The sequence below is a fragment of the Nocardioides sp. PD653-B2 genome, from assembly GCF_002117935.1.
In the GTDB taxonomy this organism is placed as follows: Bacteria; Actinomycetota; Actinomycetes; order Propionibacteriales; family Nocardioidaceae; genus Nocardioides.
The window spans coordinates 1-53660 of record NZ_BDJE01000014.1 but is presented as its reverse complement, the minus strand read 5'-3'; the positions used below and the strand labels follow the sequence as shown (position 1 = coordinate 53660).

Annotated in this window: 58 protein-coding genes and 1 pseudogene (1 of these 59 running past the window's edge); 27 read left to right on the top strand and 32 right to left on the bottom strand. The window is 71.9% G+C overall.

Annotated features, from left to right (window positions below; translation table 11 throughout):
- Positions 1-491, bottom strand: the 5' portion of a protein-coding gene (locus PD653B2_RS06770; RefSeq protein ID WP_085871579.1) for a nuclease-related domain-containing protein. Its footprint begins 280 nt before the window's first position; only the first 491 of its 771 coding nucleotides appear in the window; it begins with the start codon at positions 489-491; its stop codon lies off the left edge, out of view.
- Between the two features lie 180 nt (positions 492-671).
- Between PD653B2_RS06770 and PD653B2_RS06765 the strand changes: the two genes are divergently transcribed.
- A complete protein-coding gene (locus PD653B2_RS06765) occupies positions 672-3755 on the top strand; it encodes a DUF3427 domain-containing protein (RefSeq protein ID WP_085871578.1) in 3084 nt (1027 codons plus the stop codon).
- A gap of 150 nt (positions 3756-3905) precedes the next feature.
- Here the strand turns inward: PD653B2_RS06765 and PD653B2_RS06760 are convergent, their stop codons facing one another.
- From PD653B2_RS06760 to PD653B2_RS06745, 4 genes are all read right to left on the bottom strand, one after another.
- Entirely contained in the window at positions 3906-6818 is a 2913-nt protein-coding gene (locus PD653B2_RS06760) for a vitamin B12-dependent ribonucleotide reductase (RefSeq protein ID WP_085871577.1), read from the bottom strand.
- 144 nt (positions 6819-6962) lie between these two features.
- The gene (gene nrdR, locus PD653B2_RS06755) at positions 6963-7454 is read right to left on the bottom strand and encodes a transcriptional regulator NrdR (protein WP_085871576.1); all 492 of its coding nucleotides are present in this window, start codon (positions 7452-7454) and stop codon (positions 6963-6965) included.
- 339 nt (positions 7455-7793) lie between these two features.
- Positions 7794-8291, bottom strand: coding sequence for a mismatch-specific DNA-glycosylase (locus PD653B2_RS06750; RefSeq protein ID WP_085871575.1), 498 nt, complete (start codon positions 8289-8291; stop codon positions 7794-7796).
- Between the two features lie 18 nt (positions 8292-8309).
- Complete coding sequence (locus PD653B2_RS06745) at positions 8310-9023, bottom strand: hypothetical protein (protein WP_085871574.1); 714 nt, start codon at positions 9021-9023, stop codon at positions 8310-8312.
- Positions 9024-9160: 137 nt separating this feature from the next.
- Between PD653B2_RS06745 and PD653B2_RS06740 the strand changes: the two genes are divergently transcribed.
- Positions 9161-9937 carry a sigma-70 family RNA polymerase sigma factor gene (locus PD653B2_RS06740; RefSeq protein WP_085871573.1) on the top strand — a complete coding sequence of 259 codons (777 nt, stop codon included), beginning with the start codon at positions 9161-9163 and terminating at the stop codon, positions 9935-9937.
- Positions 9938-10019: 82 nt separating this feature from the next.
- Complete coding sequence (locus tag PD653B2_RS06735; RefSeq protein WP_085871572.1) at positions 10020-10379, top strand: hypothetical protein; 360 nt, start codon at positions 10020-10022, stop codon at positions 10377-10379.
- Between the two features lie 3 nt (positions 10380-10382).
- Here the strand turns inward: PD653B2_RS06735 and PD653B2_RS06730 are convergent, their stop codons facing one another.
- Positions 10383-10781 carry a hypothetical protein gene (locus tag PD653B2_RS06730; protein ID WP_085871571.1) on the bottom strand — a complete coding sequence of 133 codons (399 nt, stop codon included), beginning with the start codon at positions 10779-10781 and terminating at the stop codon, positions 10383-10385.
- Positions 10782-10909: 128 nt separating this feature from the next.
- Positions 10910-11263 carry a LysM peptidoglycan-binding domain-containing protein gene (locus PD653B2_RS06725; RefSeq protein ID WP_207559250.1) on the bottom strand — a complete coding sequence of 118 codons (354 nt, stop codon included), beginning with the start codon at positions 11261-11263 and terminating at the stop codon, positions 10910-10912.
- A gap of 292 nt (positions 11264-11555) precedes the next feature.
- Here PD653B2_RS06725 and lexA point away from each other — a divergent pair, with 292 nt between their 5' ends.
- The 3 genes from lexA (at position 11556) to PD653B2_RS06710 (ending at position 14840) form a co-directional block, all read left to right on the top strand.
- On the top strand, positions 11556-12296 hold the full coding sequence (gene lexA, locus PD653B2_RS06720; protein WP_085871570.1) for a transcriptional repressor LexA: 741 nt from the start codon (positions 11556-11558) through the stop codon (positions 12294-12296).
- Between the two features lie 101 nt (positions 12297-12397).
- On the top strand, positions 12398-13171 hold the full coding sequence (locus PD653B2_RS06715; RefSeq protein WP_165763362.1) for a phosphatase PAP2 family protein: 774 nt from the start codon (positions 12398-12400) through the stop codon (positions 13169-13171).
- 73 nt (positions 13172-13244) lie between these two features.
- Complete coding sequence (locus tag PD653B2_RS06710) at positions 13245-14840, top strand: MXAN_6640 family putative metalloprotease (RefSeq protein ID WP_085871568.1); 1596 nt, start codon at positions 13245-13247, stop codon at positions 14838-14840.
- Here the strand turns inward: PD653B2_RS06710 and PD653B2_RS06705 are convergent.
- A complete protein-coding gene (locus tag PD653B2_RS06705) occupies positions 14833-16836 on the bottom strand; it encodes an ATP-dependent DNA helicase (protein WP_085871567.1) in 2004 nt (667 codons plus the stop codon). The genes PD653B2_RS06710 and PD653B2_RS06705 overlap by 8 nt on opposite strands.
- Before the next feature lie 52 nt (positions 16837-16888).
- Positions 16889-17329, bottom strand: coding sequence for a hypothetical protein (locus PD653B2_RS06700; protein WP_085871566.1), 441 nt, complete (start codon positions 17327-17329; stop codon positions 16889-16891).
- Positions 17330-17391: 62 nt separating this feature from the next.
- On the opposite strand from PD653B2_RS06700, the gene PD653B2_RS06695 reads away from it, so the two are divergent.
- From PD653B2_RS06695 to PD653B2_RS06685, 3 genes and pseudogenes are all read left to right on the top strand, one after another.
- Positions 17392-18081, top strand: coding sequence for a response regulator transcription factor (locus tag PD653B2_RS06695; RefSeq protein WP_085871565.1), 690 nt, complete (start codon positions 17392-17394; stop codon positions 18079-18081).
- A pseudogene (locus tag PD653B2_RS26010) lies at positions 18081-18668 on the top strand (hypothetical protein); the annotation flags it as partial. The gene PD653B2_RS06695 and the pseudogene PD653B2_RS26010, both read left to right, overlap by 1 nt.
- Positions 18669-19011: 343 nt before the next feature.
- Positions 19012-19350 carry a sensor histidine kinase gene (locus PD653B2_RS06685; RefSeq protein WP_085871564.1) on the top strand — a complete coding sequence of 113 codons (339 nt, stop codon included), beginning with the start codon at positions 19012-19014 and terminating at the stop codon, positions 19348-19350.
- 10 nt (positions 19351-19360) lie between these two features.
- On the opposite strand, the gene PD653B2_RS06680 is transcribed toward PD653B2_RS06685, so the two are convergent.
- Positions 19361-19780 (bottom strand): hypothetical protein, encoded by a 420-nt coding sequence (locus PD653B2_RS06680; RefSeq protein WP_085871563.1) that lies wholly within the window; start codon positions 19778-19780, stop codon positions 19361-19363.
- 130 nt (positions 19781-19910) lie between these two features.
- Here PD653B2_RS06680 and PD653B2_RS06675 point away from each other — a divergent pair, with 130 nt between their 5' ends.
- The 5 genes from PD653B2_RS06675 to PD653B2_RS06655 are packed head-to-tail and all read left to right on the top strand — an operon-like array spanning position 19911 to position 23190.
- Positions 19911-20294, top strand: coding sequence for a hypothetical protein (locus tag PD653B2_RS06675; protein WP_085871562.1), 384 nt, complete (start codon positions 19911-19913; stop codon positions 20292-20294).
- A gap of 4 nt (positions 20295-20298) precedes the next feature.
- Entirely contained in the window at positions 20299-21228 is a 930-nt protein-coding gene (locus PD653B2_RS06670; RefSeq protein ID WP_085871561.1) for an FAD:protein FMN transferase, read from the top strand.
- Positions 21225-21809 (top strand): ferric reductase-like transmembrane domain-containing protein, encoded by a 585-nt coding sequence (locus PD653B2_RS06665; protein ID WP_085871560.1) that lies wholly within the window; start codon positions 21225-21227, stop codon positions 21807-21809. Before PD653B2_RS06670 ends, PD653B2_RS06665 begins: the two co-directional genes overlap by 4 nt.
- On the top strand, positions 21806-22999 hold the full coding sequence (locus tag PD653B2_RS06660; protein ID WP_085871559.1) for an NADH-ubiquinone oxidoreductase-F iron-sulfur binding region domain-containing protein: 1194 nt from the start codon (positions 21806-21808) through the stop codon (positions 22997-22999). Before PD653B2_RS06665 ends, PD653B2_RS06660 begins: the two co-directional genes overlap by 4 nt.
- On the top strand, positions 22996-23190 hold the full coding sequence (locus PD653B2_RS06655; protein WP_085871589.1) for a ferredoxin: 195 nt from the start codon (positions 22996-22998) through the stop codon (positions 23188-23190). The genes PD653B2_RS06660 and PD653B2_RS06655 overlap by 4 nt, the downstream gene beginning before the upstream one ends.
- A 10-nt stretch (positions 23191-23200) precedes the next feature.
- On the opposite strand, the gene PD653B2_RS06650 is transcribed toward PD653B2_RS06655, so the two are convergent.
- The gene (locus PD653B2_RS06650) at positions 23201-23911 is read right to left on the bottom strand and encodes an SGNH/GDSL hydrolase family protein (protein ID WP_165763361.1); all 711 of its coding nucleotides are present in this window, start codon (positions 23909-23911) and stop codon (positions 23201-23203) included.
- Between the two features lie 89 nt (positions 23912-24000).
- Between PD653B2_RS06650 and PD653B2_RS06645 the strand changes: the two genes are divergently transcribed.
- A complete protein-coding gene (locus tag PD653B2_RS06645) occupies positions 24001-24891 on the top strand; it encodes an alpha/beta hydrolase (RefSeq protein ID WP_085871557.1) in 891 nt (296 codons plus the stop codon).
- On the opposite strand, the gene hflX is transcribed toward PD653B2_RS06645, so the two are convergent.
- Positions 24884-26371 carry a GTPase HflX gene (hflX, locus tag PD653B2_RS06640; RefSeq protein WP_085871556.1) on the bottom strand — a complete coding sequence of 496 codons (1488 nt, stop codon included), beginning with the start codon at positions 26369-26371 and terminating at the stop codon, positions 24884-24886. The genes PD653B2_RS06645 and hflX overlap by 8 nt on opposite strands.
- A 57-nt stretch (positions 26372-26428) precedes the next feature.
- Between hflX and PD653B2_RS06635 the strand changes: the two genes are divergently transcribed.
- Positions 26429-27028 (top strand): nucleoside/nucleotide kinase family protein, encoded by a 600-nt coding sequence (locus tag PD653B2_RS06635; protein ID WP_242665164.1) that lies wholly within the window; start codon positions 26429-26431, stop codon positions 27026-27028.
- A 98-nt stretch (positions 27029-27126) separates the two neighbouring features.
- Here the strand turns inward: PD653B2_RS06635 and PD653B2_RS06630 are convergent, their stop codons facing one another.
- The 6 genes from PD653B2_RS06630 to miaA all read right to left on the bottom strand — a co-directional run bounded on the left by PD653B2_RS06630 (position 27127) and on the right by miaA (position 32731).
- Positions 27127-27903 carry an SDR family NAD(P)-dependent oxidoreductase gene (locus PD653B2_RS06630; protein ID WP_085871555.1) on the bottom strand — a complete coding sequence of 259 codons (777 nt, stop codon included), beginning with the start codon at positions 27901-27903 and terminating at the stop codon, positions 27127-27129.
- Positions 27904-27923: 20 nt separating this feature from the next.
- Entirely contained in the window at positions 27924-28730 is an 807-nt protein-coding gene (dapF, locus tag PD653B2_RS06625; RefSeq protein ID WP_085871554.1) for a diaminopimelate epimerase, read from the bottom strand.
- Entirely contained in the window at positions 28723-29376 is a 654-nt protein-coding gene (locus PD653B2_RS06620; protein WP_085871553.1) for an MSMEG_1061 family FMN-dependent PPOX-type flavoprotein, read from the bottom strand. The genes dapF and PD653B2_RS06620 overlap by 8 nt, the downstream gene beginning before the upstream one ends.
- Before the next feature lie 26 nt (positions 29377-29402).
- Complete coding sequence (gene ggt, locus PD653B2_RS06615) at positions 29403-31196, bottom strand: gamma-glutamyltransferase (RefSeq protein WP_242665163.1); 1794 nt, start codon at positions 31194-31196, stop codon at positions 29403-29405.
- A 63-nt stretch (positions 31197-31259) separates the two neighbouring features.
- Positions 31260-31802 (bottom strand): dihydrofolate reductase family protein, encoded by a 543-nt coding sequence (locus PD653B2_RS06610; protein WP_085871551.1) that lies wholly within the window; start codon positions 31800-31802, stop codon positions 31260-31262.
- Positions 31799-32731, bottom strand: a complete 933-nt coding sequence (gene miaA / locus PD653B2_RS06605; protein WP_085871550.1) for a tRNA (adenosine(37)-N6)-dimethylallyltransferase MiaA — start codon at positions 32729-32731, stop codon at positions 31799-31801. The genes PD653B2_RS06610 and miaA overlap by 4 nt, the downstream gene beginning before the upstream one ends.
- Positions 32732-32749: 18 nt before the next feature.
- Between miaA and PD653B2_RS06600 the strand changes: the two genes are divergently transcribed.
- Genes PD653B2_RS06600 through PD653B2_RS06585 form a run of 5 tightly spaced genes read left to right on the top strand, consistent with a single transcriptional unit; the run spans position 32750 to position 34095 of the window.
- Positions 32750-32989, top strand: a complete 240-nt coding sequence (locus PD653B2_RS06600) for a hypothetical protein (RefSeq protein WP_085871549.1) — start codon at positions 32750-32752, stop codon at positions 32987-32989.
- 1 nt (position 32990) lies between these two features.
- Entirely contained in the window at positions 32991-33134 is a 144-nt protein-coding gene (locus tag PD653B2_RS24810) for a hypothetical protein (RefSeq protein WP_165763360.1), read from the top strand.
- Positions 33131-33604: an NUDIX hydrolase gene (locus PD653B2_RS06595; protein WP_085871548.1), complete on the top strand. Its 474-nt coding sequence runs from the start codon at positions 33131-33133 to the stop codon at positions 33602-33604. Before PD653B2_RS24810 ends, PD653B2_RS06595 begins: the two co-directional genes overlap by 4 nt.
- A 12-nt stretch (positions 33605-33616) precedes the next feature.
- Positions 33617-33874 carry a hypothetical protein gene (locus PD653B2_RS06590; protein WP_085871547.1) on the top strand — a complete coding sequence of 86 codons (258 nt, stop codon included), beginning with the start codon at positions 33617-33619 and terminating at the stop codon, positions 33872-33874.
- Positions 33871-34095 carry a hypothetical protein gene (locus PD653B2_RS06585; RefSeq protein WP_085871546.1) on the top strand — a complete coding sequence of 75 codons (225 nt, stop codon included), beginning with the start codon at positions 33871-33873 and terminating at the stop codon, positions 34093-34095. The genes PD653B2_RS06590 and PD653B2_RS06585 overlap by 4 nt, the downstream gene beginning before the upstream one ends.
- A 29-nt stretch (positions 34096-34124) precedes the next feature.
- Here PD653B2_RS06585 and PD653B2_RS06580 read toward each other — a convergent pair whose 3' ends face one another.
- From PD653B2_RS06580 to miaB, 4 genes are all read right to left on the bottom strand, one after another.
- Positions 34125-34583 (bottom strand): MarR family winged helix-turn-helix transcriptional regulator, encoded by a 459-nt coding sequence (locus PD653B2_RS06580; RefSeq protein WP_165763359.1) that lies wholly within the window; start codon positions 34581-34583, stop codon positions 34125-34127.
- A 78-nt stretch (positions 34584-34661) separates the two neighbouring features.
- Positions 34662-35414 (bottom strand): ZIP family metal transporter, encoded by a 753-nt coding sequence (locus PD653B2_RS06575; protein WP_085871544.1) that lies wholly within the window; start codon positions 35412-35414, stop codon positions 34662-34664.
- A 78-nt stretch (positions 35415-35492) separates the two neighbouring features.
- Positions 35493-36167 (bottom strand): hypothetical protein, encoded by a 675-nt coding sequence (locus PD653B2_RS06570; RefSeq protein ID WP_085871543.1) that lies wholly within the window; start codon positions 36165-36167, stop codon positions 35493-35495.
- A gap of 112 nt (positions 36168-36279) precedes the next feature.
- Entirely contained in the window at positions 36280-37767 is a 1488-nt protein-coding gene (miaB, locus tag PD653B2_RS06565; protein WP_085871542.1) for a tRNA (N6-isopentenyl adenosine(37)-C2)-methylthiotransferase MiaB, read from the bottom strand.
- A 213-nt stretch (positions 37768-37980) separates the two neighbouring features.
- On the opposite strand from miaB, the gene PD653B2_RS24585 reads away from it, so the two are divergent.
- Both PD653B2_RS24585 and PD653B2_RS06555 read left to right on the top strand, forming a co-directional pair.
- Positions 37981-38577 carry a hypothetical protein gene (locus PD653B2_RS24585; RefSeq protein ID WP_133058883.1) on the top strand — a complete coding sequence of 199 codons (597 nt, stop codon included), beginning with the start codon at positions 37981-37983 and terminating at the stop codon, positions 38575-38577.
- Positions 38578-38595: 18 nt separating this feature from the next.
- Positions 38596-40077, top strand: a complete 1482-nt coding sequence (locus tag PD653B2_RS06555) for a CehA/McbA family metallohydrolase (protein WP_089503901.1) — start codon at positions 38596-38598, stop codon at positions 40075-40077.
- Here the strand turns inward: PD653B2_RS06555 and PD653B2_RS06550 are convergent.
- Complete coding sequence (locus PD653B2_RS06550) at positions 40055-40537, bottom strand: hotdog fold domain-containing protein (RefSeq protein ID WP_085871539.1); 483 nt, start codon at positions 40535-40537, stop codon at positions 40055-40057. The genes PD653B2_RS06555 and PD653B2_RS06550 overlap by 23 nt on opposite strands.
- 81 nt (positions 40538-40618) lie before the next feature.
- Between PD653B2_RS06550 and PD653B2_RS06545 the strand changes: the two genes are divergently transcribed.
- Positions 40619-41464: a patatin-like phospholipase family protein gene (locus PD653B2_RS06545; protein ID WP_207559249.1), complete on the top strand. Its 846-nt coding sequence runs from the start codon at positions 40619-40621 to the stop codon at positions 41462-41464.
- A 1-nt stretch (position 41465) separates the two neighbouring features.
- Positions 41466-41645 carry a hypothetical protein gene (locus PD653B2_RS06540; protein ID WP_085871538.1) on the top strand — a complete coding sequence of 60 codons (180 nt, stop codon included), beginning with the start codon at positions 41466-41468 and terminating at the stop codon, positions 41643-41645.
- Here the strand turns inward: PD653B2_RS06540 and PD653B2_RS06535 are convergent.
- Positions 41642-42448, bottom strand: a complete 807-nt coding sequence (locus tag PD653B2_RS06535) for a trans-aconitate 2-methyltransferase (protein ID WP_085871537.1) — start codon at positions 42446-42448, stop codon at positions 41642-41644. The genes PD653B2_RS06540 and PD653B2_RS06535 overlap by 4 nt on opposite strands.
- Positions 42449-42537: 89 nt before the next feature.
- Here PD653B2_RS06535 and PD653B2_RS06530 point away from each other — a divergent pair, with 89 nt between their 5' ends.
- Positions 42538-43023 (top strand): MarR family winged helix-turn-helix transcriptional regulator, encoded by a 486-nt coding sequence (locus PD653B2_RS06530; protein WP_085871536.1) that lies wholly within the window; start codon positions 42538-42540, stop codon positions 43021-43023.
- Positions 43024-43027: 4 nt separating this feature from the next.
- Here PD653B2_RS06530 and PD653B2_RS06525 read toward each other — a convergent pair whose 3' ends face one another.
- The 8 genes from PD653B2_RS06525 to rsmI form a co-directional block, all read right to left on the bottom strand.
- Positions 43028-44812, bottom strand: coding sequence for an ABC-F family ATP-binding cassette domain-containing protein (locus tag PD653B2_RS06525; RefSeq protein ID WP_085871535.1), 1785 nt, complete (start codon positions 44810-44812; stop codon positions 43028-43030).
- 12 nt (positions 44813-44824) lie between these two features.
- Positions 44825-45733, bottom strand: a complete 909-nt coding sequence (locus PD653B2_RS06520; RefSeq protein ID WP_085871534.1) for a 4-(cytidine 5'-diphospho)-2-C-methyl-D-erythritol kinase — start codon at positions 45731-45733, stop codon at positions 44825-44827.
- The gene (gene rsmA / locus PD653B2_RS06515; RefSeq protein WP_085871533.1) at positions 45730-46602 is read right to left on the bottom strand and encodes a 16S rRNA (adenine(1518)-N(6)/adenine(1519)-N(6))-dimethyltransferase RsmA; all 873 of its coding nucleotides are present in this window, start codon (positions 46600-46602) and stop codon (positions 45730-45732) included. Before rsmA ends, PD653B2_RS06520 begins: the two co-directional genes overlap by 4 nt.
- A gap of 30 nt (positions 46603-46632) precedes the next feature.
- Positions 46633-47724: a resuscitation-promoting factor gene (locus PD653B2_RS06510; RefSeq protein ID WP_089503900.1), complete on the bottom strand. Its 1092-nt coding sequence runs from the start codon at positions 47722-47724 to the stop codon at positions 46633-46635.
- A 316-nt stretch (positions 47725-48040) separates the two neighbouring features.
- Complete coding sequence (locus tag PD653B2_RS06505; protein ID WP_085871531.1) at positions 48041-49051, bottom strand: AraC family transcriptional regulator; 1011 nt, start codon at positions 49049-49051, stop codon at positions 48041-48043.
- A 280-nt stretch (positions 49052-49331) separates the two neighbouring features.
- Positions 49332-50156, bottom strand: coding sequence for a TatD family hydrolase (locus PD653B2_RS06500; RefSeq protein WP_085871530.1), 825 nt, complete (start codon positions 50154-50156; stop codon positions 49332-49334).
- Positions 50153-50992, bottom strand: a complete 840-nt coding sequence (locus tag PD653B2_RS06495) for an alpha/beta fold hydrolase (protein ID WP_085871529.1) — start codon at positions 50990-50992, stop codon at positions 50153-50155. Before PD653B2_RS06495 ends, PD653B2_RS06500 begins: the two co-directional genes overlap by 4 nt.
- Before the next feature lies 1 nt (position 50993).
- A complete protein-coding gene (rsmI, locus tag PD653B2_RS06490; protein WP_085871528.1) occupies positions 50994-51842 on the bottom strand; it encodes a 16S rRNA (cytidine(1402)-2'-O)-methyltransferase in 849 nt (282 codons plus the stop codon).
- 33 nt (positions 51843-51875) lie between these two features.
- Between rsmI and PD653B2_RS06485 the strand changes: the two genes are divergently transcribed.
- Entirely contained in the window at positions 51876-53588 is a 1713-nt protein-coding gene (locus tag PD653B2_RS06485; RefSeq protein ID WP_242665162.1) for a dolichyl-phosphate-mannose--protein mannosyltransferase, read from the top strand.
- Positions 53589-53660 lie beyond the last annotated feature (72 nt).

Below are 53660 nucleotides of genomic sequence, written 5' to 3'. Positions count from 1 at the left end.
ACGGGGATGGCATGGATGAACTGCCACCGTGGGTCCTTGCGCACCACCTTGTCGAACTGAGCGGCGACCTTCTCCTCCCCGTCCGCCCCGATGCGCCACGCCCGCTCACTTGTGTGCACCCGCAGCGCCCTGGCCAATAGCGCCCGACCAGGAGCGGCTTGTTTCGCTGCCAGCGCCTGAGCGCGTGCTGCCTCTCCAGGATTGTTCGTCGTCAGATCGAACCACGGGCCAGCAGCAACCGCCTCGGTCGAAAGCCATGTCTCGCCCGCACGACCTGACTTCGGCGCATCCTGCGACGACGGCAGGCCGGCGGTGGCCTTCCAGTCGCGTACGGCGGCGGCGAGCGCGTCGTGATCGGCGCCGGTTGCCGGGTGCGCTTGGTTGGCTCGAAGATCCCACCAGCCCAGGCTGGTGCCGTCCGAGAGAGCTACATAGAGCCGATCCCCGCCGTAGCGGCGCCACCGCCTGATCTCGACAGCTGCCCCATCCATGACGCGTCCTCCGGTAGACCGACAGCCCTTGAGTCCCAGGGTTCAGATCCTGCACTGAACGCCGTCGGCGCGCTGGCGGTCCCAGAAGATCGGCTCCAGCCACTCCCTCGGCGATGGGCAATCTTGTCGGTCAGGCTGCAAAGCCCGTCCCTACGGGCCAAGGAGTGGCAAGCTTCGCGGGTGCAGGACGGCCTCTACGAATCGCTCGTTACGGGACGGCTGCAGGCTGCCCTCCTGGAGCTCAACCCTGAGCGCATCAGTCGCGGGCTCGTCGACGAGGCTGATCAACCCCACGTCCTAGCCCGGCACGTCTACGACATCGCTCTGCGGGTCCTAGCATCGACCCGCGACCCAGCGGAGCGTCTGACAATCGTGAACGACCTCGTCGGGCATCTCGACTCGGTCGGCGACGACGTCGTGAGTCCGCCGGCACAGCTCCTCCGCATCGCCACTCCAGTCGGCGCGGGAGGCAACACATTTGCCGGAGGTCGCCCGAGCACACCGCTCTCCGAACCCGCACTACTCACCAACACTAAGGGCGAACCGAGCCTCGGCAGCGAACTCCGCGCCGAGATCGATACCGCCGACCGTGTTGATCTTCTCTGCGCCTTCGTGAAGTGGCACGGCCTCCGGCTGTTGGAGACAGAACTTGCGAGACTGAAGCTCCGTGGGGCGCCGTTTCGGCTCATCACCACGACCTACATGGGCGCCACCGAGCGCGCCGCGCTCGACCGGCTCGTGCGAGAGTTCGACGCCGAGGTCAAGATCCAATACGACGCGCAGCGCACACGTCTGCACGCCAAGGCATGGATGTTTCACCGCGAGACCGGCTACGACACCGCCTACGTAGGGTCCTCCAACCTCTCGCGAGCGGCATTGCTCGACGGCGTCGAATGGAACGTGCGGCTGTCTCGCATCGGCACGCCGTCGCTCCTGGGGAAGTTCGCCGCCACCTTCGACACCTACTGGAACGACCCGAGCTTCGAGTGCTACGACCCGGAGAATGACCGCGATCGCCTCGACGACGCCATTGCGGAAGCATCGGGGCGCACCCAGCACAGCCGGGTCACTATCTCTCTTGCCGGGCTCGAGGTCAGGCCGTTCGCCTACCAACAGGAGATGCTCGACGCCATCGAGGCCGAGCGCGCTATCCATGACCGACACCGCAACCTGGTCGTGGCCGCCACCGGCACTGGGAAGACCGTCATCGCCGCGCTGGACTACCGCCGTCTCTGCAATCCGGCGACCGGCGACCGGCCTTCGATCCTGTTCGTTGCACACCGACGCGAGATCCTTGAACAGTCACTGCGCACCTACCGAGAGGTCCTGGCTGACGCGAACTTCGGCGAGCTGTACGTCGGCGGCGCCCGCCCGGAACGGTGGCGGCACGTGTTCGCGAGCGTCCAGTCGCTGACGTCCTACGGCGTTGACAATCTGCCCGCCGACGCCTTCGACCTCGTAGTCATCGACGAGTTTCATCATGCGCAGGCGGCGACTTACCGCCGCCTCCTGGATCACCTCACCCCTCGAGAGCTACTCGGACTCACGGCCACGCCCGAGCGCTCCGACGGGGTTGACGTCCGCACGTTCTTCGATGGCCGCACCGCCGCCGAGCTTCGGCTGTGGGATGCGCTCGGCGCGGACCTGCTCTGCCCGTTCCACTACTTCGCGGTGGCCGACGGCACCGACCTCCGTCGGGTGTCGTGGTCGCGCGGTCGCTATGACGAGGCGGAACTGTCCGGTGTCTACACGGGCAACGATCGGCGGGCGGCCGTGGTCCTCACTCAACTCAAGGACAAGGTCCTCGACCCGGGTTCGATGCGAGGCCTGGGATTCTGTGTGAGCGTCGCCCACGCGGACTACATGGCGCAGGTCTTCAACGAAGCCGGCATTCCCGCGCGCGCGGTGAGTGGCTCGACCCCGCAGGTGGAGCGAGAGCGAGCGCTCCTCGATCTCAAAGACCGGCGCGTGAACATCCTGTTTGCCGCCGACCTCTTCAACGAAGGGCTCGATCTCCCCGACGTTGACACCGTCCTGTTCCTGCGGCCCACCGAGAGTGCCACGATCTTCCTCCAGCAGCTGGGGCGCGGGCTCCGTCGAACCCAGACCAAAGCGGTGCTGACCGTCCTCGACTTCGTGGGCCACCACCGCAAGGAGTTCCGCTTCGACCTGAAGCTGCGGGCCCTGACCGGCCAGACACGACGCGGTCTGGAGCGCGACATCGAGCGGGGTTTCCCGTTCCTCCCGTCTGGCTGTCAGATCGTGATGGACCAGCAAGCGCAGTCCATCGTGTTGGACAACATCAAGTCGCAGGTCGCGGCGCGTTGGAGTCAGGTCGTCGCTGAGCTGCGCTCGTACGGCGATCAGGATCTGCGCACCTTCCTCCACGAATCCGGCCTCGAGTTGTCGGACGTGCTTCGCCAGGGAAGCAAGTCGTGGACTCAGCTCCGCCGTGAAGCCGGGCTGCCGACGTCCAACGGCGGAGACGCAGAAGCGAAGCTGTTGAAGCGGGCCCGGGCGCTCGCACACGTCGACGACCAGACCCGGGCCGCGGGCTACGACTTCCTCCTCCGCGACGACGCGCCGTCGTACGCCCAGCTCAGCCCGACCGAGCAGCTTCTGGCGCAGATGCTCTTCTTCTCGCTATGGCCCGACGCGGGCTCTCATCCGACATTCGATGCCGGGCTCGATGTGTTGCGCGGCGAACGGGCGGTCCGTGACGAGCTCCGCAACGTGGTGGACCTGTCCTTCGACTCCGCACGACACCAGTCGCTCGAACTGGCCGGGTCGCTCAGCGAGGTGCCGCTGCGCGTCCATGCGCACTATCAACGCGAGGAAATCCTCGTTGCACTCGGCTATTCGACGCTCAGCCGGAAGCCCACGAGCATGATGCAGGGCGTCGCGTACTCGCAGGCGTTCAATGCCGACATCCTCTTCGTCACGCTGAAGAAGTCAGAAGCCGACTACTCCCCCACCACGATGTACCGCGACTATCCGATCAGTCCGACGCTCTTCCACTGGGAGTCACAGTCGACCACCACGCTGGCGTCCCCGACCGGACAGCGGTATCTCTCTGGCGCCAGCACGGTGCTGCTCTTCGTCAGGGAACAACCCCTCGATGAGTTTGGGACCGCGCCGTACCTATTCCTCGGGCCGGCCCGGTACCGGACGCACACGGGGGAACGCCCCATCGCGATCACCTGGGAGCTCGAACACCCCATGCCAGCGGAGTTCTTCACCACCGCGACGGTGGCCGCCGGGTAGTCCTTGGCCTCCACGTTGCCCGCACCCGCAACCTCATACCGTCGGTGCCAGGGTGGCTCGATCCGTAGGACCTCCCGGTTCCAGGATCCCGGGAGACGACCGAGGCCCTCGGCAAGTCACGCCAGGGGCCTCGGTCGAACTACTGGATCGTCAGCTGCAGCCGCTGGTGCTGCCGCAGCCCTCGCAGACGTAGCAGGAGCCGGCGGGCCGCATCTTCGTGCCGCAGGTGAAACAGAGCGGCGAGTCGACGGCGGTGCCGGTGATCCTCTCCATCAGCTCGGCGGAGGTGTGCGCCTCCTGGGTGTAGGTCGCGGGGACCTCGCGCTCGTTCGACCCCTTGGAGTCGTGGTGCTGCGCGACGTCCTCGACCACCGGGGACTCGTCCTCGACGATCTCGACCACCGGGGCGGCGTCCTGGATCAGCTCGGCGGCGCCACCGGTCTCCTCGGCGAGCGGCTCGTAGGAGCCGGTCTCGAGGTAGCGCTGGCGCTCGTCGGCGCTGAAGATGCCCATGCCCTCGCGCTGCTCGAAGGGCAGGTAGTCCAGAGCCAGGCGGCGGAAGATGTAGTCCATGATCGACTGGCTCATCCGCACGTCGGGGTCGTCGGTGAGGCCGGCGGGCTCGAAGCGCAGGTTGGTGAACTTCGAGACGTAGGTCTCGAGCGGGACGCCGTACTGGAGGCCGATGGAGACCGCGATCGAGAAGGCGTCCATCACGCCGGCCAGGGTCGAGCCCTGCTTGCCGAGCTTGAGGAAGATCTCGCCCAGCTCGCCGTCGTCGTGGGCACCCGAGGTCATGTAGCCCTCGGCGCCACCCACCGTGAAGGAGGTGGTGCGCGAGACGCGGGACTTCGGGAGCCGCTTGCGGGTCGGGGCGTAGACGACCTTCTCGATCACCTTGGTCTCGACCTCGGCGGCCGGGGCGTCGGCGTTGGAGGAGGTGCCCTTGTTCTCGCCCTTGCCGGTGGCGAGCGGCTGGCCGACCTTGCAGTTGTCCCTGTACACGGCCGTCGCCTTGAGGCCGAGCTTCCAGGACTGCAGGTAGATGTCCTCGATCTCCTCGACGGTCGCCGTCTCCGGCAGGTTGACCGTCTTGCTGATCGCGCCGGACAGGAACGGCTGGGCGGCCGCCATCATCCGCACGTGGCCCATCGGAGCCAGGGCGCGGGCGCCCATCGCGCAGTCGAAGACCTCGTAGTGCTCGGGCTTGAGGCCCGGGGCGTCGATCACGTGGCCGTGCTCGGCGATGTGGGCGACGATCGCCTCGACCTGCTCCTCGACGTAGCCGAGCTTGCGCAGGGCCCGCGGGATGGTCTGGTTGACGATCTGCATGGAGCCGCCGCCGACCAGCTTCTTGAACTTGACCAGCGAGAAGTCCGGCTCGATGCCGGTCGTGTCGCAGTCCATCATGAAGCCGATGGTGCCGGTGGGGGCGAGCACCGAGGCCTGCGCGTTGCGGAAGCCGTTGGTGGCGCCCAGCTCCTGCACGTCGGCCCACGCCTGGGTGGCCAGCTTGTGGACCTGGCCGTCGACGATGCCGAGGGTACGCACCGTGTCGTTGGCGGCCTGGTGCTTGCGCATGACCCGCTTGTGGGCCTCCGCGTTGCGGGCGTAGCCGTTGTAGGGGCCGACGACGCCGGCGAGCTCGGCCGAGCGCTTGTACGACGTGCCGGTCATCAGCGACGTGATCGTCGCGGCCATCGCGCGGCCACCGTCGGAGTCGTAGCCCAGGCCCATCGCCATCAGCAGCGCGCCGAGGTTGGCGTAGCCGATGCCGAGCTGGCGGTAGTCGCGGGTGGTGTCGCCGATCGCCTCGGTCGGGAAATCGGCGAAGCAGATCGAGATGTCCATCGCGGTGATGATGAACTCGACGGCCTTCGCGAAGAGCTCGCCGTCGAAGGTGTCGTCGTCCTTGAGGAACTTGAGCAGGTTCAGCGACGCCAGGTTGCACGAGGAGTTGTCGAGCGACATGTACTCCGAGCACGGGTTGGACGCGGTGATCCGGCCCGTCTCCGGGTTGGTGTGCCAGTCGTTGATCGTGTCGTCGTACTGCAGACCCGGGTCGGCGCAGGCCCAGGCGGCCTCGCTGATCTTGCGGAACAGGTCGCGGGCGTCGACGGTCTCGATGACCTCGCCGGTGGTGCGCGAGCGCAGGCCGAAGTCGGTGCCGTCCTCGACGGCGCGCATGAACGCGTCGTTGACGCGGACCGAGTTGTTGGCGTTCTGGTACTGGACCGAGGTGATGTCGGCGCCACCGAGGTCCATGTCGAACCCGGCGTCGCGCAGGGCCCGGATCTTGTCCTCCTCCTTGGCCTTCGTCATCACGAACTCCTCGATGTCGGGGTGGTCGACGTCGAGGACGACCATCTTGGCCGCACGGCGCGTGGCGCCGCCCGACTTGATGGTGCCGGCGGACGCGTCGGCGCCGCGCATGAAGGAGACCGGGCCGGAGGCGGTGCCGCCCGAGGAGAGCAGCTCCTTGGAGGAGCGGATGCGGGAGAGGTTGAGGCCGGCGCCGGAGCCGCCCTTGAAGATGAAGCCCTCTTCCTTGTACCAGTTCAGGATCGAGTCCATCGAGTCGTCGACGGAGAGGATGAAGCAGGCCGAGACCTGCTGCGGCGACGGGGTGCCGACGTTGAACCAGACGGGGCTGTTGAACGAGAAGTACTGGTGCACGAGCAGCCAGGTGAGCTCGTGCTCGAAGACCTCGGCGTCGGCCGTGGTCGCGAAGTAGCCGTGGTCGAGACCGGCCTTCGTGTACGTCTTCACGATCCGGTCGATGAGCTGCTTGAGGCTCCACTCGCGGGCGTCGGTGCCGACGGCGCCACGGAAGTACTTGGTGGTGACGATGGTCGAGGCGTTGACCGACCAGAAGTCGGGGTACTCCACCCCGCGCTGCTCGAAGACCGTGACGCCGGTCTTCCAGTTGGTCTGCACGACGTCGCGACGCTCCCAGTTGAGCTCGTCGTACGGGTGCACCCCCTCGGTGCTGAAGACGCGCTCGATCTTCAGGCCCGCGCCCGCCTTGGTCTGGGCGGTCTTGCCGCTCACCGTCTCCGTCATCCCTCTGGTGTCCCGTCTCTGAGGTTGGTGTTCTTCGATCAAAGCTGTTGCCACCGACAGTCGGCGGCGACGTCTCTTGGAGAAAAGTTGGGTGGTGCGCCCGGCGCGTGCAGCTTCCCCACTACACACGCCGGGCGGTCTGGGTCAGCCCGTGTGGACGGGCTGGGGTGGTTCGACGGCCGCGGCCGCGTCGCGCTCCGCGCGCAGGATCGCGATCTCGTCCTCGAAGTCGTCCGCGGACTCGAAGGCCCGGTAGACGCTCGCGAAGCGCAGGTAGACGACCTCGTCGAGCTCGCGCAGCGGCCCGAGGATCGCCATGCCCACCTCGTGGGCGGGGATCTCGGCCGCGCCGGCCAGCCGGAGCGCGTCCTCGACCTCCTGGCCGAGGCACGCGAGCTGGTCCTCGGTGACCGGGCGGCCCTTGCAGGCCTTCCGGACACCGGCGATGGCCTTCTCGCGGGTGAACGGCTCGGTCGCGCCGGAGCGCTTGAGCACGGTCAGCTGCATCAGCTCGACGGTCGTGAACCGCTTGGTGCAGGCGGAGCAGGTACGGCGCCGCCGGATCGAGCCGCCGTCGTCGGCCACCCGCGAGTCGAGGACCCGGGTGTCGGTGTTGCGGCAGTACGGACAGTGCACGGGTCTCTCCTCTCGGGCTGTTCGGGTCAGGGGCGTGGGCGCGCCACAGACACCCCTCGACGGGGTGTGTCGGCCTGTGGATAACCGGGGTCTCACTGTGTACAACAAGCCTTCGCCTGTGGGTCTTCCGCATCCATCTGTGAACTAGATGTGGATAACTACACCGGTGTAAGTACTAGATGTAGTGGTAACCGTACGCCCGGTCGGGGGCCGGTGCAAGTGGTCCTGAAAAGTTCCTGGGCCGGGACGTTGCCGCGCGGTAAAACCGCAGGTCAGCGGCCCGCGGTACGCCGAAATCCGAATTCGGCGAGGGCGTGTCGCGGCGGGTGCGACCGGCCCTCAGGGGCCGGCGAGGGCTGCGAGATCGCGCCACCACGACAACCGGTTCGGGCGGCCGTCGTAGTCCTTGCGCTGGTTGGCGCCGCTGGTGCCGGGGAGCACGAAGACCTGGGCCGGGCCGAGGTACCAGTCCGTCACACCGAGGCCGGGGCGGCGTACGCCGAGCGCCCGGGCGGCCTCGTGCGCGACGCCCTTGCTGGTGAAGGCCAGCCACTCCGGCTGCCAGCGCTCCAGCTTGGCGACCAGCCCGTCGATCTCGACCCAGCGCGGGTCCCAGTGGCCGACCAGGTCGGTGAGCCCGAGGCCCAGGTCGGCGACCTGCGCGTCCTCGTCGGGGCGCAGCCGGCGGGGCGAGAGGCCGCTCAGGTGCAGCGACTCCCAGAAGCTGTTGCCGGGCGACTCGTAGTAGTGGTCGCGCAGCTTGGTGCTCTCCGCGCCGGCCAGCCCGCAGAAGACGATCCTCGGCTCGGGCGCGACGATGTCGGGCAGGACCTCCACGCGACTACGGGCCGGCGTCTACCGGGCCGGCGTCGAGGATCGGTAGACGAGCCGGCGTACGTCGCCGTGGGACCGCGCGACCAGCGTCAGGGCGGTCGGGGGTGCGGCGATGTCGCTCGCGGTGAGCGGCGGGATCCGCACCATGTGCTGGCGGCAGATCACCCCGCCACCCCCACCGCCGAACCCGGCGCCGCCCGCCTCCACGGCCAGGCGGAACCGCCACGACGACCCGTTGACGCACCCCACGACGGCACCCCGGACCGAGAGGTCGCCGGACTTCCGCTGTCGGGCGACCAGTCCGGTCGCGAACGTGCTCACCGAGGTCGACCGCGGCCGGGTGGTCTGCCCGACGGCGCACGCCCGGGCGACACTGCCCCGCAGCAGCGTGGTGTTGGTGTCGCTCGTGACGTCCTCGACCTCGATCTCGGTGCGGAACTCGTGACGCTTCGCCGTCACCGTGAGCGGGACGTCGGTCTCGGTGGTGGAGTCGTCGGGCGCGAAGCTGCCCTTCCACGTCCCGTTCGGCACGTCGCGCCCCTCGATGACGACCCGGGTCGCCCCCGACTCGAGCCGGGTCTGCCGGACCACCAGGGTGCCGCCGGGGACGCAGTCGGTGCGGGTGGTCGTGGACGTGCCGGGCGCAGGGGCGGCGGTCTGCGCCGGGGCCGGGGCCATCGCGGCGAGGGTCAGCAGCGTCGCGCCGGCGGCGGCCGGGATCCCGAGGAGTCGCATGCCCGGAACTGTGCCACACGCCCGGACCGCAGACGGCGAATTTTCACCCCATGGGGTGGTTTATCGATCTACCACTTTCGGCAAGTTCCTAGAGCGGCCATGGGGGCCGCAACAATCCCATAGAAGAGGCCGTCCGGATGAACACCGCACCGATCACCGACGTACACGAGCACCGCTCCGACGCCACCACCCGCCTCTTCACCCTCCTCGCGCAGGCCGGCCCCAGCGAGCGACGGGACATCGAGGAGCAGATCATCCACCGCAACATGAAGATGGCGGTCGACGCGACCCGACGCTTCCGCGGCCGGGGCATCCCCGACGACGACCTCCAGCAGGTGGCGTACGTCGGCCTGGTCAAGGCCGTCCGCGGCTTCGACGCCGAGCGCGGCCACGACTTCCTGAGCTACGCCGTCCCGACGATCCGCGGCGAGGTGCGCCGGCACTTCCGCGACCTCGGCTGGACCGTGCGTCCGCCGCGTCCGGTCCAGGAGGCGCAGACCAAGATCATCGGCTGCCAGGGCGACCTCCTCCAGCAGCTCGGCCGTGCGCCCCGCCCCTCCGAGATCGCAGCCCACCTGGGCCTCGACCTCGAGCTGGTGGTCGAGGCGCTCGGCGCCAACGGCTGCTTCGCCCCCGCGTCCCTCGACGCCCACGACGACGGCGAGCAGCCGATCGGCGCGCGGCTGGAGTACACCGACACCGGCTTCGACCGGGCCGAGGCGCGCGCCGTCCTCGCCCCGCTGCTGGCCCGGCTCTCCCCGCGCGAGCGCACGATCGTGGAGATGCGGTTCTTCCGCGGCTGCACCCAGGCCCAGATCGGCGAGGAGATCGGCGTCACCCAGATGCAGGTCTCGCGGCTGCTGGCCCGGCTGATGGCCCGGATGCGCGACGAGATCAGCCTCGAGGCCGCCTGACGGTCGCCGCCGCGCCCACGGTGGCCACCCGGACCCCGCGGGTCGGGCATGTCGATGACCGGCCATCGGCGACAATGGCGCGGTGACGGGTGACGCTGGCGGCAAGCGGGCGGGATCGCGCCGCGGACCCCGCCGGCGCAAGGCCTTCCAGCCCGTCCTGCTGCTCCTCGCGCTCGGCGTCACCGCGAGCGTGGTGGCCTGGGGCTACCTCGTGTACGCCGCGATCGACTTCGGCTCGACGGCCCGGGGCGGCGACCCGACGGCGTGGTGGTTCCTCGCGCTCGCCTCGGTCGGCGCGGTCGCCTGCCTGTTCTTCGGGCTGATGCTGGTCGCCCTCCTGCTGCGCCGGCTCGGCATCACCCGCCCGCCCGGGACACCGGAGTCCGCTCCCCCACCCGTCCAGGGCCCGCGGCCGGTCGGTGGCCGGCGCGCGGCACGCTGACCGCTACCGGTCGGCCAGCCGGCGCACGAACTTCAGCCCCGACCAGGTGTCGTCGACCGCGGCGACCTTGACGTCGACGAAGCCGAGCCGCAGGCCGAGCTCGCGGACCCGGTTCTCGTCCAGGTCGCTGGCGATCCCGAACGCCTTCTGGGCGGCCTTCTTCGGCCAGCACACCCACACCATCCCGGCGGTGCTGGTGCGCTCGAAGAGCACCGGCAGCCGCGCGCTCAGCGCGGCGAGCGAGGTGTGGAAGGTGAGGGTCACGTCAGCGGTCCGCGGCAGCCGGCGTACGGCGCCCGGCGCGGCGAGGTCGAGCCCCTCGGGGGCGCCGTCGAGGAACACCACCTGCGACTCCCGGATCCCGAGCTTGCGCTCGAGCGGGGTGCCTGAGTAGCCGGCCATGGCGAGAGCGTAGGACTCCCCCGCGCGAGCCGCCGTCGGGAAATGCCGCAGGGAGCGGGGCCGAGGCCCCGCTCCCTGTCTTCCCCGGCTCGTCAGCCGGGGTCGAGTCGGCTGGCGAAGTTGGTGGGCTACTCGGTCGGGACGAGCAGCTTCTGGCCCGCCGAGACCATGCCCGTGTCCAGGGCGTTGAGCCGCTCGATCCGGTCGATCATGGCGCGCACGTCACCGTCGTCGGCGGCGTCGGCGGCGATGTCCCAGAGAGTGTCGCCGGTGCCGACCATCACCACGCGGGTCGGCACCGGGGTGCCGGGCTCGTCGGTGGCGACCGAGCCGGAGGCGATCACGATGCCGGCGGCGAGGACGGCGAGCAGCGCGAGGGTGAGCACCACGAGACGGCCGCGGCGGGTCAGCCGCAGCGTGCCGGTCGTCGGCCGGGAGACCGGCCGGGAAACGGTGGGGTGGTGGATCGTCATGGTGCTCATCTGTGACCTCCTGGGGAAGTGGCGGTCTGCCTCGGGTCTGCGTGTGTCCGCTCGGTGCCTGTCTGCTTCTGTGCCTATGTCTAGTGGCCGCCACCGACAGTCCCGGAGGAGCTGTCTGGACCTGCGGCTCGATCAGACGTTCGATCGAACACATGTACGACGTTAGAGCACCTGTTCGAACGAATCAAGGCCCGACACGAACATTCGTTCGAACGACTTTCGACCCGACGGCGCGACACGCCCGTTCGAACAGATGTTTGAACGACGGGCCCGCAATGGCTACCGTGCGTCCATGGCCACCAACAAGTCGCCGGGGAAAGACCCGAGCAAGACCGTCGCCGAGCTCCCCGACGGGCCGCCCGACGCGACCGGACTGACGCCGCGCCAGCAACGGGTGCTCGCGCACATCAAGGAAGCCATCGAGAAGCGCGGCTACCCGCCGAGCATGCGGGAGATCGGCGAGGCGGTCGGGCTGACCAGCTCGTCGAGCGTCGCCCACCAGCTCAAGGTGCTCGAGGAGAAGGGCTTCCTCAAGCGCGACCCCAACCGGCCGCGCGCGCTCGAGGTGTTCCTGCCCGAGGTGATGGCCGCCCGCCGCTCCATGTCGAGCGCCGAGGAGACGTCGTACGACGAGACCGGCATCGGCGACGCGATGCCCGCCGCGACGTACGTCCCCATGGTCGGCCGGATCGCGGCCGGTGGCCCGATCCTCGCCGAGGAGCGCGTCGAGGACATCTTCCCGCTGCCGAAGCAGCTCGTCGGCGACGGCCAGCTGTTCCTGTTGGAGGTCTCCGGCGACTCGATGATCGACGCGGCGATCTGCAGCGGCGACTACGTCGTGATCCGCCAGCAGCCCACCGCCGAGAACGGGGAGATCGTCGCGGCGATGATCGACGGCGAGGCCACGGTGAAGACGTTCCAGCGCAAGGACGGAAATGTGTGGCTCCTGCCCCACAACGATGCCTACGATCCCATCGACGGCACGAACGCGACGATCCTCGGTAAAGTGACGGCCGTCCTTCGTCGGGTCTGACGTCTGTCCGCGACATCGGGGAATCACCTGACCCGACCCTGGTGTTGTGAGGGGGGCGTAGCCCCGATGCGTTGGGAGGGTGCATGAAAGACGGTGGTGCTGTGGCAACAGCACCTGCACTCACCCCGGCGAAGAAGTCGTCGCGCTGGGCGCGCGCCGTCTTCGAGCTGGTCCTGATCCTCGCCCTCTGGGTCTTCTACAGCCTCGCCCGGCTGGTGGCCGACACGAGCATGGGCCCGGCCCTCGACCGCGCCAACGAGCTGCTCCACGTCGAGTCGATCCTCGGCATCCAGTGGGAGGTCCCGCTCAACCAGCTGTTCAGCGACCACCGGGTCCTCGGCCTGGCCGGCAGCTACTGGTACGCGACGCTCCACTACCTCGTCACCGGGGCCGTGCTGATCTGGCTCTGGCGCCTCGGTGCCGACCGCTACGGCCCGGCCCGCCGGGCCCTGGTCATCGGCACCCTGCTCGGGCTCGCGGCCTACATCTCGCTCCCGACCGCCCCGCCGCGGTTCATCCAGGGGTACGTCGACGTGCTCAGCCTGCACGCCGCCGACGGCTGGTGGGGTGCGGATGCCTCCGCCCCGCGCGGCCTGGGCGGGCTGACCAACGAGCTCGCCGCCTTCCCCTCCCTGCACGCCGGCTGGTCGCTGTGGGTCGCGCTCGCGCTGCAGATCTACGCCACCCGCTACTGGGTGCGCGCCCTCGGCTGGCTCTACGCGAGCGGCACCGCCATCGTGATCGTCGGCACCGGCAACCACTGGGTGATCGACGCCCTGATGGGCTGGTTCGTGATCATCGTGGGCTGGGCCGTCGCCGAGGCGATCGGCCGGATCCCGCTGCACCGGATCCTCCGGAGACGCGCGCACCACTGAGCCGCGCGGCGCCGACGCGCCGCCTGGCTAGTCCGGGTTCTTGGTTTCCGCAGTGGTGCGGTTGAGTGGTCCGGTGCGCCTGAAGCCCCTTGCCCTCGTTGCCTCGCTCGCCGTGACCGCCGCGCTCGTCGTGGCCCCTGCCCCGGGAGCGTCCGCCGACCCGGGGCCGAGGACGACCAGCAGCCCCGCGGCCGCCCGGGCGCTGGCCGACGCGCGGGCGCTGTTCGCGCCGGCGGCCTCGACGTACGCCCGGCGCGCGGCGGCCCCCGCGAAGGACGCGACGATGGTGCTGCACCGGCTCTCGGTGCTGCGCAACGAGCTGCGCGGCGACGACCGCGCCGCGGCCAACCGGATCCTGGCCCGCCCGACCGACGGTGCGAACGACCCCGACGGGTCGGGCTACCTGCACCCGGAGGACGCGGAGCGCGCGTGCAACGACCTCCTCTGCGTGCACTGGGTGGACCAGACGAGCGACAAGGTGAGCCAGAAGGACGCCGACCAGAACGGCATCCCCGACTACGTCGAGACCGTGGCCGACGTCGTCACCGACGTGCTCGACACGTATGCCGCCGCCGGCTACCGCGCCCCCGAGCCCGACGAGGACCTCGGCGGCGACGCCAGGATGGACATCTACCTCGCCGACGTCGGCAGCCAGGGCTACTACGGCTACTGCAACAGCGACCAGGACATCCCCCGCAACGGCCCCCACGACGGCTGGGCCTACTGCGTGCTCGACAACGACTACTCCTCGGACCAGTTCCCGACCAACGACGCGTTGAAGAACCTCGAGGTCACCGCGGCGCACGAGCTCTTCCACGCCGTCCAGTTCGCCTACGACTACTACGAGGACGCCTGGTTCATGGAGGCGACCGCCACCTGGGCCGAGGACGAGCTGTACGACGACGTCGACGACAACCTGCAGTACCTGTCCCAGAGCCCGCTGGCGCGGCCCGCCGCGTCGATGGACCGCTTCGACTACGGCGGCGTGCAGCAGTACGGCGACTGGATCTTCTTCCGCTACCTCACCGAGCACTTCCCGGACGCCGAAGGCGGCCTGCCCACGATCGTCCGCAGCATGTGGGAACGCGCCGACTCCGCTCCTGGCGGGGACGACGACTACTCCGTGCAGGCGATCGCACACGAGCTCGCCGCCGAGGGCACCAGCCTGCGCAGCGTCTTCGCGGACTTCGCCGACGCCAACCGGCGACCCGGCCTGTCGTACGAGGAGGGCGCCGCCAACCACTACCCGGTCGCGTCGCCGGCCGGTCGGACGACGCTCTCGAGCGGCCACCGCGACAGCGGCGTGCTGACCCGCAAGGTCGACCACCTCGCCAGCTCGACGTTCCGCTTCACCCGTGGCTCCGGGCTCGCCGCCCGGACGGTGAAGGTGCAGGTCGACCTGCCGCCGACGTCGCGCGGCTCGGCCGCGGTCGTCACGGTGCACAGCACATCCGGCCAGCCGGAGACGACCGCGCTCGCCCTGTCGTCGCAGGGCGACGCGTCGAAGGCGTTCGCCTTCGGCAGCGGCGTGACGTACGTCGAGGTCACCCTGGTCAACGCCAGCATCCGCTACACCTGCGGGGTCGCGCCGAACGCCGGCTTCTCCTGCGACGGCCGGTCGATGGACGACAACCTGCGGATGGCCGTGCGGGCGCAGGCGGTCAGGTAGCCGCCAGGCGCGCGAGCGCCTTGCGCACGACCGCCGGGTCGGTGGTGGTCCACATCGGCGGCAGGCTGGCCTTGAGGAAGGTGCCGTAGCGGGCCGTCGCGAGCCGCGGGTCGAGCACCGCCACCACGCCACGGTCGGTGTGGGTGCGGATCAGCCGTCCCGAGCCCTGGGCGAGCAGCAGCGCGGCGTGGGTCGCCGCGATCTGCATGAAGCCGTTGCCGCCGGCGCGGTCGGCGGCCTTCTGACGGGCGCTGAGCAGCGGGTCGTCGGGCCGTGGGAACGGGATCCGGTCGATGATCACCAGCTGGCAGGTGTCGCCCGGCACGTCGAGGCCCTGCCAGAGGCTGAGTGTGCCGAAGAGGCACGTGTGCGGGTCGCTCACGAACTGCAGGGCCAGCTCGGGCAGCTGGGCGTCGCCCTGCGCGAGCGTGGTGAGGTGGGGCAGCCGATCGCGGATCGCTTCGGCCGCGGTCTCCGCGGCCCGTCGTGACGAGAAGAGCCCGAGGGTGCGGCCCTCGGCGGCGTCGACCAGCTCGGCGATCTCGTCGAGCACGGCCGGACCGAGCCCGTCGCGGCCGGGCGGCGGCAGGTGGCGGGCGATGTAGAGGATCGCCTGCTTGCCGTAGTCGAACGGGCTGCCGACGTCGAGGCCGCGCCACGGCAGCGTCTCGCCGCTCGTGCCGGCCGGCTCCGCGTCGCCGACCAGCCGCTCCGACGGCTTGAGACCGACGCTGGTGGCGACCGCGCCGAAGTCGCCGCCGAGCATCAGCGTGGCCGAGGTGAAGACGACGGTCTTGTCGCTGAGCAGCTTGTCGCGCATCGGCCCCCAGACCTGCAGCGGCGCGACGCACAGCCGCGGTGGCATCCGCTCGGTGCCCTCCGACATCCAGAGCACGTCGGACTCGAGGTCGGCGGCCATCCGGTCGGCGGTCGCGAAAACCTCCTGCACGGCGCCCTTCGCCTGGGCGCGGCCGGCGTCGGCGTCGTCGGCGGCGGCGTCGCCCTTGGGGTAGGCCGAGATCACCGCCCGGGCCGCGTCGCGGACCAGGACCAGCGCGTCGGACAGCTCCTCGGGGACCCGGTCGAAGCGGCCGGGGCTGGCCTCGCTGATCGCGGCGCGCAGCGCGTCGGAGGCGTCGGCCAGGTTGTCGGCCTCGGGGCCGTCGACATGGCGCTGGCTGCGGCGGGCGGCCCGCTCGACCTCGGCCGCCCAGAGCTCGTCGGTCGCGGCCTGGGTGACCCGGGTCGTCAGCTCGTGGGCCTCGTCGATGACCACGACGTCGTAGTCGGGGATCATCGGCACGCCCTCGATGGCGTCGATCGCCAGCAGGGAGTGGTTGGTGATCACCAGGTGGGAGCGGTGCGCCTTCTCCTTGGCACGCTCGGCGAAGCACTCCTGGCCGAAGGGGCACTTGGCGGCGCCGAGGCACTCGCGGTGGTTGACGCTGACCTGGCGCCACTCCTTGTCGGTGTGGCGCGGGGCGTTGTCGCGCTCGCCGCTGCCCTTCTCCTCGACCTCCTTCTCGGCCCAGGACCGCAGCTCGAGCACCTTCTTGCCGAGCGAGCCCTCGGGCAGCTCGACCAGGGCGCCCTGGTCGTCGGGCACGCCCTCGCGGATCCGGTGGAGGCAGGCGTAGTTGGAGCGACCCTTCAGCACGGCGTACGACGTGTCGACGCCCGCCCCAGAATCAGATGCGTCCTTCACGGCCTCGACCAGCCGCGGCAGGTCGCGCTCGACCAGCTGGTGCTGGAGCGCGAGCGTCGCGGTGGCCACCACGACGCGCTGCCGGTGGAGCAGGCTGGGCACCAGGTAGGCCAGCGACTTGCCGGTGCCGGTGCCGGCCTGGACGAGCAGGTGCTCGCCGCTCTCCATCGCCGCGGTGACGGCCTCGGCCATCTCCACCTGCCCGGCCCGCTCCTGGCCGCCCAGCGCCGCGACCGCGGTCGCCAACAGGTCGGTCACCGAGACCGACTTCTGGGAGGGGGCGTCAGGCACCCGAGAACCCTAGCCGCGACGCCGGACAGCCGTCGGCCGCCGTCCCCAGGGCTCAGTCGTCGCGCGCGTCGACCTCGAAGTCGGGGACGCCGTCGACGCAGCGGGCCCGGACCTCGGTCTCGCGGCCCTCGTCGCCCTGGCCCTGGAACGACACCCGCACCTCGTCGAGGCCGCGGGACTCCCGCTCCACGACGAACCCCGGATCGGCCGAGGCGACCACCGAGATGCGCTCGCCCCGGCACTGCGCGGTGACCACCCCGCCGGCACCCTGCCAGCTGCGCCGCTCGGGTCCACCGGTCGCGTCCGAGGACGGAGTCGTCGGGCTGCCCGGGGAGCGGCTCGGACCGGTCACCGAATCGGTGACGCCGGGACCGACGGTGGGGGCGATGCCGTCGCCCGCGCGGGAGATCACCGCCCACACCAGGGTCGAGCCGAGGATGACCACGACCAGCCAGGCGGCGACCGCCGAGATGACCGTGCGACTGTGGCTCATCGCGCCATTCTCCTCGTGGTTCTCCCCGTGCCGGGTCCGGCCGACCGCGTAGGTTTGCGGACATGGCCAGCATCCTCGTCATCGAGGACGACGACGCGATCCGCGAGGCAGTGCGCCGCGGGCTGAGCAAGCGCGGCCACGCGGTGTCCGTGGCGGCGACCGGGCTGGCGGGGCTGGAGCTCGTGCTCACCGAGCGGCCCCAGACCGTGCTCCTCGACCTCGGCCTCCCCGACGTGAGCGGGCTGGCCCTGATCGGCATGATCCGGGCGGCGAGCCGGGTGCCGATCATCGTCATCACCGCGCAGGACGACGACCCGACGATGGTGAAGGCGCTCGACAGCGGCGCGGACGACTACGTCGTGAAGCCGTTCGGCACCGACCAGGTGGAGGCGCGGGTCCGGGCGGTGCTGCGCCGGGCCGGCGACCAGGCCCCCGGCACCGAGCCGATCCGGGTCGGTGAGCTCGTCATCGACGAGGGCACCCGCACCGTGACCCTCGCCGGTCGACGCCTCGAGCTGGCCCGCCTCGAGTTCGACCTGCTCCTGGCCCTGGCCCAGCGCCGCGGCCAGGTGATGAGCAAGCGGGAGATCCTGGCCGAGGTCTGGCACCAGGCGTACGGCGGGGGCGACCGCTCCGTCGACGTCCACCTGTCGTGGCTGCGGCGCAAGCTGGGCGAGAGCGCCGCCGAGCCGCGCTACCTCATCAGCGTGCGCGGGGTCGGCGTCCGCCTCGTCGACCCGGACGACCGCTGATGCGTCGCCGGATCTCGTGGCTGGTCGTGGCCACCACCTCGGTGGTCGTGGTCTCATTCGTGATCCCCCTCTGCCTCCTGGTCCGGACCCTGGCCGAGGACCGCGCGATGGCTGCGGCCGACCAGGAGGCGCGCAACATGGCAATCCTGGTGTCGAGCCTGCAGGACGACTCCCAGCTGCGCAGCCTGGTCCACGACCTCGACCAGCGGGGTGCGCCCAGCACCAGCGTGCTCACCGCCGACAAGCAGGTCATCGGCGCGGACACCGGCATGCGCAGCGATCCCGAGGTGCGCCGCGCGGCCGCCGGTGAGGGCTTCGAGGTCGTGGACGACGCGGGCGGACGGGTGCTGCTCCCGGTCGTGGCGGAGTCCGGGACCGCCGTCGTGCGCAGCAGCGTCACCCCCGACGACCTGCGCCGCGGGGTGACGGCCGCCTGGGCGGGCATCGTCGGCCTGGGCGTGCTGCTGATGGCGCTGGCGCTGCTCGTCGCCGCCCGGCTCGGCAAGCGGGTGAGCGAGGCGGTGCGCCAGGTGGCCGGCGTCGCCCACCAGCTCCGCGAGGGAGACCTCCAGGCCCGAGCCGCCGTGTCCGGACCCGAGGAGACCCAGGAGCTGGCCCGGGCCCTCAACGGGCTGGCCGACCGGACGGTGGAGCTGCTCGCCGCCGAGCGGGCGACGGTCGGCGACCTCTCCCACCGGCTGCGGACGCCGGTGACCGCGCTCCGGCTGGACGCCGAGGCCGTCGACGACCCCGTGGTGGCGGCCCGCCTGGCGGACCACATCCGGGCTCTCCAGCGCTCGATCGACGCGATCGTCAAGGAGGCACGGCGGCCGGTGCGGACCGACCTGGCCTCGACCGGCGACGCGACCGCGACCGTGCGGGAGCGCGCGGGAGTACTGGTCCGCGCTCGCCGAGGACCAGGGCCGCACGATGACGGTGTCGCTCCCGGGCCACCCGCTCGTCGTCCCGGTCGCGGCCGACGACCTCGCCGACGTGGTGGACGTGCTCGTCGACAACGTCTTCGCGCACACACCCGACGGGACGGCGTTCGCGATCGGGCTCGAGGCGGTGGACGGCGTCGCCCGGCTGGTGGTCACCGACGACGGGCCCGGCATCGCGGCGCACCCCCCGGACCGGGTGGGCAGCACCGGCCTCGGTCTCGACATCGCCCGCCGGACCGCGACCGGGTGCGGGGGTGCGCTGCACGTCGACGCGGAGGCGGGCGCCGGGACCCGGGTGGAGGTCCGACTGCCACTGGCGCCGCGCTGAGGACACCGGCTCAGTCGTCCTCGGACTCGTGCTCGCCGTGGTCGCCGTGGTCCTCGTGCTCGTGCTCTTGCTCGTGCCCGTGCTCCGATCGACCGTCGTCGTCGCCGTGGTCGTGGCTCGCCGCGACAGCGTGGGAGACCGGCGCAGCCCGGGCGGGAGCGGGGGCGGGAGCCGGGACGACGACCGTGCGGACCTCCTCGGTCACGCACACCTTGCCGTCGCGCACGGCCGGGGGCTTGCAGGGCGCCCAGCGCACCAGCGGCCGCCGGTGGTGGGCGCGGTGCGCGGCGGGCGTGGCCGGGGCGGCAGCGCTCTCGCTGCTGCTCGGGCTCGTCACGCCGGAGCCCGAGGCGGCCTGGTAGGCGAGGGTCCCGCCGAAGAGACCCACGGTGAGGACGGCGACTGACACGAGTACAGGCAGGATCTTCATGGCCCGAGACTGCGTCCGGCTCGGCTATCGGCACCTCGCGAGAACCTCAAGGGTGGGTCAAGAGTCCTGATGAGGTCGACTTAACAACGACATGAGGCACCCTTGCCACGCACTCCGGCACCGTCGGGCCATGGCTTCCTCACCCGCTGTCCGCGACCGCTTCCGACTCGCCGTCGCCGCCGTCTCCGGACTCACCGCTGTCACCGCACTCTCCGCCACGGGCTGGGTCGCCGGCACCGCGGCCCACTCGACCGAGGCCCAGCAGGCTGCCCCGGCCCGGCCGGACGCCCCCGCGGCCCACGCCGACCGGGCGCGGCACCCACGCAAGGTCGTCATCCGGCCGCGACCCCACCGCACCCACGTGACCGTGCACTACGTGCAGGGCACGCCGTCGGCTCCGGTGGGTGGCGGTGGCACCGTCTCCCAGCCGGTCGCGCACGCACCGGCACCCGCCACCCACCACGCTGCGGCGCCCCCGCCCCCGCCGGCGCCGGCACCCAGCTCGGGCTCCTGAGCCGATGCCCACCACGACGTCCACCGCGCTCGGGACCTACGTCTTCCTGGCGACGCGCCGGACCGCGGACCTAGCGGTCGCGCGCCGGCTCGCCGACGCCGTGCTCGCAGACGTGGACCGCACCTGCAGCCGCTTCCGCGCCGACTCCGACCTGGCGCTGGCCAACGCCGGCGCGGGGCGCTGGGTCGAGGTCGACCCGCTGCTGGTGGCCGCCGTCACCGCGGCGTGCCGCGCCGCGGAGCAGACCGACGGCCTGGTCCACCCGCTGCTCGGCCGCACGCTCACCCAGCTCGGCTACGACCGGGACTTCGCCGAACTGCGAGTCCTGCGCGACGAGGCCGTCGCGCCCTGGCCGCTCGCAGGCCCGGGCCGGGACACCTGGCGCGAGATCGGTCTGGACGAGGCCGGCGCGATCCGGGTGCCGGCCGGCACCGCCCTCGACCTCGGCTCGACCGGCAAGGCCTGGGCGGCCGACGTCCTCGCCACCGCCTTCGGCCAGGAGCTGACCGGGGCGGCCCTGGTCAGCCTCGGCGGCGACCTCGCGATCGCGGCTCCCGACGGTGACCCCTGGCCGGTCGCGATCTCCGCCCACCCCGGCGGCCCGGCCGAGACCACCGTCGCGCTCGACCGCGGCGGCCTCGCGACCTCCAGCACCCGGGTGCGGCGCTGGGCCCGGCGCGGCGTACGGCTGCACCACCTGGTCGACCCCCGCACCGGGCAGCCCGCACCGGAGGTGTGGCAGACGGTGACGGCGACCGGCGCGACCTGCGCGGCCGCCAACACCGCCACCACGGCCGCGGTGGTGCTCGGGGCACAGGCACCGGCCTGGCTCGCCGCGCGCGGCGTGACCGCCCGCCTGGTCGGGGCTGACGGACAGGTGCTGACGACGGAGGGCTGGCCGCACGACGGCCACGAGCAGAGGAGGGGCGCATGATGGACGGACCGTTCCTGTGGTACCTGAACCGCGGCACGGGGTTCGTGATCCTGGGGCTCTTCACGATGACGACGGCCCTCGGGGTCCTCGCCACCGGCGGCCGCGCCGGACGCGGGCTGCCACGCTTCGTCACCCAGTCGCTGCACCGCAACCTGGCTCTCCTGTCGGTCGTGATGCTGGCGGTCCACGTCACCACCGCCGTCGTCGACAGCTACGTCGACATCCGCTGGTGGCAGACGCTCGTGCCGTGGGCCGGGTCGACGTACGAGCCGGTCTGGCTCGGTCTCGGTGCCCTCGCGCTCGACCTCTTCCTGGTGGTCGCGGTGACCAGCGCTGTCCGGGCGCGGATGCGACACCGGTCGTGGCGAGCGATCCACCTGCTGGCCTACGCCGGCTGGGTCGCCGCGGTCGTGCACGGGCTCGGGATCGGCACCGACGTCCGGGCAGACGCCGTCTGGGCGGACCTGACCCTGGCGGGCTGCGTCGCGGTCGTCGGCGCCGCCGTCGCGCTGCGTCTCGCCCGCCTCGCCGTCGACCGGCCGGATCGCGACCGGGCTCTCCCCGTCGGCGGCCCGTCATGAGCGCCTCCCCCGTCGCCGCGTCCGACCACCCCCTCGTCCGCTCCGGGCCCGCCCTCCTCGAGGGGCTCGACGGCGGACGCGGCCTCACCGCCCACCGTCGCCAGTACGGCGAGCTGCCGCGCCTGGGTCTCGACGACCTGCTCGCCACCCTCGCCCGGGTGCGGCTGCGGGGCCGCGGCGGAGCGGCGTTCCCCTTCGAGACCAAGCTGCGCACCGCCGCGGCCGGCCGACGACCGGTCGTCGTCGTGAACCTGAGCGAGGGCGAGCCGGCCAGCGCCAAGGACTGTGGGCTGGCGACCACCCGTCCGCACCTCGTGCTGGACGGCGCGGTCGTGACGGCCCGCGCCCTGGGCGCCCGGGAGCTGCACGTCGTCGTCCCGCGGGACCGGCCCGGGGTCGGCGCGGCGATGCGGGTCGCCGTCGGTGAGCGTGACGACCGGATGCGGACCGTGGTCCACACGGCCGACAGCCGGTTCGTCGCCGGGCAGGCCCGGGCGGTGCTCGAGCTGATGGCCGGGCGGCCCAACCTGCCGGTCACCGCCTGGTCACCCGAGGCGGTCGCCGGTCACCGCGGTCGCCCGACCCTCCTGTCGAACGCCGAGACCTGGGCCCAGGTCGGCCGGCTGGTGCTCAGCGGGGTGCGCTCCTATGCGGCCCTCGGCACGGCGGAGGAGCCCGGGACCACCCTCCTGACGCTGTCGGGCCCGGAGCCGACGGTCGTGGAGGTGGAGCTGGGCACCCCGTGGCGCGACGTGCTGCCGGCGACCTGGGCCGACCGGCCGGTCCTGGTCGGTGGGTTCCACGGCTCCTGGGTGCGGTGGGAGGACCTCACGGCCGGCCGGGTGTCGGTCGACGCGATGCGGGCTGCGGGCACGCCCCTCGGCGCGGGCGCGCTCGTCTGCCCGGCCGACTGCCCGGTCACGTTCACCGCCCGCGTCGTCGACTACCTCGCCGGCCAGAGCGCGCGCCGGTGCGGCCCCTGCCTCAACGGCCTGCCCGCGTTGGCGACCGCCCTCCGCGCGGTCTCCGACGGCACCGGCCCCACCGACCGGGTCGAGTCGCTCGCGGCGCTGGTCGTGGGCCGGGGCGCGTGCGCCCACCCCGACGGCACGGTGCGCCTGGTCCGCTCGCTGCTGGCGACCTTCCCGGCCGAGATCGCCGCCCATGGGGCGAGCCGGTGCGCGTCATGACCGCCCGGCTGCGCGTGGACTGGCCGAGCTGTCGGGCCCGGGGCCTGTGCCACGAGGTGCTGCCCGAGCTCGTCGACCTCGACGAGTGGGGCTACCCGGTCGTCGGCGGCGAGGTCACCCCCGACCTGCTCGACGACGCCCGGGCCGCCGTACGGATGTGCCCGCGCCTGGCGCTGCGGCTCGAGCCCTGACGCCCCCGCGTCAGGTCGTCAGGCCCGCGATCTGTCCGGCCACGTAGTCGCCGAAGGCCTGGTGACCGGCGGGGGTCAGGTGCAGGTGGTCGTCGAGGTAGGGCAGGTGCAGGCCGGAGGTGCGCACGTAGGGGACGTCGTACGTCCTCGCGAGCGAGGCGAGCAGCGCGTCGACGTGGGCCACGGCGGCCGCCCGGGACGGCGCCGAGGCCGGCCCGACGACCACGACGCGCTCGCCCTTCAGGGTCCGCATCAGGCGCGCGAAGCCGGACCGGATGTCGGCGTCGGGCTGGTTGAAGTCGTTGAGCCCACCCTCGACGACGACCAGGTCGGCGCCGCCGCGCAGCGCGGCGGGCGCCCGGTCGGCGAAGGACACCGACTCGCAGTCACTCGCGTGCTCGCTGAAGCCGGAGCCGGAGAAGCCCGCGACGTGCACCGTGCCGGAGAGCCGCGACGGCCACGATCCGGCGGACCTCTCGAGGCCGAGCCCGGCCGACCACGAGTCACCGATCACCACCACGCGCTCGCCGCTGCCGGTCACCTCGCCCGCGCGGGTCGCGGAGTCGGCGGTGAACCGGTCGCACCGGTCGACACCGGCGCTCGACCGGTCCGCGACGTGCAGCACCAGCACCGACACGACGACGAACAGCGCGCCGACGACGACCGTGCGACGGCGTACCGACCTCAGCGGGCCCGGGCCCGCGACCCCCCGATGGACCACCCGGCAATTCTGCGGCGTTCCCCGGCCCTTTCGCAGGGGAAGTTGCGAAGCCGTGCGGATCTCGCAAGAAATACTGGCAGTCTGGCCCCGTGAGCGAGCAGATCCTGGTCCCCGGCCCCGACGACCGCACCGTCGAGGTGCTCGTGGGGGGTGACCCCGACGGCTTCGGGCTCCTCCACCACGGAGGGTCGCCCTCGGCCGTGGCCGCGTGGTCGCTGATCGACGACGCCGCCCGGGCGGCCGGGCTGCGGCTGGTGACCTACTCGCGGCCCGGGTACGGCGCCTCGACGCCGCGCCCGGAGGCCGGGCGGTACGTCGACGACGTCGCCGAGTCCGTGGCCGTGCTCGACCATCTCGGGATCGGCGAGTTCGTCACCATCGGCTGGTCCGGGGGCGGGCCCCGCGCGCTGGCGTGCGCGGCGCTGCTGCCCGACCGGTGCCGCGCCGCGGCCTCCCTGGCCGGGGTCGCGCCGTACCACGGCGAGGACCTGGACTGGTTCGACGCCATGGCCGAGGAGAACCACGACGAGTACCACGCCGCCGAGCAGGGCCGGGCGGTCTACGAGGCCTACCTGGAGGAGAACTTCCTGCCGATCCTCCAGGCGTCGCCGCAGGAGCTCGCGGAGGCGATGGGGGGCCTGGTGACGCCGGTCGACAAGGCCGCGCTGGACGAGGACTTCTCCGACTGGATGAGCCGCACCTTCACCCACGCCGGCGCCCAAGGCGTGACCGGCGTGCGCGACGACGGGATCGCCGCGGTCTCGCCGTGGGGCTTCGACCTCGCCGGCATCCGGGTGCCGGTCGCGATCTGGCAGGGCCGGCAGGACGCGATGGTGCCGTACGCGCACGGCGAGTGGCTGGCGGCGCACGTGCCCGGCGCCGAGGCGCACCTCTTCGACGACGAGGGCCACCTGTCGCTGGTCAGCGGACACATCGACGAGATCCTCGCCGACGTGAAGAGGCTGGCCGGGCTCAGCTGACGGCGTACGCCGCGAGCTCGCCGGCGAGGTCCTCGTTGGCGCGCCCGACGACGATCGTGCCCTCGCCGGTGTGGTCCATCGAGTCGATCTCGCCCTGCTGGTGGAGCCGGTTGATCAGGTCGCCGCGCTCGTAGGGCACCAGCGCCTTGAACTCGACGCCGGGCTTGGGCAGGTCGCCCTCGACCGCCTTGAGCGCCTCCGCGATGCCTTCCCCGGTCTTGGCGGAGACGACGACCGAGTGCGGCTCGCGCTGGCGCAGCCGGGCGAGCACCATCGGGTCGGCGACGTCGGCCTTGTTGATCACGACGAGCTCGGGCACCTGGGAGGCGCCGATCTCGGCGAAGACCTCGCGCACCGCGGCCAGCTGGCCCTCGGGGTCGGGGTGGGAGCCGTCGACGACGTGCACGATCAGGTCGGAGTCGGCGACCTCCTCCAGCGTCGAGCGGAAGGCCTCGACCAGCTGGTGGGGCAGGTGCCGGACGAAGCCGACCGTGTCGCTCATCGTGTAGACGCGGCCGTCGGAGGTCGTCGTACGACGCGTCGTCGGGTCGAGCGTCGCGAACAGCGAGTCCTCGACGAGCACACCGGCGTCGGTGAGCCGGTTGAGCAGCGAGGACTTGCCGGCGTTGGTGTAGCCCGCGATCGACACGCTCGGGATGTGGTGGCGCTGGCGCTCCTGGCGCTTGGTGTCGCGGGTGCCCTTCATCTCGCGCAGGTCACGCCGGAGCTTGGCGATCTTGGTGTTGATCCGGCGCCGGTCGGTCTCGATCTTGGTCTCACCGGGACCGCGGCCACCGATGCCGGCACCGCCGGCGACCCGGCCACCGGCCTGGCGGGAGAGGTTGCCACCCCAGCCGCGCAGGCGCTGCTTCATGTAGTTGAGCTGGGCCAGCTCGGTCTGGGCCTGGGCCTCACCGGAGCGGGCGTGCTGGGCGAAGATGTCGAGGATCAGCGCGGTCCGGTCGACGACCTTGACCTTGAGCCGGTCCTCGAGGTTCCTCAGCTGGCTGGGCGCGAGCTCGCCGTCGCAGATCACCGTGTCGGCGCCGGTCGCCTGCACGATCTCGGCGATGCCCTCGACCTTGCCGCGTCCGACGTACGTCGCGGGGTCGGGGGTCTGGCGGCGCTGGTAGATCGCCTCGAGCACCTCGGAGCCCGCGGTCTCGGCGAGCAGCGCCAGCTCGGCCATGGAGTTCTCGGCGTCCTCGGTCGTGCCCTCGGTCCAGACGCCGACGAGCACGACGCGCTCGAGCCGGAGCTGGCGGTACTCGACCTCGGTGATGTCCTCGAGCTCGGTGCGCAGCCCGGCGACGCGACGCAGCTGGTGTCGCTCGGCGAGCTCCATCGCGCCCACGGTCGGCTCGTCGCCGTCCTCGGGGTCGGGCTCGTCGTGCCAGCCGTCGTCCGGCTCCTGGGAGTCGTCCCAGTCGTCGGTCTCGTCGAGCTCGGCGTCGAGGTTGAAGTCAGGTGCGTTCGTCATATGAGGTGAAGCGTACGTTTCGATCATCTGTATCTTCCAACGCTTAACCTTCCCCTCGTGATTCCCTCCCCCCAGATCCCGGAGGTGCCCGCGCCGTGCCGCCTGCTCGGCATCACCGGCGCGCCGGGGGTCGGGAAGACCACGCTGGCCGCGTCGCTCGCCCAGGAGCTGGCGAGCGCGGTGCTGCCGATGGACGGCTTCCACTACGCCGACGTCGAGCTCGTCCGGCGAGGTCTCCTCGACCGCAAGGGCGCACCGGAGACCTTCGACGCGGAGGGGTACGCCGCGCTGCTGCGCCGGGTGCGGGCCGGCGAGGAGGACGTCGTGGCGCCGATGTTCGAGCGCCACCTCGAGCAGCCGCTGGCCGGCGCCATCCCGGTGCCGGCGACCGGCACGGTGGTCACCGAGGGCAACTACCTGCTGCTCGACGAGCCGCGCTGGCGCGCCGTCCGCGCCGAGATCGACGTCGTGTGGCACGTCGTCATCGACGACTCGGTCCGGCTGGACCGGCTGGTCGCCCGGCACGTCGAGTTCGGCAAGTCGCCGGAGGAGGCGTGGGCCTGGGTGGCGCGGGTCGACGAAGCCAACGCCGCGCGCATCGAGGCCGCGCGGGACCGCGCCGATCTGGTCGTCGACCTCACCGGCTGGCGTCCCTAGCCGAGGTCTCCGGTCGGCGATCGTCACCAGGACCGTGGGTCGTCCGCCTGAGAGGCAGGTATACGCAGCCGAGAGGCGGACGACCCACGCAGCGGCGACTACTTGGGGGGCATCCGGATGCCGCCGTCGACGCGGATGACCTCGGCGTTCATGTAGCTGTTGGTGATGCACTCGACGACCATGCTGGCGAGCTCGTCGGGGGTGCCGAGACGCTTCGGGAACAGCACGCTCTCGCCGAGCTTGGCCTTGAAGGCCTCGGAGTCGGGGCCCTCGCCGTAGATCGGGGTGTCGATCAGGCCGGGGGCGACCGTGTTGAGGCGGATGCCGGACGCGGAGAGGTCGCGGGCGACCGGGAGGGTCATGCCGACGACGCCGCCCTTGGAGGAGGAGTACGACGCCTGGCCGATCTGGCCATCGAACGCGGCGACGCTGGCGAGGTTGACGATGGCGCCGCGCTGGCCGTCGGCGTCGGGCTCGTTGCGGCTCATGACCGACGCGGCCTGGCGGACCACGTCGAAGGTGCCGATCAGGTTGATGTTGATCACCCGCTTGAAGGCGTCGAGGTCGTGGGCCGACTCGATCTGGCCGTCGCGGCCGATGGTGCGCTGGGCCCAGCCGATGCCGGCCGAGTTGACCACCGCGCGCAGGGGGGCGATCTCGGCGGCGGCGTTGACGGCCGCGGTGATCTGCTCGGTGTTCGTGACGTCGACCAGGGCGAAGACGCCGCCGATCTCCTGGGCGAGCGCCTCGCCCTTGTCGACCTGCAGGTCGGCGACCACGACGATCGCGCCCCGCGCGGCGAGCTGGCGGGCGGCGGCGGCGCCGATGCCCGACGCTGCGCCCGTGACGATGGCACTGGCTCCGTTGATGTCCATGGCCGGGAGCATAGAACGGGTTACAGGTCGGTGGTCCCCCGGGCCACGATGACCGCGGGGCCGGTGAGGAGCACCCGGTCGTCGGCGGTCCACGTGACCGTGAGCGTGCCGCCGGGGACGTCGACCCGGTAGGTCGAGCCCGGGCCGACACCGTCGGCCACGGCCGCGGCGACCATGGCGGCGCAGGCGCCCGTGCCGCACGAGCGGGTCTCCCCCGAGCCGCGCTCGTGCACGCGCAGGGCGACGTGCCGCTCGCCACGGCGTACGACGAACTCGACGTTGACGCCGTCGGGGTACGTCGCCGCGTCGTGGCCGGGCGGCTCGAGGAGCGGGCCCACGGGGCCGTCGGGGTCGAGCGAGTCGACGAACGCCACGGCGTGCGGGTTGCCCATGTCGACGTGGGTCGCCACCCAGCTCGCGTCGCCCACCACGACCGAGCTCTCGCCGAGCACCTGCGGTCGGCCCATGTCGGCGGTGATGAGGCCACCGTCGAGGGTGAGCACCTTGATGCCGTCGCGGGTGTCGATCTCGATCGGCCGGGCCGGGTCGACCAGGCCCTCCTGGACCAGGTGCAGCGCGAAGACCCGGACGCCGTTGCCGCACATCTCCGAGACCGATCCGTCGGCGTTGCGGTAGTCCATGAACCAGGTGTCGCCGTGCTTCACGACCCGGAGGACGCCGTCGCCGCCGATGCCGGCGTGCCGGTCGCAGAGTGCGCGGACCCGGTCGGCGTCGAGATCGCCGTGGACCGAGCCGTCGTGGTCGGGCAGCAGCACGAAGTCGTTCTCGGTGCCGTGACCCTTGAGGAAGGCGTAGGGCTCAGGCATAGAGGCCCTTGCTGTAGTTCTCGGGCTCGTAGTACTCGTCCAGCTGCTCGAGGGTCATCTCGTTCGGCTCGACCGACTTGGCGATCAGCGCGCGGCGCGGGACGCGGGCCTCGGGATCCCAGGTCTCCGGCTTCCAGAGCCCGGAGCGCAGGAACGCCTTGCCGCAGTGGAAGAAGAGCTCGTCGATCTCGACCACGGCCGCGAGGACCGGCCGGTGCCCCTTGACGACCATGTCGTCGAAGAACGGCGCGTCGCTGACCAGCCGCGCCCGGCCGTTGATGCGCAACGTGTCGGCGCGGCCGGGGATGAAGAAGTTCAGCCCGACGTGCGGGTTCTGGAGGATGTTCTTGTAGCCGTCGGCCCGCTTGTTGCCGGGCCGCTCGGCCAGCGCGATCGTGCGGTCGTCGATGACGTGCACCAGCCGGCCGGCCGGGTCGCCCTTCGGCGAGGCGTCACACTCCCCGGTCGCCGACGACGTCGCCAGCACGCAGAACGGCGTGGCAGCGAGCCAGGCGCGGTCGACGTCGAGCAGGGCCGGCCGGGCCTTGTCGCGGGCCCGGTCGTTCGGCTCGCCGAGCAGGCCGACGAGGTCGTCGACGGTCGTGATCTGGGTCCAGCCGGCGGCGACTGAAGCGGTGGTCGGCACCCCTGTACGATACGCGGTCGGTCATCTCATTTCCGAGGCCGGACCACGGTCGCCGAGCCCCCGCCGCGGCGCTCCGGCTCGGCGGCCACGGTGAGCCGCCTGCCGGGGCCGAACTCGATGCCGGTGGCGGCGCCGATCTCGTGGGTCCCGGTGAAGATGTCGTCGTACTCCTCGATCTCGTGACCGAGGCCCCGGAGGGCGTCGCCGTAGCGCTCGAGGAAGGCCGGCTCCGCGAGGTCCGCGGGCTCGTTGCGCTGGGTGACCCGGGGCGCCGCGATCGCCTGGGGCAGGCTCATGCCGAGGTCGAGCCGGTTGACCAGGATCTGCAGCACGGTGGTGATGATCGTCGAGCCACCGGGCGAGCCGACCGCGAGGTAGGGCTTGCCGGCGCGGAGCACGATCGTCGGCGACATCGAGGAGCGCGGCCGCTTGAGCGGCTCGATCCGGTTGGGGTCGGCCTGGTCGTAGACCGGGCTGAAGTCGGTGAGCTCGTTGTTGAGCAGGAAGCCACGACCGGGCACGACGATGCCCGAGCCGCCGGTCTGCTCGATGGTCAGCGTGTACTCGACGACGTTGCCCCACTTGTCGGCCACGGTCAGGTTGGTGGTCTGGGTGTTCTCCGTGTCGGGCGCGCTGGTGGCGACGCCGCGGCCGCTGCCGCACTCCCCGTCGTACGACGTGACGTCGCCGGCCTCGACCGGGGTCTCGAACGCCTGGGCGGGGTCGATCTCGCAGGCGCGCTCGGCGGCGTAGTCGTCGGAGAGCAGGTCGGCGAGCGGCACGTCGACCTGCCGCGGGTCGCCGACGTACTCACCGCGGTCGGCGAACGCGAGCGCACTGGCCTCGAGGTAGAGGTGGTAGGCCTCGGCCCTCGGCATCGACGCGAGGTCGTAGCCCTCGAGGATGTTGAGCGCCTCGCCGACGGTCGAGCCGCCGCTGGACGAGGGCGCCATGCCGTAGACCTCGAGGCCGCGGTAGCCGATCTTCGTCGGCGCCTGGTCGAGGGCGCGGTAGCGGGCCAGGTCCTTGGCCCTCAGGTAGCCCCGGGGCACCGGCAGGGTGGTGCTCTTCGTCGTGGGGGGCTTGCGGACGGCACGGACGATCGCGTCGCCGAGCCGGCCTCGGTAGAACGGGCGGGTGCCGCGGTCGGCGAGCAGGTCGTAGGTGTCGGCCAGGTCGGGGTTGCGGAAGACGCTGCCGACCCGCGGCGCGTGACCGCCCTTCAGGTAGAGCGCCTTCGTCGGCACGAACGCCTTGAAGCGCCGGGTGTTCTGCACGACCTGGTCGTGGAACGTCTGGTCGACGCGGAAGCCGTGGCGGGCCAGCACCTCGGCCGGCTCGAGGGACCTCGCCAGGGAGCGGGTGCCCCAGCGGTCGAGCGCCCGCTGCCAGGTCGCGAGCGTGCCGGGCACCCCGACCGAGACCCCGCTGGTGACCCGCGCCGGGCTGAAGCCGTAGGGCCTGTCGGTCTTGGGGTTGATGAACGCGTCGTGCGGCATGGCCGCCGGGGCGGTCTCGCGGCCGTCGATGGTCTGCACCGTCCCGGTCTTCGCGGAGTAGTGGACGAAGTAGCCGCCGCCGCCGATGCCGGCGCTGAAGGGCTCCGTCACGCCGAGCGCAGCGGCCGTCGCCACGGCGGCGTCGGTCGCGTTGCCACCCTGCCGGAGCACCCGGAGGCCGACCCGCGAGGCATACGGGTCGACCGAGGTCACGGCGCCGCCGTACCCGACCTCGGTCGCCGCCTTGGGTGGACCCTGCGGTGCCGAGGCCGCCTGGGCGGGTGAGCCCACGGCGAGAGCTGCGGTGGTCAGGGACAGCACGACGAAAGACCCGAGAAGACGCATACGCATCCCCGTGCCCGATGCGACCGCCGCCGAAACAGGTCAGGCGCGCGGACCCACGACGTCGTAGCGGGCGCAGACGAAGGAGCCGTTCTGCGCGAGCTCGGTGAGCTCGAGGTCGTAGGGACGCGGGAAGAGCGGCCGGCCCGCGCCCAGGGTGACCGGCGCGATCGAGACCAGCAGCTCGTCGAGCAGGCCCGCGTCGGCGAACTGCGCCGCGAGGTCGCCGCCGCCGACCATCCAGAGGTCACGGCCACCGGCCGCGGCCACCATCTCGGCGTGCACCTCGGCGACGGGCGCCGAGGTGAAGGTGATGCCCTCGCCGTACGGCTCGAACTCGCGGTGCGTGAAGACCCAGCAGGGGATGTCGTACATCCAGGCCTCGCCGGTCTTCCTCAGGTGGTCGCCGATCCAGGCGTACGTCGTGGCGCCCATCGCCATCGCGCCGATGCCCTGGATGAACGACGCGTAGCTCATCGGTCCGTCCTCGCGGACGTCCTGGACGAAGAGCCACTCCAGGGAGTCGTGCTCGTCGGCGATGTAGCCGTCGAGGGTGGTCGCGGTGAAGAACGTCGTCCGGGTCATGGGACCACCGTGGACCGCACCACCGACAACGCCTTCTCGACGAGGTCCGGGTCGTCGAAGCGGATCCAGGTGATCCGCGGGTCCTTGCGGAACCACCCGTCCTGGCGGCGCGCGAAGCGGCGGGTCGCGAAGACCGTCCGGTCGCGGGCCTCGGCGAGGGTCAGCTCGCCGGCCAGGTGGGCCGCGACCTGGTGGTAGCCGATCGCGCGCGACGCCGTGCGCCCCTCCGCCAGCCCCTCGTCGAGCAGCCGCGCGACCTCGTCGACCAGCCCGCCCTCGAACATCTGGTCCACGCGCTGCTCGATCCGCGCGTCCAGGGTCGGCCGGTCGATGTCGACGCCGATCTGGACGGTGCGCGGGTCGGCGTACTCGAGGGTGGGGAGGTCGGGCGTGTAGGCGTCGCCGGTGATCTCGATGACCTCGAGCGCGCGGACGATGCGCCGGCCGTTCTCGACCGGGATCCGGTCGGCGGTCGCGGGGTCGAGCTCGCGCAGGCGCCGGTGCAGGACGGCGGAGCCGACGTCGGCGAGCGTCGTCTCGAGCCTGCTGCGGATCGCCTCGTCGGTGCCGGGGAACTCGAACCGGTCGATGATCGCCCGCGTGTAGAGCGCCGAGCCGCCCACCAGCACGGGTGTCCGGCCGGCCTCGCGGAGCCCGGCGATCGCCGCCCGCGCCCAGCCCTGGAACTGGGCGACCGTGGCGGGGTCGCGCACCGACTGCGTGTCGAGCAGGTGGTGGGTGATGCCGCGACGCTCGGCGGGCGGGAGCTTGGCCGTACCGATGTCCATGCCGCGGTAGACCTGCATCGCGTCGGTGTTGACGACCTCGCCGCCGAGGCGCTCGGCGAGGTCGAGGGACAGACCGGTCTTGCCGGATGCGGTCGCCCCGACGACGGCCACGATCGGGACGTCGTTCGGGCCGGCGGGCATGTGGCTAGTGTGGCAAGCATGAGCGAGCAGGACAGCCCCCAGCCCCCCGGCGGACCCCAGCGCACGGACGCCCCCGCCGGGCCGGACACCCCCGGCGACGCCGCCCTCGACCCGGGGCCGAAGCCGCCCGCCGAGGGATCGGACATCCCGCCGGCGCACGGCGACGAGCGCGACCAGGACGAGGCCGACCGTGACCTCCAGGAGGAGAACGCCGAGACGTCCCTCGACGAGCCCTCCGACGGCTCGGGAGGTGAGTGAGATGAGCGAGTTCGACCTGCACGAGGACCCCCTGCCCGAGGAGGAGGAGTCGCCGGTGTCCGACGAGACCGGCACGGTCTACGGCGGCGAGGGCGAGGCCGAGCTGACCCCGCACGACGTCGAGGACCCCGAGGAGCCCGAGTGACGCAGAGCCCGTCCGCGGGCCGCTTCGTGGTCGTGCCGGCGTCGTACGTGTTCCTGCTGCGAGACGGGGTCGGGGGGCTGGAGGTGCTGCTCCACCTGCGCCAGAACACCGGCTACATGGACGACCACTGGGCCGCCGGCGCGGCCGGTCACGTCGAGCGCGGCGAGACGGCGTACGACGCCGCGCGCCGCGAGGCGCTCGAGGAGATCGGCGTGAGCGACCTCGACCTCACCTTCGTCACGGCGATGCAGCGCACGCAGCACGCCGAACCCGTCGACGAGCGGATCGACTTCTTCTTCACCGCCCGGTCCTGGTCGGGTGAGCCCCGGATCGTGGAGCCGGACAAGGCGGTCGAGCTGGGCTGGTTCCCGCTCGACGCGCTGCCCGAGCCGGTCGTGCCCCACGAGCTCACGGTGTTGGACGCACTGCGAACGGGTACGACCACTGCGTACTCGACGTTCGGCTTCTAGAGGGAGAACCGCATGCCATCCGACGAACTCGGCCCGATGCCCGAGCCGGAGATCGAGCCCGGCGAGCCCAACCCGGGCGGCGTCGACGCGCTCGACGACTTCAGCGGTCCGATCGCGATTCCCGACCTCACTCCCGACGAGAACCCGGCCATCGTCGAGAAGGCGCCCGAGACGGTGATGCGCGAGGTCGAGGACAGCGAGGACACGTCGACCAAGGCCACCCGCGACGAGGACGACGCGGAGCACCACGAGGACGAGTCGCCGGCATGAGCCCCGACGGCGAGATGGGGGTCAGCAGCGAGCGGGTCGGCCCGACCGGCCCCGGCCAGCGCGCGACCGAAGGTGTGCGCGACGTCGCGCCCCACGAGCGCGACCCGTCCGCGGAGGTCCCACCGGAGCAGACTCCGGGCGAGCCCGAGGACAACCCCGAGGGCCTGCCGCCGAAGGCGGGCTACTCCGACAAGGACCCCCGCAGCGACGACGAGGTCTGAGCGCACCACCGGCGGGCGCAGCCGCCAGGTCACCAGAGGGCTGAGGCCCAGTCCCGGTCCCCGAGCTCGTCAGCTGCCCGGTTGAAGGCCCGCAGGGCATCGAGCATCCCGGCCGTGTCGGCGGCCGTCATCCGGGCGAGGACCTTCTCGACCTCGGCGCGTCGCCGCCGGGTGACCTCCCCGACCAAGGCCGTGCCGGCCTGCGTGAGGCTGACGAGGACGACGCGGCCGTCCACGGGCGAGCGGGTGCGGGTGAGCAGCTCGAGCCGCTGGAGCCGGTCGCAGTAGCGGGTGGCGTTGGAAGGATTCACGCCCAGCCCCTCGGCGATCTCACCGATGGTGAGGGCGCCCCGGCCGGCGAGCAGGACGAGGACCCGGTGCTGGGCGACCGTCACCTCGACCGGCGCATCGCCGATCGTGCGCACCGCCAGGCCGATCAGGGCGCGGCTCGCGGTGACGAAGGCATCGGCCAGCTCGTGGTCTGCCACGTCGGGACTCCTGTTCTCGTCTCCCACCGCCGGACAACCTACCTGTCGTTGCGCACGGACCAGGTCCGCGCGGATCGGTCAGCCGAGGCGACCCACGGCGAACGCGAGCGCGAACCCGACGGTGGCCACCAGGCCGGCGTAGAGGTGGGTCTGCTCGAACGCCTCCGGGATCATCGTGTCGGCCACCATGGCGAGGATCGCGCCGGCAGCGACCGCGGTGATCACGGCGATCAGCGCCGGCGCCGCGCCGGTCAGCAGGAGCACGCCGAGCGCACCGGCGACGCCGCTCGTCACCGCGATGCCGCCCCACACCCCGAAGACGTAGGCCGATCCCCGACCGGCCCGCTTCATGCCGGCCGCACTGGAGAGCCCCTCGGGCAGGTTCGAGATGAAGACCGCCACCAGCACCGAGATGCCGATGCCCTGACCGGTCAGGAGGGTGAGCCCGAGCACCGTGGACTCCGGTACGCCGTCGAGGAGGGCGCCGATCGCGATCGCGGTCCCGCTGCCCGACTGCTCCTGCTCGGACGGCTGCTGGTCCTGGGAGCGCTTGCGATGTCGGGCCCCGCGAGCAGCGAGCGCCACGTTCGCGGCGACGTACGTCGCGGCGCCGCCGAGGAAGCCGATCAGGGTCGGGGTCAGGCCACCGGTCGACTCGGCCTCGGCCACCAGGTCGAACGCCAGCGCCGAGATCAGGACGCCGGCACCGAAGGCCATCACCGTGGCGACGACCGAGCGGGGCACCCGCACGAACCAGGCGAGCAACGCACCGAGCACGAGGGCGCCGCCGGCCACGAGCCCCCACATTCCTGCCTGGAGCCAGACGGGCATGGTCTCTCCTCTGCCGTGGATGCCGATGCCGATGCTTGCCCTGAAGCATATATGCGTGACCCCATGCAGTTGTCCGGTCTACGGGCAGCTGGCGGCGGCGACGTCGATCGACAGCAGCTCCCTGCCCGCGGCGGTCACGTCGATGTGCGTCGACCTCCCGGCGGGCACGGGCACGTAGTCGTTGACGGACGACGCGGGTCGGACGGTGAACGACGCCGACGAGGCGCCGTAGGACGACGCGACCGCGTAGGTGACCTCGTCGTCGCTGGTGGACCGGTTGTCGAGCACGATCTGGGCCACGGAGTCGGCGCCGTGGCACGACACGCCACCGAGCGACGCCTGGGGCTTGACGGTCGCGACGTAGCACGACGCGAGGGCCGCGACGGTCGTGGAGAGCCGCAGCTCCTCGCGGCCCATCTCCGGGACCCGGACCCGCACCGAGACGGTGGTGCGCTGCGGGACGGACACGGTGACGGACTTCCTCCGGTGCGCCGGGACCCACACGTAGACGGTGGGATCGGCGAACCGGTCGCCGTCGCGGACGACCTTGAACTGGGCGCGGCGTGCGGAGCGCGTGTTGTCGAGGACGACGGTGCGCCTGGTGATGCCCGTGCCGGCGGTCTTCGTGCACGTGCGATGGCCCGACAGGCTCGCCCGGGCGTCGTAGCCGGTGGCCGCGGTCGTGGCTCCGGCGGTGGTCAGCATGGTGGCGACGACGCCCAGCACGGCGGTCGCGGTCGAGATCTTGCGCATGAGGATGGTCCGTTCCCGAGATTGACATTGACGGCGACAGCCTCGGCGGCGGGCCGGCGCCGATCAAGGCGCTTCTCGGGACCTGTGGACAATGGTCCGCGGGCAGGCTCCGTCAGCGGCAGGCGGGGGCGTCCGGGAGCGGGGCCGGGACACCGAGGGTCGGCATGCCGAGGGTGACGCCGGCGGGCGTGGACGGCGTCCCCCGGTGGACACCGGCGCGGGCCTCCCAGGCGTCGCCGGAGCGGGTCCGGCGTACGGCGATCACGTCGCCGTCGGCGACCAGGTGGTGCGGCGCGGCGTAGGTGATCTCGACGGTGACCATGTCGCCGGGACGGACGTCGATGCCCTCGGGCGGGGTGAAGTGCACGAGGCGGTTGTCGGGGCCGCGGCCGGAGAGCCGGTGGGTCGCCTTGTCCTTGCGGCCCTCGCCCTCGGAGACCATCAGCTCGACGCGGCGCCCGACGAGACGCTTGCCCTCGTCCCACGCGACGTCGTTGACCAGCGCGGCCAGCCGCTCGTAGCGGTCCTTGACCACCTCGGGCGGGACCTGGTCGTCGAGGGTGGCGGCGGGGGTGCCGGGACGCTTGGAGTACTGGAACGTGAAGGCGCCGGCGAAGCGTGCCCGGCGCACCACGTCGAGCGTCGCCTGGAAGTCCTCCTCGGTCTCGCCCGGGAAGCCGACGATGATGTCGGTGGTGATCGCGGCGTCGGGCATCGCGGCGCGGACCCGCTCGATGATGCCGAGGTACTTCGCCTGCCGGTAGGACCGGCGCATGTCCTTGAGCACCTTGTCGGAGCCGGACTGCAGCGGCATGTGCAGCTGGGGCATCACGTTGGGGGTCTCGGCCATCGCCTCGATGACGTCGTCGGTGAACTCGGCGGGGTGCGGCGAGGTGAAGCGCACCCGCTCCAGGCCCGCGATGTCGCCGCACGCGCGCAGCAGCTTGGAGAACGCCTGCCGGTCGCCGAACTCCACGCCGTACGCGTTGACGTTCTGGCCCAGCAGGGTGATCTCGGAGACGCCCTCGGCGACCAGCGCCTCGACCTCGGCGAGGATCTCGCCGGGCCGGCGGTCCTTCTCCTTGCCGCGCAGCGCCGGGACGATGCAGAACGTGCAGGTGTTGTTGCAGCCGACCGAGATCGACACCCAGGCGGCGTACGCCGAGTCGCGCTTGGTCGGCAGCGTCGACGGGAAGACCTCGAGGGACTCGAGGATCTCGACCTGCGCCTCCTCCATCACCCGCGCGCGCTCGAGGAGCGCCGGCAGCGAGCCGATGTTGTGGGTGCCGAAGACGACGTCGACGTACGGCGCCTTGGCGGTAATCGTCGAGCGGTCCTTCTGGGCCAGGCAGCCGCCGACGGCGATCTGCATGCCCGGGTTCGCGGCCTTCACCGGCGCCAGGTGCGAGAGGTTGCCGTAGAGCTTGTTGTCGGCGTTCTCGCGCACCGCGCAGGTGTTGAAGACGACGACGTCCGCCTGCTTGTCCGAGGGTGCGGCGACGTAGCCCGCGTCCTCCAGCAGCCCGGTGAGCCGCTCGGAGTCGTGGACGTTCATCTGGCACCCGTAGGTGCGGACCTCATACGTGCGTGCGCTGCTCATGACGAGTCAAGGGTAAGAGTGTGGGGGTTCATCCGAGAACTCGGAGGAACCACGCCCGTCAGAGACCACCTCCGAGCCGTCGCACGGGAGCAGGGTCAGGCAGACCACCGCTACGGACGTTCGGGCCGTCTGACGCGCTCGTGCTCGTCAGAACGCCTCGGTGAGCATTCCCGTCTTCTAACCTGTCGCGGAGCGCTCTCGAGAGGATGGGTCATGAAGGAAGCAGGACGCCGATGCCAACGGTGCGACTTCGCTTGGTACGCGACGCCACCTGGCACGAGTCCCGGCAAGCCCCGCTGGTTCGATGAGGCAGGCTCCTTCTGGACCGACGGACAGGCCCGGATGGCGCGCCGGACCGCCAACTACGACCGGCACCTGAAGGTCAAAGACCAGTGGGACCAGTGTCCCAACTGCGGCTCTCGGAGTATCAAGACCGACAAGAGCCGAGGCTTTCGGCCCACTGGCACCCTCGCTCCCCCATCGACGCCGCAAGCGCCTCAGGTCGCCGTTCCGCCAGCGGCCCCGCCCACTCAGCACCTTCCTCCGGCACCTGACCCGACTGCGCCGACCGGACCGTCGGTCTGGCAGCGGCTCGGAGAGTTCCACGGCAAACACTGGCGCATCATCTGGACCGTCGTCTTCGTGCTCGCGCCGTTCGGTTCGCTCGGAGACGACGGCGTCCACACCGGCAACGCGGCACTGACCGCGCTCGCAGTCGTCGGAATCTTCATCGGCTGCTGGGCAGTGGCGGCAGGCTTCCTGCTCCTGGCCGTACGTCACCAGCGCGAGTCGCCCCAACGCCGAGCCTGACTCTCGCCTGTCCCCACCATGAGCAACCACCACCTCGACCGCCGCGCCCTCCTGCTGGCCGGAGCGGGCGCCGTCGCCACCGCCGGCCTGCTGACCTTCGAGCCGGCCGTCGCCGGGACGACGACCACGAAGAGGTTCCGGGGCCGCTTCTCCTCCCCCGACACCCCGGACTGGCACTACCTGCCGTTCCACGTCCCGTCGGGGGTGCGCGAGATCGAGGTCTCCTACACCCACGACCCACCCCAGGACACGGGCCTGGGCTACAGCCAGAACGTGGTCGACATCGGCATCTTCGACTCCTCCGGCCGGGGCCTCGGCAACGCCGCCGGCTTCCGCGGCTGGTCGGGCGGCGCCCGCGACTCCTTCCGGATCAGCAAGACCTCGGCCACGCCCGGCTACCTGGCCGGACCGATCACCGCCGGGCGGTGGCGGATCGTGCTCGGGCCCTACCAGATCGTGCCGCCCGGTACGCCGTACACGGTCACGGTCAGGCTCCACCACGGTCCCGCCGGCAAGGCCTACACGCCGACGCCCGCACCGACGTCGGTGAGCGGGACCGGCCCGGGCTGGTACCGCGGCGACCTGCACGTGCACACCGTGCACTCCGACGGCTCCCAGACGCAGGCCCAGGTGCTCGCCGACGCGCGGGCCGCGGGCCTCGACTTCATCGGCAGCTCGGAGCACAACACCAGCTCGGCCCAGCTGACGTGGGGGAAGTACGTGCCGGACGACTTCCTGGTGATCCCCGGTGAGGAGGTCACCACCCGCGCCGGGCACTGGGTGGCGGCCGGGCTCTCGGCAGGGACCTGGATCGACTGGCGCTACCGGCCCGAGGACCAGCAGCTCGAGCGGTTCACCGACCTGGTCCGCTCGAAGGGCGGACTGGCGATCGTCGCGCACCCCTACGTGCCGGTCCCGTCGATCCGGTGGGACTTCGGTGAGGACTTCGCCCACATGGATGCGGTCGAGGTGTGGAACGGGCCCTGGGAGACCTTCGACGACCAGGCCGTGCGTCGGTGGCACCGGCTCCTGCTCGCCGGCACCTTCGTGCCGGCGGTCGGCAACTCCGACTCGCACAACCACGCTCAGCGGATCGGGCTCGCCCAGACCGTCGTCCGCGCCGAGTCGCTGTCGGTCGAGGCGATCCTGGCGGGCTACCGCGGCGGGCACTCCTGGATCGCCGGCTCGTCCGACGTGGGCCTGGACTTCAGCGCGACCCTCGACGAGGTGTCGGGCCAGTGCGGCGACACGGTGCCGAGCGGCGTCGGCGACCTCGTCGACGTCCGGCTCACGGTCACCGGCGTCCCGGACGCCGTCGCCACGCTGATCGGACCGTCCGGGGTGCTCGGGACCGCGCAGGCCGTCGACGGCACCATCACCCTCGACCAGGCGGTGCCCGGCGGCCTCGCGTTCGTGCGCGCTGAGGTCAGGCGGGCTACGACGATGCTCGCACTGACGAACCCGATCTTCCTCGCGGTCAGGACGCCTTCCGCGGGGTGACCCAGAGCCGGATCACGCCCTCGATCACCACGGTCCCGTCGTCGCGGAACCCGCGCACCCGCACCGGCAGGTCGGCCCCGGCATCCGGCAGGGCGTCGCTGGTCCACTGCTCGGGGTCGGTCTCGGCGACGCAGGTGATGTTGCTGGTCGCCTTGGCCGTGTAGGCGACCTCCATCCCCTTCGGGATCCAGCGCTTGTCGGCCGGGATGGTGACCTCGGCGAGCGCGCCCATCGCGGCCTCGAGACCGTTGCAGAGCGCGATCGCGTGCACGGTCTTGAGGTGGTTGTGCACGCGGCGCCGCTTGGGGATCAGCAGCTCGACCCGGTGCGGCTCGATCGAGACGAAGCGCGGCCGGATCGAGGCGAAGTACGGCGCCTTCTGGCCGAAGAGGAACGAGAAGACCCGCTTGCCCTGCGGCAGCGTGCTGGTCTTCTTCCACAAAGTGAGGACCTGGCTCATGCGGCTTGACATTACCTGTCGGTAACTTTTCGTGGCGACCTCGCCCCGCGGTCGCTCGGGAGCGCCCAGTAGCGTCGCGGCATGACTCTGCGACGCGGGCTGGTGCTGGGCGGCGGTGGCATCACCGGGATCGCCTGGGAGACCGGGCTGCTGCTCGGGCTGCAGGACCTCGGGGTCGACGTGACCGTCGCCGACGCCGTCGTCGGCACCTCGGCAGGCTCGGTGGTCGGCGCCCAGATCACCACCGGGATCACGCTCGCGGACCTCTTCGACTACCAGGTCTCGACACCGCGGCCCGCACCCCTCGCCTCGATCGGCCCCGGGGTGCTGGCCGGCTTCGCGTGGTCGATGCTGCGCGCCCGGGGCGACCTCGAGGCGTTCGGGCGCCACGTCGGCCGGTGGTCGCTACGCCGCGCCGCGGCCGGCAAGCTGCCGAGCCTGGAGGCGCGCTTCGACGCGATCCGCGAGCGGCTGCCGATCCAGCAGTGGGCGGACGACGGCCGGCTCCTGGTCACCGCCGTGGACGCCGAGACGGGCGCGCTGCGCCTCTTCGACGGGTCCGACGACGTCTCCCTGGTCGAGGCGGTCACCGCGAGCTGCGCCGTACCCGGCGTCTATCCCCCGGTGCCGATCCAGGGCCGCTCCTACATCGACGGCGGCGCACGGTCGGGCTCCAACGCCGACCTGGTCGCGGCGACCTCGGACCGGGTGCTCGCGTTCACCCCCGTCGACCGCGCGGTCGGCCCGATGCGCACGGCCGGCCAGCTGATCGGCGACGTCCCGCACCTCGTCGTGTCGCCCGACGCCGCCTCGGTCGCCGCGATCGGCAAGAACGTCCTCGACCCCGCCCGGCGGCCCGCCTCGGCGCGCGCCGGCCGGGCGCAGGCCGCCGCGGTCGCCCCGCTCGCCCGAGAGATCTGGGGCTGACGTGGGCACCCCTCGGGTCAACTGGCCCCTCCTCGTCGCAGCCCTCCTCTGCCTGGTCCCGGTCGTCGCCGGCGTCCTCCTGCTCGGGCACGACGGCGGCGCCGCGCTCGGCTGGGCGCTGATCGGCTTCTTCGGCGCCGGCGTGGTCGTCCTGGGGCGCAAGGCGTTCACCGGTCGCTAGGCGAGCACCGTGGTCGAGCCTCGTGCCGGCACCCGGGCCACGACGAAGATCCGGCGGAACGGCAGCACGACGCCGTCGTCGTGCCTCGGGTACGCCGCCGCGAGCCGCCGCTTGAACTCCGCCTCGAAGCCGGGGCGCAGGTCGTCGGGCAGCGCCTGGAGGGTGGGCCGTGCGCCGGTGCCGGAGACCCAGGTGAAGACCGGGTCGTCGCCGGTGAGGACGTGGAGGTAGGTCGTCTCCCACGCGTCGACCTCGCAGCCGAGGCCGGCGAGCGCGTCGAGGTAGACGGCCGGGTCGTGGCTGGCCGGCACGGCCGCGCCGCGCGTGTGGGCGGCGTACGGCGCCTCCGCAGCCAGCTCGGTGCGGATCGTGTGGCTCGGCTCGTCGAAGTTGCCGGGCACCTGGAAGGCGAACCAGCCGCCCGGCGCGACCGACGCGACCAGCCGCGGCAGGAGCGCGAGGTGGTCGGGCACCCACTGGAGCGTGGCGTTGGAGACCAGCACGTCGACCGGCTCGGCCGGGGTCCAGTCGCGCAGGTCGGCGACGTCGAACGCGACGCCGCCGTTCGGTCGGGCGCCGACCGCGCGGGCCTTCGCGATCATCTCGGGGCTGGAGTCGAGGCCGGTGATCTCGGCATCGGGCCACCGCTCCGCGAGCAGGACGGTGAGGTTGCCGGGACCGCAGCCGAGGTCGACGACGGTCCGCGGCCGGTCGGCCCCGACGCGGGCGACCAGCTCGACGAACGGGCGTCCGCGCTCGTCGGCGAAGGTCAGGTAGCGGTCCGGGTCCCAACGGTGCGTCATGGGCTCTCCTTTTATCTTGACGTCAAGACAGTTTGGTCCACCACTCTCTTGATGTCAAGATTCTCGATGAATCCGATACGCTGGCGAGCATGCGGGACGAGGTCGACGAGCTGGTCGAGTCATGGGCGCGCGAGCGCCCCGACCTCGATCTTGCCCCGGTCGAGGTCTTCAGCCGGATCAGCCGGCTCGCACGCCACCTCGATCTCGCCCGCCGCGACGCCTTCACCGCCGCCCGCGTCGAGTCGTGGGAGTTCGACGTGCTCGCGGCGCTGCGCCGCGCGGGTCCGCCGTACGAGCTCTCGCCGGGCAAGCTGCTGCGCGAGACGCTGGTGACCAGCGGGACCATGACCAACCGGGTCGACCGGCTGGCCGCGCGTGGGCTGGTCGAGCGGCTGCCCGACCCGCACGACCGGCGCGGTGTGCTGGTGCGGCTCACGCCGGACGGTCGTACGGCGGTCGACGGCGCCTTCGAGGCGCTGCTCGAGGCGGAGCAGACGTTCCTCGCGGGACTCCCGGACAAGGACCGCACCCGGCTGGCCGGCCTGCTGCGCACCTTGCTCTCGCCGTTCGCCTGACGGGCTACTCCAGTACCTCGGAGGCCTCGAGCCACTCCAGCTCGAGGTCGCCCTTCTCCGTCGACAACGCGGAGAGCTGGGCGCTGATGCCGGCCAGCCTCTCGTAGTCCTGGGCGTGCTCGAGGACCTCGGCGTTCAACCTCGTCTCGAGCTCGGTGATCTTCGCCAGCCGCTTCTCGATCCGGGAGACCGCCTTGCGGGCGGCCCGCTCCTCGGCGCCCCCGACCTTGGCCTTGGAGACCGACGTGTCGGCCGCCTGCTGGGAGGCGGACCCGACGTCGAGCTGGCCGGACGCGAGACCGCCGGCCCTCCGTTCGAGGTACTCGTCGACGCCGCGGGGCAGCATCGAGATCTGGCCGTCGCCGAGCAGCGCCCACACCGAGTCGGTGACCCGCTCGAGGAAGTACCGGTCGTGCGAGACGACGACCAGGGTGCCCGGCCAGCCGTCGAGGAAGTCCTCGAGGACGTTGAGGGTGTCGATGTCGAGGTCGTTGGTCGGCTCGTCGAGCAGCAGCACGTTCGGCTCGTCGAGGAGCAGCATCAGCAGCTGGAAGCGCCGGCGCTCCCCACCCGAGAGGTCGCCGATCCGGGTGGTCAGCTTGTCGCCGGTGAACCCGAAGCGCTCCAGCATCGAGCTCGCGGTGATCTCGTTGCCGTCGGCGGTCTTGGTGACCCGGCGGAACGACTCGACCATCGGCAGCACCCGGCCGTCGGGGTCGAGGTCGTCGAGCTGCTGGGTCAGCTGGCGCAGCGCGACGGTGCGGCCGAGCTTGACCTTGCCGGCCGCCGGCTGGAGCGCGCCGGAGATGAGGTTGAGCACCGAGCTCTTCCCGGCACCGTTGACGCCGACGATGCCGACCCGGTCACCGGGACCGAGCCGCCAGGTGGCGTGCTCGAGCAGGGTGCGCTCGCCCCGGACGAGGTCGGCGTCCTCGATGTCGATGACGTCCTTGCCGAGCCGCTGGGTGGCGAACTTCTGCAGCTCGAGCCGGTCGCGCGGCGGCGGCACGTCCTCGATGAGGGCGTTCGCGGCGTCGATGCGGAACTTGGGCTTCGAGGTGCGCGCCGGCGGACCGCGACGCAACCAGGCCAGCTCCTTGCGAGCGAGGTTCTGGCGGCGGATCTCCGACGCCGACGCCTGCCGGGAGCGCTCCGCCTTGGCGAGCACGAACGCGGCGTACCCGCCCTCGTAGGCGTCGACGACCCCGTCGTGGACCTCCCAGGTCCACTGGCACACCTCGTCGAGGAACCAGCGGTCGTGGGTCACGACGACCATCGCGGACGGCCGCTTGACCAGGTGCTGGGCCAGCCAGGCCACCGCCTCGACGTCGAGGTGGTTGGTCGGCTCGTCGAGCACGATCAGGTCGTGGTCGCCCAGGAGCAGCGCGGCCAGCGAGCAGCGCCGCCGCTCGCCACCGGACAGCCCCGTGACCGGGCGGTCGAGCGCCACCCCGGCGAGCAGCACCTCGACGATCTCGCGGGTGCGGAAGTCGGCGGCCCACTGGTGGTCGTCGAGCCCTGCGAGCACGGCCTCCCGCACGGTGTGGGAGTCCTCGAGCTCGTCGCCCTGGTGGAGGTAGCCGATCAGCAGCCCGCGCTGCTGGGAGACGCGGCCGGTGCCGGGCTCCTCCAGGCCGGTCATCACCTCGAGCAGGGTGGTCTTGCCGTCGCCGTTGCGCCCGACGATGCCGATCCGCTCGCCTGCGGCGATGCCGAGTGAGACGTCGGTGAGGAGGGGGCGGACGCCGTAGGACTTCGACACCCGTTCGAGGTTCAGTAGATTTGCCATGCCGTGCGGAGCCTAGGCGTACGACACAAGATGGGCACCGGCGACCGGGCCGTTGGCGGCGAGCACGACGGGGTGGCCGGAGCCGGCCAGGTCCGTCGCGAGCGATCGTGCGTGGTCGGCCGAGCCGCACAGGAAGACGCAGGTGGGTCCGGATCCGGACACCATCCCGCGCAGGGCCCCGGCGGCCTCGCCGGTCTCGATCAGCCTGCCGAGCTCGGGGCGCAGGTCGACGGCCGGCGCCTCGAGGTCATTGTGGAGCGCGTCGGCGAGTGCCCAGGCGTCGCCGGCCGCGATCGCGCCGAGCAGGGCGTCGGCCGGCACCGGCTCGGCCGGGGCGTCGGGGAACATCCGGTCGAAGTGCCGGTAGACGTCGGGCGTGGAGAGCCCGACCTCCGACGGGACGACGACCCACCACCAGGTGCGGGAGTCGTTGACGGGGGTGACCAGCTCACCGCGGCCGACGCCGAGCGCCGTGCCGCCCAGGAGCGCGAACGGCACGTCACTGCCGAGCTGGGCGGCCAGCTCGAGCAGGTCGTCGTCGGACGTGCGCACCTGCCAGAGCCGGTCGAGCGCGACCAGGGCCGCCGCGGCGTCGGCGGAGCCACCGGCCATGCCGCCGGCGACGGGGATCTCCTTGGCGATGTGCACCTCGCCGACCCGCTCGACGCCGTGGTGGGCCGCGAGCAGGTCGGCGGCGCGGTCGACGATGTTCTCCCCGTTGAGGGGGACGTCGTGGCGCTCCATCCAGTCCGGCAGCCGCACGCCGAGACGCCAGTCGGCGGAGGCCCGGGCGGTCACGTCGTCGTAGAGCCCGACGGCCTGGTAGACGGTCACCAACGGGTGGTAGCCGTCCTCGCGGAGGGCACCGACCCCGAGGTGCAGGTTGATCTTCGCCGGAGCGCGCACGGTCACCGAGGTCATCTGGCCAGCCCCCGGGCCAGCCCTTCGGCCAGCCGGGTGAAGTCCTCGACGGTGAGCGACTCCCCGCGCGCGAGCGGGTCGATGCCGGCGCCCTCGAGAGCGGCGTCGACCACCTCGGCCGGCGCGAGCGACTTCAGGACGCCGCGCAGTGCCTTGCGCCGGTGGGCGAAGGCGGCATCGACGACCGCGAAGACCTCGTCGCGGGTCGCGGTCGTGGCGGGGGGCTCGCGGCGGGTCCAGGCGACCAGGCCCGAGTCCACGTTGGGCGCCGGCCAGAAGACGTTGCGACCGATCGCGCCGGCCCGGCGCACGTCGGCGTACCAGGCGGCCTTGACCGACGGCACGCCGTACACCTTGGAGCCGGGCGGCGCGGCCAGCCGGTCGGCGACCTCCGACTGCACCATCACCAGGCCGTGCTCGAGCGACGGGAGCAGCGCCAGCAGGTGCAGGAGGACCGGCACCGAGACGTTGTAGGGCAGGTTGGCGACCAGCGCGGTCGGCGGCGGCCCGGGGACCGCGTCGATCCGCATCGCGTCGGCGAGCACCACCTCGAAGCGGTCCGCCTGGTGGGGGGCGTACGTCGCGATCGTCTCGGGCAGGCGGGTGGCGAGCTTCTCGTCGAGCTCGATCGCGATCACCCGACCGGCCACCTCGAGCAGCGCCAGGGTCAACGAGCCCAGTCCGGGACCGACCTCGACGACGACGTCGCCCGGGGTGATGCCGGACTCGCGGACGATGCGGCGGCAGGTGTTGGCGTCGATGACGAAGTTCTGCCCGCGCTGCTTGGTCGGGCGCAGGTCGAGCTCGGCCGCGAGCGCACGCACGTCCGCCGGTCCCAAGAGCTGGGGACCGGCGGACGTGTCAGACATGTGCGCCAGCGTAGTCAGCGCAACCTCAGCTCAAGTCGGCAGACCGAGGGAGCGCGCGCACCCTGGCCACGCGCCGTAGCCACCGGACGCGTCGCGCACCTTGGTGGCGATGGCGATCTGGGTCTCGCGGCTGGCGTTGCTCGGGAGGCCGCTGCCGCCGTAGGACTGCCAGGTGCCGAGGTTGAACTGGAGGCCGCCGTAGTAGCCGTTGCCGGTGTTGATGGCCCAGTTGCCGCCGGACTCGCACCGGGCGAGCGCGTCCCACACGGTGCTGCCACCGGCGAAGTTGGTCGCGGCCGGCTGCGCCTTGGTGCCGACCTTGACGATTTCGTCGACAGGCTGGCGCAGGACCTTCTGGCTGACGACCTTGCGGACCGAGATCTCGCCGTTGCGGTAGACGATCCGGTAGGTCACGTCGCGCAGGCCGGCCTCGCCCGCGCGGACCACGGAGGTCTCACCCTCGTACATCGAGGAGTCCTGCTGCTCGACCGTGCCGAAGCCGACGGTCTCGCCGTCGACGTGCTTGCGGACGATCTTGATGTCGGTGAAGACCAGCGTGTCTCCGTCGGCGAGCTCGTGCTCGGGTGCGGGCGAGGTCTTGTCGTGCTTGCCGAGCTCGACGCCGAGCTCGGCGAGGGCGTCCTCGACGGTGAGCGCGGTGACGGTCTTCTTGACCATCTCGTGCTTGCCGAGCTTGACCTTCAGCGTCTTGGGCGTGATGACCTCGAGGTCCATGCCCCCGCGGTCGAGCTCGGCGCCCCGGCTGGCGGAGAGCTCCGCGCCGCGGAAGTTCTCGCCGATCTCGTCGAGGGCTCGCGACACGGTGGTCTCGGTGGTCCAGTACGTCTTCGTGTCGCCGTCGACGGTGAGCTCGAGCGGACGGGCGAACCGGACCGAGATCTGGCTGCCGTCCTCGATCTTCTCGTCGAGGCTGGGGGCGACGATGTCGCGGGCGGACACGTCGACGCCCTCGGAGGCGAGGACGTCACCGACGGTGCCACCGAAGGCGGTGACCTCCTGGGGCTGGCCGTCGAGCGAGAGGGTCACGGACTTGCTGAGGGAGCTGTAGCCCCACGTGGTGCCGGCTACCGCCAGGACGACCACGGTCGCCAGGGCGAGCATCAGGGGGCGGCTCTTGCTTGCACGGCCCAGCCACTGGCTGAACCTGCTGTGTCCATTGCTGGGCACGATTCTCCGAACGTCGTACTCCCCGGTTCTCGGGTGCCAGTGCTCCGAGCGCAGGTCTCCCACGTCGTGGGTTCGTGCGCTGGGGTCCTGCTGCGGGGCCAGATTCGGCTCCTGCACTGGTCAGATCGATCCCGATCCCGGCCATCAGTACCCCAGACCACCAGCGATCCGGGCTGATTGCAAACCGAACTAGTCGTATCTGGGACGGACGTGAGCAGCGTCTCGACGGTGAAGTCGCGCCGTGCGGTACCTACAGACGGCGCCGCAACGTCTCCGAGGGCGGCTCGCCGAAGGCCTCGCGATACGCGGCCGCGAACCGGCCCATGTGGAGGAAGCCGTACTCCAACGCCACCGCGGAGACGGTCGTGCTCTCGGGGTAGGAGGCCAGGAGCGTCCGGTGTGCATGGCGCAGCCGTACCCGCTTGAGGTAGCTCATCGGCGGCATGTCGAAGTCCCGCTTGAACCCGTACTGCAGCGCTCGCACACTCAGGTGCACCTCCTGGGCCAACCTGACGACGGTCCAGGGCTCACTGGGAAGCTCCTCCAGCAGCTCTGCAGCCCGCGCGATCGCGCCGGCACGCCCCGGCGCCGCAGCAAGGTGCAGGAAGTCTTGGTAGTTGTGAGGCTGGGTCAGGAGCAGACCGTCGACGACGAGACCCTCCAGGTGTCGAACGACCCTGGGGAGGGTCAGGAGACCTTGAGGGTTCGCGAGTTCCTGGGACACCAGCTCGATCGCCGGCTGCCACAGATGACCGACCTCAGCTCGTAGGCACCGTTCGAACGCCAGCGGCCTCGGCAGGCTCCGCCCGAGCAGCTGCTCGAGCTCGCCCTCGAGCGACGCCCGCGTGGCCATGATGCACAGGTGCCGAGCTTCCGTCGACCAGGTGATCTGTGCCGGCTCGCCGACCGGGAACACGATCGCCTGCCCGCGGGTGGTCATGAGTGGGTCCGCGCTTCCGCTCTGGGAGGCGCCCCGCCCTTCCAGGGTGACGTTCACGTGGAACTGAGTGGTTTCCGCCGTCTGGAGGTGGATCGTCTGTCCGTACGACAGCAGCCCGGCAGTCACCTCGCCGAGTCGGGTGGTCACCAGCTCCATGTCGATCTCGTTGCTGGAGGTCCGCAAGAGACGGTTGGGCAGGTAGGTCTCCGTGACGATCTGCTCGGCCTCGTCAGGGTCGTGCGTCGTCTTCCGCTCGGTGCCGCCTCGGGGCGAGGGACGAGGTGCGTGCGGCTCGGCCGGCTGTACAGCCGCGCTAGCCATCGAACTCCTTCACAGTCAACATCCCGATATGTGCTGCGCGCCCGGCTCGGTCCGAGATCTCGGCAAGCGACGGCATCCGCGTCGTGGGATGGTAGGCGCGAATCACCCGCGCCCCGGTAGCTCCAACGTGCAAGGCTTTGTCCGTATCGCGCAGCTGCCGGTTCGCCGGATGCGGTTCCCCGCCCGATGCACCACCTACTCGCGCCACGCAAGGCGCCCTACTGCCAATGGAACCCCGCCACGGGCTGACGTATTCCAGATCGGTCGGGCCCGGTGTGACCTACCAGGACCCGCCGAACGCCGCCTCGGTGTTGGCGTCGACGGCGGCGCACAGGTCGGCGAGGTCGTCGCCGCGCACCTCGGCCATCGTGCGCATCGTCAGCGGCACCAGGTAGGACGCGTTGGTCCGGCCGCGGTGGGGCATCGGCGTGAGGTACGGCGCGTCCGTCTCGACGAGCACCCGGTCCTGCGGCGCGACCGCCAGGGCGTCGCGGAGGGGCTGGGCGTTCTTGAAGGTGACCGTGCCCGCGAAGGACAGGTAGGCGCCGCGGTCGAGGCACTGGCGGGCGACGTCCGCGTCGCCGGAGAAGCAGTGCATCACCCAGCGGTCCGGAGCGCCCTCCTCGTCGAGCACGGCCAGCACCTCCGCGTGGGCGTCGCGGTCGTGGATCACGAGCGTCTTGTCGAGCCGCTTCGCGAGGTCGATGTGACGGCGGAACGACTCGACCTGCACCGCGCGCCCCTCCTCGCCGGTGCGGAAGTGGTCGAGCCCGGTCTCCCCCACCGCGCGGACCTTGGCGTGCGCACCGGCCAGCTCCTCGATCTCGGCCATCGCCGCGTCGAGGTCCGGCAGGAGCGGCGCCTCGTTGGGGTGCAGCGCGACAGCGGCGACCAGGGCGTCGTACGACGCCGCGGCCTCCACCGCCCAGCGTGCGCCGGGCAGGTCGCAGCCGATCTGGACGATCCGGGTGACGCCGACCGCGGCGGCTGCGGCGAGGGCGTCGGCGACCGGGACCGGGTCCTCGTCGCCGCGCGCGACGTCGAGGTGGCAGTGGTTGTCGACGACCGGGTGCGGCAGCGGCTCCGGCGCCTCGGGCCTGCTCATCCGGCGACCCGGGCCAGGATCGCCTCGGCCAGCGCCTCCGGCGCCTGGGTCGGGATCCAGTGGGAGACACCGCCGAGGACGACGAGCTCGTAGGGCGCGTCGACCCAGCGCGCGGTGGCGTCGACCGCGGCCCTGCCGACGGCGACGTCGCCGTCGCTCCACACCAGCGTCGTCGGCACGGAGACCCGGCGGCGGGCCGCGCCCGGCGAGGTGAACGGGATCGCGCGGTACCACGCCAGACCGCCCGGCAGCGCGCCGTACTCGACGATCTCGGAGCGGAAGCGGGCCAGGTCCTCCGTGGTCATGCCGCTGCGGCGCATCGACCGGTCGAACGGGCCGCCGGGCCGCCGGGCGCTGAGCTCGGCGAGCCGGGGGAGCTGGAAGGCACCCATGTACCAGGACTTCAGGCCCTGGGTCGAGGTCACCCACGACGTCGCGAACGCGCCGGTGTGCGGCACCGAGACCGCCGTCCACGACCGCACCTGCGCCGGTCGGGTCATCACCACGCCCCAGCCGACCGCCGCGCCCCAGTCGTGGCCGACCAGGTGCACCGGGCCGCCGATCGTGTCGATCAGCGCCAGTGCGTCGCCGACCAGCCGTCCCGCGGTGTAGTCGCGGCGCCGCGGCGGCCGGGCGCCCGGCGAGTAGCCGCGCTGGTCGGGCGCGAAGGTCCGCAGGCCCTGCGCGTGCAGCAGCGGTGCGACGTGGCGCCAGCTGGTCGACCGCTCCGGGAAGCCGTGCAGCAGCACGACAGGCGTGCCGTCGAGGGGTCCCTCGTCGCGGACGTCGAAGGTGAGGCCGTCGTTCTCGAACTGGGTGATCCGGTCGCTGCTCATGTCACTCCGGTGCCCCGTGCACCAGGTTGTAGACCGTGCGCTTCGGCACTCCCGCCAGCTGGGCGACCTCGACGATCGCCTCCTTGCGCCGCACGCCCTCGGCCTCCAGCTCGGCGACCGCGGCGCGCAGGCTGGCGGGGTCGTCGGCGACGGCGGCGGCCGGGACGGCGCCGGCGACGACGATCGTCACCTCGCCCCGGATGCCCTCGGCCGCCCAGGTGACCAGGTCGGCGAGGGGGCCGCGCCGTACCTCCTCGTGGGTCTTGGTGAGCTCGCGGCACACGGCCGCGGGCCGGTCGCCGCCGAGCGCCTCCGCCATCGCGGCGAGGGTCACCTCGGTGCGGTGCGGCGCCTCGAAGAAGACCATCGTCCGCTCCTCGCGGGCGAGTGCGTGGAGGCGGCGCGCGCGCTCCCCCGCCTTGCGCGGCAGGAAGCCCTCGAAGCAGAACCGATCGACCGGCAGCCCGCTCACGGCAAGGGCGGTCAGCACGGCCGACGGGCCGGGCACCGCGGTGACGAGGACGTCGTGCTCGACGGCCGCGACGACGAGGCGGTAGCCCGGGTCGGACACGCTCGGCATGCCGGCGTCGGTCACCAGCAGCACGCGCTCGCCGGCCAGCAGCGCCTCGAGCAGGACGGGGGTGCGGGCCGACTCGTTGCCCTCGAAGTACGACACGATCCGACCGGCGACGGTGACGCCCAGGTCGCCGGTGAGCCGCTTGAGCCGCCGGGTGTCCTCGGCGGCGACGACGTCGGCGGTGGCGAGCTCCTCGGCGAGCCGGGGCGGCGCGTCCGCCACCCGGCCGATCGGGGTCGCCGCGAGCACGAGCACGCCGGGTCGAGTCTCCACGGGTCGATCATGGCAGGGCCGTATTCTCGGCCCGTGACCACGGCCGCTCCCCCTTCTCCCGAGGAGCGGGTCGGTCTCTCCACCAACGCCGCCGGGCACGCCGTCCCGTCCGCGTGGGAGCGGGCCCGCCGCAGCATGCGGCTCGAGGACCCCTTCATCGGCTGGTCGGCCAGCATCGGGGTGGCACTGCTCGCGCTCTTCCTGCGGCTGTGGCACCTCGGCAAGCCGCACGTCTTCGAGTTCGACGAGACGTACTACGCGAAGGACGCCTGGTCGATGGCGAACTTCGGCTACGTCCGCGACTACACCGAGAAGGCCAACGACAACATCCTCAACGGGCAGGTCACGGGTCAGTGGAAGGACGACCCGTCGATGATCGTCCACCCCGAGGTCGGGAAGTGGCTGATCGCGCTCGGCGAGAAGGCGTTCGGCATGGACCCGTTCGGCTGGCGGATCGCCTCCGCCGTCGTCGGCGCGCTGATGGTGCTGGTCATGTGCCGACTGGCCCGCCGGCTCACCGGGTCGACGATGCTCGGCCTGGTCGCCGGGCTGCTGCTGAGCCTCGACGGCCTCCACTTCGTGCTGTCGCGGCTCGCGCTGCTCGACATCTTCGTCGCGTTCTTCCTGCTCTGCGGCGTGCACTGCGTGGTCGCCGACCGCGACTGGCACCGCGCCAAGATGGCCCGCCTGACGCCCACCCAGGTCACCGGTTCACGGGCGTGGGGCCCGGTCCGCGGGCTGCTCTTCCGGCCCTGGCTGCTGCTCGGCGGCGTCTGCTGGGGGCTCGCGGCCGGCAGCAAGTGGGAGGCGGCGTACCCGCTCGCGGCGTTCGGCGTGCTGGTCTGGCTCTGGTCGGCCGGCGCACGCCGTTCGTTCGGGGTCCGCTGGCCGGTCGTGAAGTCGGCCCTGGTCGACGGGGTCCCGGCGTTCGTCAGCCTCGTGCTGATGGCGTTCTTCGTGTACGTCGCGAGCTGGACCGGGTGGCTGGTCCACGCCCACCAGTACGAGGAGCACCTCTCGTCGACGCAGTACACGCGCTTCGTCGCGGAGGGCAAGACGTGCGACGCCCCGAACAAGGAGAACGACGACCGCTGGCCGACCGCCAGCGAGCCCGACGCTCACGGGCTCGGCGAGGTCGTCCAGTCGCTGAGGTCGCTCTGGTACTATCACCACGACGTCTACGAGTTCCACACGCACTTCCTGAACTGCAGCAGCCACACGTACGCGTCCAAGCCCTCCGGCTGGCTGCTCATGAACCGGCCGGTCGGCGTCGCGGCCGACACCGACATCAAGCCCGGCACCCAGGGCTGCGACGCCCCAGCGGGCAGCGACTGCCTGCGCCAGGTGCTGCTGCTCGGCAACCCGACGCTGTGGTGGGGCGGCTGTCTCGCGCTGGTCTTCGCGCTGGTGATGTGGATCGGCGCCCGGGACTGGCGCTACGGCGTCGCGATCGTCGGCACCGCCTCCACCTGGCTGCCGTGGCTCCAGTACGACGACCGGCCGATCTTCCTCTTCTACGCCATCATCACGCTGCCGTTCGTCGTCCTCGCGCTCACGCTGGCGATGGGCACGCTGATCGGCCCGTCGACAGAACCCAGCCCCCGTCGTACGGCGGGGGTGATCGTCTCGGGCGCGTTCTTCGTGCTGGTGCTGGTGAACTTCGCGTGGTTCTGGCCGATCTGGACCGACCAGCTCCTCACCCACTCCGAGTGGGTCGACCGGATCTGGTTCTCCCGCTGGATCTAGCCACCCCAGTGGTTGAGGAAGGCGCCCTGGCGCCTGTCTCGAAACCCCCGACCCGCCGGTGGTTGAGGAAGG

What these genes read in the sequence shown, in the direction of transcription:
- PD653B2_RS06505 (WP_085871531.1), bottom strand. Translation starts at nt 49,051, where the DNA reads ATGGCTAGCGCGGCTGTACAGCCGGCCGAGCCGCACGCACCTCGTCCC.
- PD653B2_RS06655 (WP_085871589.1), top strand. Translation starts at nt 22,996, where the DNA reads ATGACCGCCCGGCTGCGCGTGGACTGGCCGAGCTGTCGGGCCCGGGGC.
- miaA (WP_085871550.1), bottom strand. Translation starts at nt 32,731, where the DNA reads ATGCCCGCCGGCCCGAACGACGTCCCGATCGTGGCCGTCGTCGGGGCG.
- PD653B2_RS06520 (WP_085871534.1), bottom strand. Translation starts at nt 45,733, where the DNA reads ATGACCTCGGTGACCGTGCGCGCTCCGGCGAAGATCAACCTGCACCTC.
- PD653B2_RS06600 (WP_085871549.1), top strand. Translation starts at nt 32,750, where the DNA reads ATGAGCGAGCAGGACAGCCCCCAGCCCCCCGGCGGACCCCAGCGCACG.
- PD653B2_RS06545 (WP_207559249.1), top strand. Translation starts at nt 40,619, where the DNA reads ATGACTCTGCGACGCGGGCTGGTGCTGGGCGGCGGTGGCATCACCGGG.
- PD653B2_RS06740 (WP_085871573.1), top strand. Translation starts at nt 9,161, where the DNA reads ATGAACACCGCACCGATCACCGACGTACACGAGCACCGCTCCGACGCC.
- hflX (WP_085871556.1), bottom strand. Translation starts at nt 26,371, where the DNA reads ATGACGAACGCACCTGACTTCAACCTCGACGCCGAGCTCGACGAGACC.
- PD653B2_RS06675 (WP_085871562.1), top strand. Translation starts at nt 19,911, where the DNA reads ATGGCTTCCTCACCCGCTGTCCGCGACCGCTTCCGACTCGCCGTCGCC.
- PD653B2_RS24810 (WP_165763360.1), top strand. Translation starts at nt 32,991, where the DNA reads ATGAGCGAGTTCGACCTGCACGAGGACCCCCTGCCCGAGGAGGAGGAG.
- PD653B2_RS06725 (WP_207559250.1), bottom strand. Translation starts at nt 11,263, where the DNA reads ATGAGCACCATGACGATCCACCACCCCACCGTTTCCCGGCCGGTCTCC.
- PD653B2_RS06730 (WP_085871571.1), bottom strand. Translation starts at nt 10,781, where the DNA reads ATGGCCGGCTACTCAGGCACCCCGCTCGAGCGCAAGCTCGGGATCCGG.
- PD653B2_RS06680 (WP_085871563.1), bottom strand. Translation starts at nt 19,780, where the DNA reads ATGAAGATCCTGCCTGTACTCGTGTCAGTCGCCGTCCTCACCGTGGGT.
- PD653B2_RS06535 (WP_085871537.1), bottom strand. Translation starts at nt 42,448, where the DNA reads ATGACGCACCGTTGGGACCCGGACCGCTACCTGACCTTCGCCGACGAG.
- PD653B2_RS06630 (WP_085871555.1), bottom strand. Translation starts at nt 27,903, where the DNA reads ATGGACATCAACGGAGCCAGTGCCATCGTCACGGGCGCAGCGTCGGGC.
- PD653B2_RS06660 (WP_085871559.1), top strand. Translation starts at nt 21,806, where the DNA reads ATGAGCGCCTCCCCCGTCGCCGCGTCCGACCACCCCCTCGTCCGCTCC.
- PD653B2_RS06670 (WP_085871561.1), top strand. Translation starts at nt 20,299, where the DNA reads ATGCCCACCACGACGTCCACCGCGCTCGGGACCTACGTCTTCCTGGCG.
- miaB (WP_085871542.1), bottom strand. Translation starts at nt 37,767, where the DNA reads ATGAGCAGCGCACGCACGTATGAGGTCCGCACCTACGGGTGCCAGATG.
- PD653B2_RS06685 (WP_085871564.1), top strand. Translation starts at nt 19,012, where the DNA reads ATGACGGTGTCGCTCCCGGGCCACCCGCTCGTCGTCCCGGTCGCGGCC.
- PD653B2_RS06550 (WP_085871539.1), bottom strand. Translation starts at nt 40,537, where the DNA reads ATGAGCCAGGTCCTCACTTTGTGGAAGAAGACCAGCACGCTGCCGCAG.
- PD653B2_RS06525 (WP_085871535.1), bottom strand. Translation starts at nt 44,812, where the DNA reads ATGGCAAATCTACTGAACCTCGAACGGGTGTCGAAGTCCTACGGCGTC.
- PD653B2_RS06695 (WP_085871565.1), top strand. Translation starts at nt 17,392, where the DNA reads ATGGCCAGCATCCTCGTCATCGAGGACGACGACGCGATCCGCGAGGCA.
- PD653B2_RS06610 (WP_085871551.1), bottom strand. Translation starts at nt 31,802, where the DNA reads ATGACCCGGACGACGTTCTTCACCGCGACCACCCTCGACGGCTACATC.
- rsmA (WP_085871533.1), bottom strand. Translation starts at nt 46,602, where the DNA reads ATGTCTGACACGTCCGCCGGTCCCCAGCTCTTGGGACCGGCGGACGTG.
- PD653B2_RS06575 (WP_085871544.1), bottom strand. Translation starts at nt 35,414, where the DNA reads ATGCCCGTCTGGCTCCAGGCAGGAATGTGGGGGCTCGTGGCCGGCGGC.
- lexA (WP_085871570.1), top strand. Translation starts at nt 11,556, where the DNA reads ATGGCCACCAACAAGTCGCCGGGGAAAGACCCGAGCAAGACCGTCGCC.
- dapF (WP_085871554.1), bottom strand. Translation starts at nt 28,730, where the DNA reads ATGCCTGAGCCCTACGCCTTCCTCAAGGGTCACGGCACCGAGAACGAC.
- PD653B2_RS24585 (WP_133058883.1), top strand. Translation starts at nt 37,981, where the DNA reads ATGAAGGAAGCAGGACGCCGATGCCAACGGTGCGACTTCGCTTGGTAC.
- PD653B2_RS06570 (WP_085871543.1), bottom strand. Translation starts at nt 36,167, where the DNA reads ATGCGCAAGATCTCGACCGCGACCGCCGTGCTGGGCGTCGTCGCCACC.
- PD653B2_RS06495 (WP_085871529.1), bottom strand. Translation starts at nt 50,992, where the DNA reads ATGAGCAGCGACCGGATCACCCAGTTCGAGAACGACGGCCTCACCTTC.
- PD653B2_RS06700 (WP_085871566.1), bottom strand. Translation starts at nt 17,329, where the DNA reads ATGAGCCACAGTCGCACGGTCATCTCGGCGGTCGCCGCCTGGCTGGTC.
- PD653B2_RS06665 (WP_085871560.1), top strand. Translation starts at nt 21,225, where the DNA reads ATGATGGACGGACCGTTCCTGTGGTACCTGAACCGCGGCACGGGGTTC.
- PD653B2_RS06760 (WP_085871577.1), bottom strand. Translation starts at nt 6,818, where the DNA reads ATGACGGAGACGGTGAGCGGCAAGACCGCCCAGACCAAGGCGGGCGCG.
- PD653B2_RS06745 (WP_085871574.1), bottom strand. Translation starts at nt 9,023, where the DNA reads ATGCGACTCCTCGGGATCCCGGCCGCCGCCGGCGCGACGCTGCTGACC.
- PD653B2_RS06590 (WP_085871547.1), top strand. Translation starts at nt 33,617, where the DNA reads ATGCCATCCGACGAACTCGGCCCGATGCCCGAGCCGGAGATCGAGCCC.
- PD653B2_RS06585 (WP_085871546.1), top strand. Translation starts at nt 33,871, where the DNA reads ATGAGCCCCGACGGCGAGATGGGGGTCAGCAGCGAGCGGGTCGGCCCG.
- PD653B2_RS06500 (WP_085871530.1), bottom strand. Translation starts at nt 50,156, where the DNA reads ATGAGCAGGCCCGAGGCGCCGGAGCCGCTGCCGCACCCGGTCGTCGAC.
- PD653B2_RS06530 (WP_085871536.1), top strand. Translation starts at nt 42,538, where the DNA reads ATGCGGGACGAGGTCGACGAGCTGGTCGAGTCATGGGCGCGCGAGCGC.
- PD653B2_RS06555 (WP_089503901.1), top strand. Translation starts at nt 38,596, where the DNA reads ATGAGCAACCACCACCTCGACCGCCGCGCCCTCCTGCTGGCCGGAGCG.
- PD653B2_RS06510 (WP_089503900.1), bottom strand. Translation starts at nt 47,724, where the DNA reads ATGCTCGCCCTGGCGACCGTGGTCGTCCTGGCGGTAGCCGGCACCACG.